At 69.9% G+C, this 54,372-nt stretch carries 58 protein-coding genes and 6 pseudogenes (2 of these 64 running past the window's edge); 26 read left to right on the forward strand and 38 right to left on the reverse strand.

The annotated features are described in order from the left end of the window. Positions 1 to 447 carry the 5' end (the start) of a sensor histidine kinase gene (locus GWK25_RS24210; RefSeq protein ID WP_215452906.1) on the reverse strand. 681 nt of this gene lie to the left of the window's left edge, so only the first 447 of its 1,128 coding nucleotides appear in the window; its start codon is at positions 445 to 447; its stop codon lies beyond the left edge, outside the window. A 233-nt stretch (positions 448 to 680) separates the two neighbouring features. Here GWK25_RS24210 and GWK25_RS24215 point away from each other — a divergent pair, with 233 nt between their 5' ends. Then, complete coding sequence (locus GWK25_RS24215; RefSeq protein ID WP_215452908.1) at positions 681 to 1,073, forward strand: DUF6223 family protein; 393 nt, start codon at positions 681 to 683, stop codon at positions 1,071 to 1,073. A 76-nt stretch (positions 1,074 to 1,149) separates the two neighbouring features. On the opposite strand, the gene GWK25_RS24220 is transcribed toward GWK25_RS24215, so the two are convergent. Beyond that, positions 1,150 to 2,472: a hypothetical protein gene (locus tag GWK25_RS24220; RefSeq protein ID WP_215452910.1), complete on the reverse strand. Its 1,323-nt coding sequence runs from the start codon at positions 2,470 to 2,472 to the stop codon at positions 1,150 to 1,152. Positions 2,473 to 2,587: 115 nt separating this feature from the next. On the opposite strand from GWK25_RS24220, the gene GWK25_RS24225 reads away from it, so the two are divergent. Then, positions 2,588 to 3,850, forward strand: coding sequence for a molybdopterin-dependent oxidoreductase (locus GWK25_RS24225; RefSeq protein WP_215452913.1), 1,263 nt, complete (start codon positions 2,588 to 2,590; stop codon positions 3,848 to 3,850). Between the two features lie 349 nt (positions 3,851 to 4,199). Here the strand turns inward: GWK25_RS24225 and GWK25_RS24230 are convergent, their stop codons facing one another. The 3 genes from GWK25_RS24230 to GWK25_RS24240 are packed head-to-tail and all read right to left on the reverse strand — an operon-like array spanning position 4,200 to position 6,300. Beyond that, positions 4,200 to 4,970 (reverse strand): bifunctional 2-polyprenyl-6-hydroxyphenol methylase/3-demethylubiquinol 3-O-methyltransferase UbiG, encoded by a 771-nt coding sequence (locus GWK25_RS24230; protein WP_215452915.1) that lies wholly within the window; start codon positions 4,968 to 4,970, stop codon positions 4,200 to 4,202. Next, positions 4,967 to 5,584 carry a DUF2064 domain-containing protein gene (locus tag GWK25_RS24235; protein ID WP_215452917.1) on the reverse strand — a complete coding sequence of 206 codons (618 nt, stop codon included), beginning with the start codon at positions 5,582 to 5,584 and terminating at the stop codon, positions 4,967 to 4,969. Before GWK25_RS24235 ends, GWK25_RS24230 begins: the two co-directional genes overlap by 4 nt. After that, positions 5,581 to 6,300: a glycosyltransferase family 2 protein gene (locus tag GWK25_RS24240; RefSeq protein ID WP_215457546.1), complete on the reverse strand. Its 720-nt coding sequence runs from the start codon at positions 6,298 to 6,300 to the stop codon at positions 5,581 to 5,583. Before GWK25_RS24240 ends, GWK25_RS24235 begins: the two co-directional genes overlap by 4 nt. 115 nt (positions 6,301 to 6,415) lie before the next feature. On the opposite strand from GWK25_RS24240, the gene GWK25_RS24245 reads away from it, so the two are divergent. Together GWK25_RS24245 and GWK25_RS24250 are read left to right on the forward strand one after the other, a co-directional pair. Further along, complete coding sequence (locus tag GWK25_RS24245) at positions 6,416 to 7,171, forward strand: response regulator transcription factor (protein WP_215452919.1); 756 nt, start codon at positions 6,416 to 6,418, stop codon at positions 7,169 to 7,171. Between the two features lie 2 nt (positions 7,172 to 7,173). Next, positions 7,174 to 8,286 (forward strand): sensor histidine kinase KdpD, encoded by a 1,113-nt coding sequence (locus tag GWK25_RS24250; RefSeq protein WP_215452921.1) that lies wholly within the window; start codon positions 7,174 to 7,176, stop codon positions 8,284 to 8,286. A 30-nt stretch (positions 8,287 to 8,316) separates the two neighbouring features. On the opposite strand, the gene GWK25_RS24255 is transcribed toward GWK25_RS24250, so the two are convergent. Further along, positions 8,317 to 9,318, reverse strand: coding sequence for an NAD(P)-dependent oxidoreductase (locus GWK25_RS24255; RefSeq protein WP_215452922.1), 1,002 nt, complete (start codon positions 9,316 to 9,318; stop codon positions 8,317 to 8,319). 219 nt (positions 9,319 to 9,537) lie between these two features. On the opposite strand from GWK25_RS24255, the gene GWK25_RS24260 reads away from it, so the two are divergent. Beyond that, the gene (locus tag GWK25_RS24260) at positions 9,538 to 10,119 is read left to right on the forward strand and encodes a DM13 domain-containing protein (protein ID WP_215452923.1); all 582 of its coding nucleotides are present in this window, start codon (positions 9,538 to 9,540) and stop codon (positions 10,117 to 10,119) included. 21 nt (positions 10,120 to 10,140) lie between these two features. Here GWK25_RS24260 and GWK25_RS24265 read toward each other — a convergent pair whose 3' ends face one another. Next, on the reverse strand, positions 10,141 to 11,607 hold the full coding sequence (locus GWK25_RS24265) for a VWA domain-containing protein (protein ID WP_215452924.1): 1,467 nt from the start codon (positions 11,605 to 11,607) through the stop codon (positions 10,141 to 10,143). 93 nt (positions 11,608 to 11,700) lie between these two features. On the opposite strand from GWK25_RS24265, the gene GWK25_RS24270 reads away from it, so the two are divergent. Beyond that, the gene (locus GWK25_RS24270) at positions 11,701 to 11,973 is read left to right on the forward strand and encodes a hypothetical protein (protein WP_215452925.1); all 273 of its coding nucleotides are present in this window, start codon (positions 11,701 to 11,703) and stop codon (positions 11,971 to 11,973) included. A gap of 84 nt (positions 11,974 to 12,057) precedes the next feature. Then, entirely contained in the window at positions 12,058 to 12,426 is a 369-nt protein-coding gene (locus GWK25_RS24275; protein ID WP_251829011.1) for a VOC family protein, read from the forward strand. A gap of 163 nt (positions 12,427 to 12,589) precedes the next feature. On the opposite strand, the gene GWK25_RS24280 is transcribed toward GWK25_RS24275, so the two are convergent. The 3 genes from GWK25_RS24280 to GWK25_RS24290 all read right to left on the reverse strand — a co-directional run bounded on the left by GWK25_RS24280 (position 12,590) and on the right by GWK25_RS24290 (position 15,529). Then, the gene (locus tag GWK25_RS24280; RefSeq protein ID WP_215452927.1) at positions 12,590 to 13,351 is read right to left on the reverse strand and encodes a hypothetical protein; all 762 of its coding nucleotides are present in this window, start codon (positions 13,349 to 13,351) and stop codon (positions 12,590 to 12,592) included. Positions 13,352 to 13,668: 317 nt separating this feature from the next. Further along, positions 13,669 to 14,772: a MerR family transcriptional regulator gene (locus tag GWK25_RS24285; RefSeq protein WP_215452930.1), complete on the reverse strand. Its 1,104-nt coding sequence runs from the start codon at positions 14,770 to 14,772 to the stop codon at positions 13,669 to 13,671. 598 nt (positions 14,773 to 15,370) lie between these two features. Then, positions 15,371 to 15,529 carry a hypothetical protein gene (locus GWK25_RS24290; protein WP_215452932.1) on the reverse strand — a complete coding sequence of 53 codons (159 nt, stop codon included), beginning with the start codon at positions 15,527 to 15,529 and terminating at the stop codon, positions 15,371 to 15,373. 269 nt (positions 15,530 to 15,798) lie between these two features. Between GWK25_RS24290 and GWK25_RS24295 the strand changes: the two genes are divergently transcribed. Continuing rightward, positions 15,799 to 16,329: an Imm21 family immunity protein gene (locus GWK25_RS24295; protein ID WP_215457547.1), complete on the forward strand. Its 531-nt coding sequence runs from the start codon at positions 15,799 to 15,801 to the stop codon at positions 16,327 to 16,329. Between the two features lie 444 nt (positions 16,330 to 16,773). After that, the gene (locus GWK25_RS24300) at positions 16,774 to 17,454 is read left to right on the forward strand and encodes an ATP-binding protein (protein WP_251829012.1); all 681 of its coding nucleotides are present in this window, start codon (positions 16,774 to 16,776) and stop codon (positions 17,452 to 17,454) included. Between the two features lie 11 nt (positions 17,455 to 17,465). On the opposite strand, the gene GWK25_RS24305 is transcribed toward GWK25_RS24300, so the two are convergent. From GWK25_RS24305 to GWK25_RS24320, 4 genes are all read right to left on the reverse strand, one after another. Beyond that, on the reverse strand, positions 17,466 to 17,864 hold the full coding sequence (locus GWK25_RS24305; protein WP_215452934.1) for a hypothetical protein: 399 nt from the start codon (positions 17,862 to 17,864) through the stop codon (positions 17,466 to 17,468). Between the two features lie 138 nt (positions 17,865 to 18,002). Next, positions 18,003 to 18,314 (reverse strand): CPCC family cysteine-rich protein, encoded by a 312-nt coding sequence (locus GWK25_RS24310; protein ID WP_215457548.1) that lies wholly within the window; start codon positions 18,312 to 18,314, stop codon positions 18,003 to 18,005. A gap of 240 nt (positions 18,315 to 18,554) precedes the next feature. Continuing rightward, positions 18,555 to 19,673, reverse strand: coding sequence for an acyl-CoA desaturase (locus GWK25_RS24315; RefSeq protein ID WP_215452936.1), 1,119 nt, complete (start codon positions 19,671 to 19,673; stop codon positions 18,555 to 18,557). Positions 19,674 to 19,680: 7 nt separating this feature from the next. Next, on the reverse strand, positions 19,681 to 20,736 hold the full coding sequence (locus tag GWK25_RS24320; RefSeq protein WP_215452939.1) for a ferredoxin reductase: 1,056 nt from the start codon (positions 20,734 to 20,736) through the stop codon (positions 19,681 to 19,683). An 87-nt stretch (positions 20,737 to 20,823) separates the two neighbouring features. On the opposite strand from GWK25_RS24320, the gene GWK25_RS24325 reads away from it, so the two are divergent. The 3 genes from GWK25_RS24325 to GWK25_RS24335 all read left to right on the forward strand — a co-directional run bounded on the left by GWK25_RS24325 (position 20,824) and on the right by GWK25_RS24335 (position 23,202). Next, a complete protein-coding gene (locus tag GWK25_RS24325) occupies positions 20,824 to 21,963 on the forward strand; it encodes a CdaR family transcriptional regulator (protein WP_215452941.1) in 1,140 nt (379 codons plus the stop codon). 100 nt (positions 21,964 to 22,063) lie between these two features. Then, positions 22,064 to 22,402 (forward strand): co-chaperone YbbN, encoded by a 339-nt coding sequence (locus GWK25_RS24330; protein WP_215452943.1) that lies wholly within the window; start codon positions 22,064 to 22,066, stop codon positions 22,400 to 22,402. A 140-nt stretch (positions 22,403 to 22,542) separates the two neighbouring features. Then, positions 22,543 to 23,202: an SMI1/KNR4 family protein gene (locus GWK25_RS24335; RefSeq protein ID WP_215452944.1), complete on the forward strand. Its 660-nt coding sequence runs from the start codon at positions 22,543 to 22,545 to the stop codon at positions 23,200 to 23,202. Positions 23,203 to 23,365: 163 nt separating this feature from the next. Here GWK25_RS24335 and GWK25_RS24340 read toward each other — a convergent pair whose 3' ends face one another. Then, positions 23,366 to 23,692 (reverse strand): GNAT family N-acetyltransferase, encoded by a 327-nt coding sequence (locus GWK25_RS24340; RefSeq protein WP_251829014.1) that lies wholly within the window; start codon positions 23,690 to 23,692, stop codon positions 23,366 to 23,368. A 119-nt stretch (positions 23,693 to 23,811) separates the two neighbouring features. Next, entirely contained in the window at positions 23,812 to 24,777 is a 966-nt protein-coding gene (locus GWK25_RS24345) for an NAD(P)-dependent alcohol dehydrogenase (protein WP_215452945.1), read from the reverse strand. Between the two features lie 116 nt (positions 24,778 to 24,893). Between GWK25_RS24345 and GWK25_RS24350 the strand changes: the two genes are divergently transcribed. Then, positions 24,894 to 25,574, forward strand: coding sequence for a TetR/AcrR family transcriptional regulator (locus GWK25_RS24350; RefSeq protein WP_215452946.1), 681 nt, complete (start codon positions 24,894 to 24,896; stop codon positions 25,572 to 25,574). Between the two features lie 57 nt (positions 25,575 to 25,631). Here GWK25_RS24350 and GWK25_RS24355 read toward each other — a convergent pair whose 3' ends face one another. Further along, entirely contained in the window at positions 25,632 to 26,009 is a 378-nt protein-coding gene (locus tag GWK25_RS24355) for a helix-turn-helix domain-containing protein (RefSeq protein WP_215452951.1), read from the reverse strand. Between the two features lie 145 nt (positions 26,010 to 26,154). Between GWK25_RS24355 and GWK25_RS24360 the strand changes: the two genes are divergently transcribed. Both GWK25_RS24360 and GWK25_RS24365 read left to right on the forward strand, forming a co-directional pair. Then, the gene (locus tag GWK25_RS24360; protein ID WP_215452953.1) at positions 26,155 to 26,562 is read left to right on the forward strand and encodes a RidA family protein; all 408 of its coding nucleotides are present in this window, start codon (positions 26,155 to 26,157) and stop codon (positions 26,560 to 26,562) included. Positions 26,563 to 26,760: 198 nt separating this feature from the next. Then, a complete protein-coding gene (locus GWK25_RS24365) occupies positions 26,761 to 27,147 on the forward strand; it encodes a barstar family protein (protein ID WP_215452956.1) in 387 nt (128 codons plus the stop codon). A 138-nt stretch (positions 27,148 to 27,285) separates the two neighbouring features. On the opposite strand, the gene GWK25_RS24370 is transcribed toward GWK25_RS24365, so the two are convergent. From GWK25_RS24370 to GWK25_RS24380, 3 genes are read right to left on the reverse strand one after another with little or no spacing between them, the layout of a single operon-like run. Further along, complete coding sequence (locus GWK25_RS24370) at positions 27,286 to 27,588, reverse strand: hypothetical protein (protein ID WP_215452958.1); 303 nt, start codon at positions 27,586 to 27,588, stop codon at positions 27,286 to 27,288. After that, on the reverse strand, positions 27,585 to 28,355 hold the full coding sequence (locus tag GWK25_RS24375) for an aquaporin (RefSeq protein WP_215452960.1): 771 nt from the start codon (positions 28,353 to 28,355) through the stop codon (positions 27,585 to 27,587). The genes GWK25_RS24370 and GWK25_RS24375 overlap by 4 nt, the downstream gene beginning before the upstream one ends. A 36-nt stretch (positions 28,356 to 28,391) precedes the next feature. Further along, positions 28,392 to 28,700, reverse strand: a complete 309-nt coding sequence (locus tag GWK25_RS24380) for a helix-turn-helix transcriptional regulator (protein WP_215452961.1) — start codon at positions 28,698 to 28,700, stop codon at positions 28,392 to 28,394. 99 nt (positions 28,701 to 28,799) lie between these two features. Here GWK25_RS24380 and GWK25_RS24385 point away from each other — a divergent pair, with 99 nt between their 5' ends. After that, positions 28,800 to 29,213, forward strand: a complete 414-nt coding sequence (locus tag GWK25_RS24385) for an arsenate reductase ArsC (protein WP_215452962.1) — start codon at positions 28,800 to 28,802, stop codon at positions 29,211 to 29,213. 607 nt (positions 29,214 to 29,820) lie between these two features. On the opposite strand, the gene GWK25_RS24390 is transcribed toward GWK25_RS24385, so the two are convergent. Continuing rightward, positions 29,821 to 30,426, reverse strand: a complete 606-nt coding sequence (locus tag GWK25_RS24390; protein WP_215452963.1) for a dihydrofolate reductase family protein — start codon at positions 30,424 to 30,426, stop codon at positions 29,821 to 29,823. Between the two features lie 125 nt (positions 30,427 to 30,551). Here GWK25_RS24390 and GWK25_RS24395 point away from each other — a divergent pair. Both GWK25_RS24395 and GWK25_RS24400 read left to right on the forward strand, forming a co-directional pair. Further along, positions 30,552 to 30,737 (forward strand): annotated as a pseudogene (locus GWK25_RS24395) (ATP-binding protein); the annotation flags it as partial. Positions 30,738 to 30,840: 103 nt separating this feature from the next. Next, entirely contained in the window at positions 30,841 to 31,224 is a 384-nt protein-coding gene (locus tag GWK25_RS24400; RefSeq protein WP_215452964.1) for a barstar family protein, read from the forward strand. Between the two features lie 13 nt (positions 31,225 to 31,237). On the opposite strand, the gene GWK25_RS43670 is transcribed toward GWK25_RS24400, so the two are convergent. From GWK25_RS43670 to GWK25_RS44565, 3 genes are all read right to left on the reverse strand, one after another. Further along, entirely contained in the window at positions 31,238 to 32,287 is a 1,050-nt protein-coding gene (locus GWK25_RS43670) for a hypothetical protein (RefSeq protein ID WP_251829015.1), read from the reverse strand. A gap of 588 nt (positions 32,288 to 32,875) precedes the next feature. After that, positions 32,876 to 33,190, reverse strand: coding sequence for a helix-turn-helix transcriptional regulator (locus GWK25_RS24410; protein WP_215452968.1), 315 nt, complete (start codon positions 33,188 to 33,190; stop codon positions 32,876 to 32,878). Between the two features lie 19 nt (positions 33,191 to 33,209). Further along, positions 33,210 to 34,250 carry a tyrosine-type recombinase/integrase gene (locus GWK25_RS44565; RefSeq protein WP_215452970.1) on the reverse strand — a complete coding sequence of 347 codons (1,041 nt, stop codon included), beginning with the start codon at positions 34,248 to 34,250 and terminating at the stop codon, positions 33,210 to 33,212. A gap of 145 nt (positions 34,251 to 34,395) precedes the next feature. Between GWK25_RS44565 and GWK25_RS24420 the strand changes: the two are divergent. Then, positions 34,396 to 34,493: pseudogene (locus GWK25_RS24420) on the forward strand (AAA family ATPase); the annotation flags it as partial. 97 nt (positions 34,494 to 34,590) lie between these two features. Here GWK25_RS24420 and GWK25_RS24425 read toward each other — a convergent pair. The 3 genes from GWK25_RS24425 to GWK25_RS24435 all read right to left on the reverse strand — a co-directional run bounded on the left by GWK25_RS24425 (position 34,591) and on the right by GWK25_RS24435 (position 36,448). After that, positions 34,591 to 35,118, reverse strand: a complete 528-nt coding sequence (locus tag GWK25_RS24425) for a DinB family protein (protein WP_215452972.1) — start codon at positions 35,116 to 35,118, stop codon at positions 34,591 to 34,593. Positions 35,119 to 35,444: 326 nt separating this feature from the next. Next, positions 35,445 to 35,801: a DUF2750 domain-containing protein gene (locus tag GWK25_RS24430; protein ID WP_215452974.1), complete on the reverse strand. Its 357-nt coding sequence runs from the start codon at positions 35,799 to 35,801 to the stop codon at positions 35,445 to 35,447. An 11-nt stretch (positions 35,802 to 35,812) separates the two neighbouring features. Then, positions 35,813 to 36,448 (reverse strand): TIGR03086 family metal-binding protein, encoded by a 636-nt coding sequence (locus GWK25_RS24435; RefSeq protein ID WP_215452977.1) that lies wholly within the window; start codon positions 36,446 to 36,448, stop codon positions 35,813 to 35,815. A 378-nt stretch (positions 36,449 to 36,826) separates the two neighbouring features. Between GWK25_RS24435 and GWK25_RS43680 the strand changes: the two are divergent. Further along, positions 36,827 to 36,957 (forward strand): annotated as a pseudogene (locus tag GWK25_RS43680) (DUF418 domain-containing protein); the annotation flags it as partial. Positions 36,958 to 37,041: 84 nt separating this feature from the next. On the opposite strand, the gene GWK25_RS24440 reads toward GWK25_RS43680, so the two are convergent. The 5 genes from GWK25_RS24440 to GWK25_RS24460 all read right to left on the reverse strand — a co-directional run bounded on the left by GWK25_RS24440 (position 37,042) and on the right by GWK25_RS24460 (position 44,028). Continuing rightward, entirely contained in the window at positions 37,042 to 38,319 is a 1,278-nt protein-coding gene (locus GWK25_RS24440) for an MFS transporter (RefSeq protein ID WP_215452979.1), read from the reverse strand. Between the two features lie 52 nt (positions 38,320 to 38,371). Then, complete coding sequence (locus tag GWK25_RS24445) at positions 38,372 to 39,487, reverse strand: DUF5937 family protein (protein WP_215452981.1); 1,116 nt, start codon at positions 39,485 to 39,487, stop codon at positions 38,372 to 38,374. Positions 39,488 to 40,071: 584 nt separating this feature from the next. Further along, positions 40,072 to 40,644, reverse strand: coding sequence for a peptidase inhibitor family I36 protein (locus GWK25_RS24450; RefSeq protein WP_215452983.1), 573 nt, complete (start codon positions 40,642 to 40,644; stop codon positions 40,072 to 40,074). Between the two features lie 459 nt (positions 40,645 to 41,103). Continuing rightward, positions 41,104 to 43,074, reverse strand: coding sequence for a bifunctional glycosyltransferase 87/phosphatase PAP2 family protein (locus GWK25_RS24455; RefSeq protein ID WP_374200638.1), 1,971 nt, complete (start codon positions 43,072 to 43,074; stop codon positions 41,104 to 41,106). Between the two features lie 186 nt (positions 43,075 to 43,260). Beyond that, positions 43,261 to 44,028, reverse strand: a complete 768-nt coding sequence (locus tag GWK25_RS24460) for a ribosome-inactivating family protein (RefSeq protein WP_215452987.1) — start codon at positions 44,026 to 44,028, stop codon at positions 43,261 to 43,263. An 827-nt stretch (positions 44,029 to 44,855) separates the two neighbouring features. Between GWK25_RS24460 and GWK25_RS44325 the strand changes: the two genes are divergently transcribed. From GWK25_RS44325 to GWK25_RS43685, 4 genes and pseudogenes are all read left to right on the forward strand, one after another. After that, a complete protein-coding gene (locus GWK25_RS44325) occupies positions 44,856 to 44,984 on the forward strand; it encodes a hypothetical protein (protein ID WP_286014545.1) in 129 nt (42 codons plus the stop codon). A gap of 99 nt (positions 44,985 to 45,083) precedes the next feature. Next, positions 45,084 to 46,361: a glycosyltransferase gene (locus GWK25_RS24465; protein WP_215452989.1), complete on the forward strand. Its 1,278-nt coding sequence runs from the start codon at positions 45,084 to 45,086 to the stop codon at positions 46,359 to 46,361. Next, positions 46,358 to 47,755, forward strand: coding sequence for a hypothetical protein (locus GWK25_RS24470; RefSeq protein ID WP_215452990.1), 1,398 nt, complete (start codon positions 46,358 to 46,360; stop codon positions 47,753 to 47,755). The genes GWK25_RS24465 and GWK25_RS24470 overlap by 4 nt, the downstream gene beginning before the upstream one ends. A 420-nt stretch (positions 47,756 to 48,175) precedes the next feature. Continuing rightward, positions 48,176 to 48,389: pseudogene (locus GWK25_RS43685) on the forward strand (hypothetical protein); the annotation flags it as partial. A 51-nt stretch (positions 48,390 to 48,440) separates the two neighbouring features. On the opposite strand, the gene GWK25_RS24475 reads toward GWK25_RS43685, so the two are convergent. The 6 genes and pseudogenes from GWK25_RS24475 to GWK25_RS24500 all read right to left on the reverse strand — a co-directional run. After that, entirely contained in the window at positions 48,441 to 49,571 is a 1,131-nt protein-coding gene (locus tag GWK25_RS24475; RefSeq protein WP_215452991.1) for a sulfite oxidase, read from the reverse strand. An 89-nt stretch (positions 49,572 to 49,660) separates the two neighbouring features. Beyond that, a complete protein-coding gene (locus GWK25_RS24480; protein ID WP_374105799.1) occupies positions 49,661 to 50,167 on the reverse strand; it encodes a TerD family protein in 507 nt (168 codons plus the stop codon). Between the two features lie 561 nt (positions 50,168 to 50,728). Beyond that, a pseudogene (locus GWK25_RS24485) lies at positions 50,729 to 50,815 on the reverse strand (transcriptional regulator); the annotation flags it as partial. Then, on the reverse strand, positions 50,815 to 51,306 hold the full coding sequence (locus tag GWK25_RS24490; protein ID WP_215452993.1) for a DUF2975 domain-containing protein: 492 nt from the start codon (positions 51,304 to 51,306) through the stop codon (positions 50,815 to 50,817). The pseudogene GWK25_RS24485 and the gene GWK25_RS24490, both read right to left, overlap by 1 nt. Before the next feature lie 201 nt (positions 51,307 to 51,507). Then, positions 51,508 to 51,711 (reverse strand): hypothetical protein, encoded by a 204-nt coding sequence (locus GWK25_RS24495; protein WP_215452994.1) that lies wholly within the window; start codon positions 51,709 to 51,711, stop codon positions 51,508 to 51,510. A gap of 507 nt (positions 51,712 to 52,218) precedes the next feature. Beyond that, positions 52,219 to 52,551, reverse strand: a pseudogene (locus GWK25_RS24500) (IS110 family transposase); the annotation flags it as partial. Between the two features lie 326 nt (positions 52,552 to 52,877). On the opposite strand from GWK25_RS24500, the gene GWK25_RS24505 reads away from it, so the two are divergent. Together GWK25_RS24505 and GWK25_RS24510 are read left to right on the forward strand one after the other, a co-directional pair. Continuing rightward, on the forward strand, positions 52,878 to 53,699 hold the full coding sequence (locus GWK25_RS24505; protein WP_215457550.1) for a polyphosphate polymerase domain-containing protein: 822 nt from the start codon (positions 52,878 to 52,880) through the stop codon (positions 53,697 to 53,699). Continuing rightward, positions 53,696 to 54,372: the 5' portion of a DUF4956 domain-containing protein gene (locus GWK25_RS24510; RefSeq protein ID WP_215452995.1), read on the forward strand. 1 nt of this gene lie beyond the right edge of the window; the window shows 677 of its 678 coding nt (coding positions 1–677); the start codon lies at positions 53,696 to 53,698; its stop codon straddles the right edge of the window (only 2 of its three bases are visible, at positions 54,371 to 54,372). The genes GWK25_RS24505 and GWK25_RS24510 overlap by 4 nt, the downstream gene beginning before the upstream one ends.

A 54,372-nucleotide genomic window follows, 5' to 3' on the forward strand; every position in this document is an offset into this window, starting at 1 on the left:
CCCGGCGGCGAAGGCGGCGATCAGCCACGCGAGTTCAAGGGTGTTCCGGGCCTGCGTCACGACCTCGCGCAACGGCCCGTGGTGCAGGAGCAGGGCCGTGAGGTGGAGCGCGGCCAGCAGGCCGACGGAGACAGCCAGCGTGACGGCACGATGCCCGGCGCGCACCGCGCCGTAGACCGCGACCAGGTAGGAGACGGCGAGCGCCTCGATCCCGGCCGCCAGGTAGCCCACCGCACACAGCCCCGTGAAGCCCAGAACCACGAGCGGCGCCCGGCGGCGCGCGGCCAGCGCCAGCCCGCCGGCCGCCAGCAGTACGGATCCGAGCACCTCGCGCCCTCCGGACGGGTGCGGCCCGGACAGCCCGGTGCCCAGCAGCAGTGCGGCCACGCCCAGGGCGGTCGCCCGGTCGCTGACTCCGACGGGGACAGCGAACCGTCCTTTGTCCATGCGTGCACCGTAGTCGGACGCGGCGGTGGGCGGGTCCTGCTGGGGGAGGAGCGGTGGCCTACCGCGGGTGCGGTAGCCGACCCCCGCCTGCTGCCGCCGCGGTATCCGGATGCCGCGGCGGCGGCACGGGGAAGTGCCTGCGTCTGCCGGACGACCGGCAGGAGGGCCGGCGCGCATGCTCTCCAGGGTCACCGACGTCGCGAGCGGCGACGCGGAAACAGGAGGAGAGCGGTATGAGTGCTGCAGCGGTACTGACGGCGGCCGCCGAGGGCGGGATCATCGGCGACGGGCGGACCGGGGCCAACCTGGCTCTCGGGGTGGGAGCGATCGGTCTGGCCGTCGCCTGGTCGGCCCTGGCCCGCGCCGACCGCCGAAGCCGTGTCGGCCGCCGAAGCGGTGTCGGCAACGCGCGCACCGCCGGGGCGGCGGGCATCGCGGCGGGAACGCTCGGCACGGTGCTCGCGCTGCTGCACGTGGCCACCGCCGACGGCGGCCCCGGCACCGGCAACGGACTCGTCGGCGCCGTCGTGGCCCTCCCGCTGGGGCTGGGCGCGGTACTCCTCGGCCGCCGGGCCCTGACCCGCGGTCGGCGCGCAGCCCGGCCCGCCGATCGGACGCCCGCCTGACCATCGCCCGGTCACGACGTGCACGCGGCCGCTGCCCGAGGCGTCTCCGTTCGCCGACGCCCGGGACGCCGCTGCCTCACCAGCCCGTCAGCAGCAGGTGGTTGAGGAGCAGGCCCAGCGTCGCCTGCGCGGCCAGCCACGCCCGGGGGCGGTCGAGGGCGGCGCACGCGGCCGGCAGCCACAGCGCGAACGGCAGCCAGATCCGTTCCGTCTCCGCCTTGCTCATCCCGGACAGGTCGGCGGCGAGCAGCATGAGCAGGGCCGCGCACAGCAGCACTCCGAGGCGGCGCTCGACGACCGGCGAGGCGTGCCAGCGCGCGAGGAGGGCGCCCGTGCGGCGCAGGCCCGCCACCGTGGCCGGGCCGACGACGAGGACCGTGCAGGCCAGATTCGCCCACACCCAGTAGCCGTACGGGCGGAAGCCGCCCGCACCTTGGTAGTAGCGCTCGACCAACAGGCGGTACGCCTCCCACCAGTTGAAGCCCGCCATGGTGAACGCGACCGGGACGACGGCGAGTCCGGCGAGTGCGTACGGGAGGATCGGCAGCCGCCGGGAGCCGAGCAGCAGGACGGCGGCGGCCATCACGGCCAACAGGGTGAGGCCGTACGACAGATAGAGGGTGAGGCCGAAGAGGAGCCCGGCGGCGAAGGCGGTCGTCCGTGGCCGGTGCCCCGTCACCGCCAGGGCGAGGAAGGCCACGGCCCAGGCGGCGACCGCCGCGAAGTACCCGTCGGCCGAGGTGCCCGCCCAGACCGCCGCAGGGACCAGAACGAGGAAGGGGGCGGCGCGGCGCGCCAGTGCCTCGCTCGCCAGCGCCCGTACGGTGACGAGGACCGCCACCGCGCCGGTCGCCCCGGCGGTGATGACGAGGGCCCCGGCCCAGCCTCCGCCGCCCAGGCCGATCCGGTCGAGGAGGACGAAGGTGAGGGTGGCCCCCGGAGGGTGCCCGGCGACATGAGGGGGCCAGTGGTCGGCGCTGCCGAGCAGGATGTGGTCGGTGAAGCTCCGCAGGGCGGCGTGGATGTCGTCGAAGCGGTCGATGACCTGGAGGTACTCGTACCTGGTCGTCAGCCGGCGGGCGATGCCGCGGTGCCAGCCGTCGACGAGGGCGAGGGAGAACGTCCATGCCATGGCGGCGGCCCACACGGTCCACAGCAGGGGCCGCCAGGCAAGACGGGCGGCCAGCGTCGGGCCGTACGCCACGACGGCGACGGCGACGGTGATCGCGGCGGGGGTACCGGGACCGGTGTGAGGCAGCCAGTTGGCGTACAGGGGTGGCCATCCGACGTGCAGGACGTCCTCGGCGCGTTTGATGGCTATGCCGACCACAGCGGCCGTCACAACGAGCAGGGCGGCGGCGACGACGGCGTACAGGTCGCGGCGGAGATCGCGGTTCACGTCTCGAGACGTTAGGCCGGAGGGGACCCGGTATCCGCCCGACAGGCGCGGACGTCAGTGTTTCGTCATGAGTCGCACGCCCACCGACCGGGGGGTCCGGGCCTAGCGTCTGAGCATGGAACGGTTGCCTTCCTCCCCCGCCTTCTGGCGCAGCCCGCTGCGCGGCCCCTGGTTCACCTCCGTCCTCGGCGTGGTCCTGCTCGCCGGGATCACCGTGCTGTTCGTGACCGGGCTGCTGTCGTACGCCGCCTACAACCCCGGTCTGTCGCCGGTGAACGACAAGACCCCGGACAAGGGCCTCCTCGGCTTCTATCTGTTCCCCTGGCCGACGGACCCGCACTGGCTGTACCGGCTCACGCAAGGCGTCCACGTCACCCTCGGGATCGCCCTGGTCCCGATCCTGCTGGCCAAGCTGTGGTCGGTGCTGCCGAGGCTGTTCCAGCTGCCTCCGGTGCGGTCCTGGGCCCATGCCCTGGAACGGATCTCGCTGCTGATGCTGGTCGGCGGCGTGCTGTTCGAGTTCGTGACCGGAGTGCTGAACGTCCAGCTCGACTACGTCTTCCCCGGCTCCTTCTATCCGCTGCACTTCTACGGAGCGTGGGTGTTCTTCGCGGCGTTCACGGTGCACGTGGTGCTGAGGGCGCCGGCCGCCGTTCGCAATCTGCGCCGGATGCGGGCGGGCGAAGAGGAAGCCACCCCGCCTCCGGTCTCCTCGCAGGAGCCGTCGCTGGTCTCCCCGAACCCGGCCGAGCCCACCGTGTCGCGGCGCGGTGCCCTCCGGCTGGTCGGCGGCGGCTCGCTGCTGCTCCTCGCCACGACCGTGGGACAGAACATCGACGGGCCGCTGCGGCGTACGGCCGTCCTCGCCCCGCACGGCGGCTCCGAGCCGGGCAGCGGGCCGAACGGATTCCAGATCAACAAGACGGCCGCATCGAGGGGGATCAGCGCGGCCGAGACGAGCGAGGAGGCGTGGCGACTGGTCGTCACGGGGCCTTCGGGGACCGTCCGACTGAGCCGCGCCGAGCTGCTGGAGCTGCCCCAGCACAGTGCGGCGCTGCCGATCGCCTGCGTCGAGGGCTGGTCCACCTCCGACCAGTGGTGGCGGGGCGTACGGCTGGGTGATCTCGCCATGCTCGTCGGCTACGAGGCCGGGACGGCCCCCGATGTCCTGGTGGAGTCCCTCCAGCGGCGCGGTGCCTTCCGCCGGGCCGCTCTGCGCGCCAACCAGGTCCGCGACCCGCGCTCCCTGCTCGCCCTGGGCGTCAACGGTGAGTCGTTGTCCCCCGACCATGGCTATCCTGCGCGCGTCATCGTGCCGGCCGCGCCCGGTGTGCTCAACACCAAGTGGGTGGCCCGGATGACGTTCGGAGACCTGTGATGGGGAAGTACCGTCTGCCGCTGGGCAGCCCTCTTCAACTGCTGCTCCTGGCTTGCTCGTTCACGCTCGCCGGATACGCGGGGGTGCGACTGCTCGCGGACGACTGGTTCGGCGTCGCGCTGTGGTTCGTCGGGCTCGCGGTCGTCCACGACCTGGTCCTGGCACCGCTGTACGCGGCGGCGGACCGTGCGCTCGTCCGCGCGACGGCCACGCCCGGTCACCGGGCGGGGACGCCGACCGTGCCGCCCAGGCGGCAGGGGAGGGCCGCGTACGTGCGTGTGCCCGCGGCCCTCTCCGGACTGCTCCTGCTGGTGTGGTTCCCGCTGATCAGCGGACGCGTGACGGAGCGTTACGCGTCCGCGACCGGCAAGCCGGCGGACGGCTTCCTCGGCCGCTGGTTGCTGATCACGGCCCTGCTCTTCGGCGGTTCGGCGCTGCTGCTGGCACTGCGGGTGCGCAGGGCGACGAAGGAGCGTCCACCCGCCGACCACTGAGCACAGGGGCGCCAGCCGTGCGGACGGGCGTACCGCAGCAGCGCGGGTGTGCCGAGACGGGCCCAGGGAAACGCGGACTCGCCTTCCCCGCCCGTCTCGACCCCGTTCACGAGGCGGACCTCGGCACGTTCGTCCACGTCCATCGGCACCGTTTCGGCGATCAACAGACCTCCGGGACGCAGTAGTTCGGCCGTCCGGTGCAGGAGGGCGGACGGGTCGCCGCCGATGCCGATGTTGCCGTCGAGGAGCAGGGTGGTGTCCCAGCGCCCCTCGCCGGGCAGCGGATCGAACACCGAGCGGGTGAGGGCCTGGCCGCCGAGCCGCCGGGTGTGGGCGACGGCCGCCCGGCTGATGTCGATGCCGAGCACGGGCCGCCCCCGGGCGGCGAGTTCGGCGACCAGCCGCCCCGGGCCGCACCCCACGTCGAGGACGGTTCCCTCGCACCGTTCCAGGGCCTCGAGGTCCACCGCGTCGGCGCGGGCGCACCACCGCTCCACCTCCAGGGGCAGCAGCCAGCCGTCGCCCCGACGCAGGAAGAGCGGTCCCCGACCGGAGCGCAGGGCGTCGGCATAGGGATCCGAGGACCAGTCCGGCCGTCGTATGGTGTCCTGCCCCGGCCCCCTCATCGGCCGCTGACCGCTCGCAGCCGGGACAGCTCCGCCGCGAACCGGCTGCGCGGCGCGAGCGCGGCGACTGCTTCGGCGTCGGCGGCCGTGTCGACGTCCCTCAGGACCGGAAGGTCGTGGACCCGTAGACCGGCGGAGACCAGTCGGGCGCGCTGGACCGCCCCGGTGTGCGGCGACGACATGGGCACCCCGCGCAGCAGAGCGGGGTTCGGCTCGGCGAGCCCGAGCGCCCAGAAGCCGCCGTCCTCGGCCGGACCGAAGTACGCGTCGTGTCCGGCGAGTTCCACCGTCAGCAGGTCCGGAGTCACCTGCGGGGTGTCCATGCCGATGAGCAGGGCGGGGCCCGCGCAACCGGCGAACGCGGCGGCGAGCCTCTCGTCGAGCCCTCCGTCCTGCTGCGGTACGACGTCGAAGCCGGGCGGCAGCCAGGGACCCGGCTCTCCGGCCAGGACCAGGACACGGCGGTCCGCGGGAGCCGCGGCCACCGCACGCAGGGTGTCCATCAGGGCGGCCTCGGCCAGCGCCGCCGCCTCCTTGGGGGTGAAGGGCGGAGTGAGACGGGTCTTCACCCGGCCAGGCCTCGGCTCCTTGGCGATGACGAGGAGCGTGGTCATCGGCGGACCCCTCCCGCCTCGAGCGACGCCGGCGCTTCGTTCAGGACGCGGCTCATGTCGCGTACCGCCTGCCAGGTGCCACGCCAGGTACCGGTCACCTTCGAGGCCCCCGAGCGCGGCAGGTAGGGCACGTCGTGTTCCGTGACGCGCCAGCCCGCGTCGGCGGCACGCACCACCATCTGCAGCGGATAGCCGCTGCGCCGGTCGGTCAGCCCGAGGGCGAGGAGCGGTTCGCGGCGGGCGGCACGCAGCGGCCCCAGGTCGCGCAGACGCAGTCCCGTGCGGCGGCGCAGCATCCGGGCCAGCGCCAGATTGCCGGCCCGGGCGTGCGCGGGCCAGGCCCCCCGGCCCTGCGGCCGTCGTCGGCCGAGCACCAGGTCGGCCCGCCCGTCCGCCACTTCGTCGACGAAGGGGACGAGGAGCGAGGGGTCGAGGGAGGCGTCGCAGTCGCAGAAGCACACGATGTCGGCCGTGGCGGCGGTCAGCCCGGCGTGGCAGGCGGCACCGAAGCCGCGGCGCGCTTCGTGGATCACGCTCGCGCCCAGCCGTCGCGCGATGTCAGCCGACCCGTCGGTCGAGCCGTTGTCCACGACCAGAGCGCGCCACCCGGCCGGGATCCTGGCCAGCACCCAGGGCAGGGCCTCCGCCTCGTTCAGGCAGGGCAGCACGACATCGACGCCCGAAGGCGGGGGAGAGGAGGTAGTCACGGCTCTCAGCCTACGAGGACAAAGTTCCCTTATCGGACGCAGTGGCCTTACGAAACGGAGACGTCGACGGCCCTTCGTCCCGTCCGCACCCTCCGCACGCCCGGCGAGGTGCGAGGCTGGCCGCATGGAACAGAAACCGAGCGGGCCGGCGGCCGCGCGCGTCCTGGTCGTGGACGACGACCCCACGGTCGCCGAGGTCGTCACCGGGTACCTCGACCGCGCCGGATACACGGTGGACCGCGCCGAGGACGGGCCCGCCGCGCTCTCCGCCGCCGCGGCCCACTGGCCCGACCTGGTCGTGCTCGACCTGATGCTGCCCGGCATGGACGGCCTGGAGGTGTGCCGTCTGCTGCGCAACCGGGGCCCGGTACCGGTCGTCATGCTCACCGCGCGGGGCGACGAGGACGACCGCATCCTGGGCCTGGAGGTCGGTGCCGACGACTACGTGACCAAACCGTTCAGCCCGCGCGAACTGGTCCTGCGCGTCGAGTCCGTACTGCGCCGCGCACGGCCCGCCCCGGACACCCGCCTCCTGAGCACGGCCGGCCTCTCCCTGGACCCGGCGGGCCGCCGCGCCACCCGCGACGGCGCCGAACTCGCCCTGACACTGCGGGAGTTCGACCTCCTCGCCTACTTCCTCCGCAACCCGGGCCGCGCCCACAGCCGGGAGGACCTGATGCGCGAGGTATGGGGCTGGGACTTCGGCGACCTGTCCACGGTCACGGTCCACGTCCGCCGACTGCGCGGCAAGATCGAGGACGATCCGGCGCGACCCCGGCTGATCCAGACGGTCTGGGGCGTCGGCTACCGCTTCGACCCCACGCGCACGCCCGTCGTCGGCGACGGACCGCACGCCCCCCTCGACAGCCGGAAGGACTGACGATGTCCGCCAACGTGCTCATCGCCCTGTACGCGTTCCTGGGGGCCTGCGCGGCCGGACTGCTGGGCGCGCTCGTGCTCTGGCCGCTGCGCCGCCGCTCGCTCACCGCGTCGCTCACCGTGGTGGCCGCCGTCGCGGTGGCCTCCATGCTCGCCGGCACCCTCGCCGTCGCCTGGGCCATGTTCCTCTCCCCCCACGACCTGAGCGTCGTCACCACCGTCGTCGCCATGGCCGCCGTCGTCTCACTGGCCACCGCGCTGCTCCTCGGCCGTTGGGTCGTCGCCCGCAGCCGGGCCCTCCAGATCGCCGCGCGGTCCTTCGGCGACGGCGGCGACTTCACGGCCCCCGACGGCCCGGCCACGGCCGAACTCGCCGCACTGAGCACCGAGTTGGCCGCCACGAGTGCCAAGCTCGCCGCGTCCAGGGAACGCGAACGCGCCCTGGAGTCCTCCCGACGTGAACTCGTCGCCTGGATCTCCCACGACCTGCGCACCCCCCTGGCGGGTCTGCGCGCGATGGCCGAGGCCCTGGAGGACGGTGTCGCAGCCGACCCCCACCGCTACCTCAAGCAGATCCGCACGGAGGTCGAGAGCCTCGACGCCATGGTCGGCGACCTCTTCGAACTCTCCCGCATCCACGCGGGCAGCCTGACGCTCTCCCTCTCCCGCATGTCCCTGTACGACCTCGTCGGCGACGCCCTGGCGGGCGCCGACCCGCTCGCCCGCGAACACGGCGTCCGGCTCGTCGGCGCGCGCGTGGAACCGGTGCCGGTCGAGGTCGACGGCAGGGAGATGAGCCGCGTCCTCGCCAACCTGCTGGTCAACGCCATCCGCCGGACCCCGGCCGACGGCACGGTCGCGGTGGCCGCCGAACGGTCCCCCGACGGCGTGGTGCTCTCCGTCTCCGACGGCTGCGGCGGCATCGCCGACGAGGACCTGCCGCGCGTCTTCGACACCGGCTGGCGCGGCACCCACTCCCGCACACCCCCGGCCGGAGCGGGCCTGGGCCTGGCCATCGTCCGGGGGATCGTGGAGGCCCACCGAGGGCAGGCCTCCGTACGCAACATCCCCGGCGGCTGCCGCTTCGAGGTGGTGCTGCCCGCGGCCGCTTCCTGAACACGGGCAGCACCACCGGTCCCACAGGGGTTACGAACCCCGCATCCCGGCCCGCGCGAACTCCCGCATCCCCTCCGCGAACCCGACCTCCGGCTTCCAGCCCAGCTCGGCCCGCAGCCGTCGCGAGTCGGCGGTGATGTGCCGCACGTCCCCCAGCCGGTACTCGCCGGTGACCACCGGATCAGGCCCGCCGTACGCGGCGGCCAGCGCCCGCGCCATCTCCCCGACGGTGTGCGGCTCGCCGCTCCCGGTGTTGTACGCGACCAGCGAGCCCTCGGCCGTATCCGCCTCCAGCGCCGCCACGTTGGCCGCCGCCACATCCCGGACATGGACGAAGTCCCGCCGCTGACGGCCGTCCTCGAACACCCGGGGAGACTCTCCGCGCGCGAGCGCGGAACGGAAGAACGAGGCGACCCCCGCATACGGAGTGTCGCGCGGCATCCGGGGCCCGTAGACGTTGTGGTACCGCAGCGACACGGCAGCCCCGCCCGTGGCCCGGGCCCAGGCCGCCGCCAGGTGCTCCTGGGCGAGCTTCGTCGTCGCGTACACGTTGCGCGGGTCGGTCGGCGCGTTCTCCCCGACCAGTCCCGGCGACAGCTCTGCCCCGCACTCCGGGCACAGAGGCTCGAAGCGTCCGGCCGCGAGATCGGCCCGGATCCGCGGACCCGGCCGCACCACCCCGTGCCGCTCGCACTCGTACCGTCCCTCCCCGTACACCACCATCGACCCCGCCAGCACGAGCCGCCGCACACCCGCGTCCGCCATGGCGGCGAGCAGGACGGCCGTCCCCAGGTCGTTGCGTGAGACGTACTCCGGGGCATCGGCGAAGCCCGTGCCGAGACCGACCATCGCCGCCTGATGACACACCGCGTCCACACCGGCCAGCGCGCGGGCCACGGCCTCCCCGTCCCGGACGTCCGCGCCCGCCTCCACCGCCGTGTCGAACACGACGGGTTCATGCCCGTGTTCCGCCAGCGCGTCGACGACATGGGACCCGATGAATCCGGCACCGCCGGTGACCAGTACTCGCATGCCGCCCACGCTAGAAGCGATCACCCGCCGCGCCCCAGGGCCACGCCCGGCACGTCACGCTTCCGTAAGGCGACGGCAGGCCGACACGGTGCCGACAAGGCAGATGTAAGGATTTCGTCATCGCCGGAGGCGGGGCAGGAGGGCCGCACACGGCGTTGGATGGGGAACGTGACGACACGAACGACACGAACGACACATCGGACAGGAAGCGGGATCGGCATGAGGCGGCGCACGCCGAGAAGGCGACTGATCACCGGGCTGGCGGCGGTGACGGTCATGGGCGTGGGCGCGGCCGCCGGGCTGTACTGGTTCCAGCCGTGGAAGCTCTGGCAGGACCGGACGGTGACGGAGTCGCTGCCCGGCGCGGTCGTGGAAGCCTCCTCGACCCCCGGCACGAAGCCGGACGCGAACACGGGAGCGTCGTCCTCCCCCTCCGCGCCGAGCGGACCCGTGACGGTGGCGAGCGGCGGGCTGATCAGCCACGAGCACCCGACCACGGGCACGGTGAAGCTCGTACGGCTCGCCGACGGCACCCACGTGGTCCGGCTGGAGCAGCTGAACACCAGCAACGGCCCCGACCTGCGCGTGTGGCTGACCGACGCCCCGGTCAAGGAGGGCCGGGCCGGCTGGCACGTCTTCGACGACGGCGCGTACGTCAGCCTCGGCAAGCTCAAGGGCAACAAGGGAAGCCAGAACTACCCCCTGCCCGACGATGTCGACCCCTCCCGGTACACCAGCGTCACCGTCTGGTGCGACCGTTTCGACGTCTCCTTCGGCGCCGCCGCCCTCACAGCCACGTGACCCGGTCCTCCGGGCGCCGACTCAGATGATGTTCAGCCGTCGAGCCTCGCGTATCCACGAAGGGAACTCGGACAGCAACCGGTCGTACAGCTCGGCATCCGGTACGCGGCTGATGTCGTCGACGGCGAAGAATCCCACGTTGTCGACGCGGCGGCCGGGCAAGGTGTCGAACCGTTCCAGCACTCCGTAGTCGGAGCGGCCCAGCCCGACGAACTGCCAGAAGACCGGTTCGTCCACGGCTGCCCGCAGTTCGGTCTCGATCTCCTTGTTCCGGTAGACGCCGCCGTCGGAGAAGAAGAGGACCAGCGTGGGGGCTGCCGCCGGGTGATCGCGCACATAGGCCCGCACTTCGGCGATCACCTTCTGTTCCTCGTTCTGGATCCCGACCGCGCGCATGTCCACCTGTCCCGGCAACAGACCTTTCCGTGGCTTCCTGCGCCGGAACAACGTCAGTTCACCGACCCGGACATGACGCCGCAGCCACTCCGGCAGGTCGCCCAGGGCGAGGTCCGGGAGCCGGGCCGGGTTCGACGCGAACGTCCATGCCTGCATCTCACCGTCGTCGTCGAGCTGGGCGGCCACGGCCGCCATCCGCTCCACGACATCGGCCACGACGCCCTTCGAGTACAGGAACGACATCGACCCGGAGGCGTCCAGGACGAGGATCACGCGTGCGGTCACTCCCTCCGCACCGTGCTTGCGCAGGCTGACGGCTATCTGCTCCTTGCGCAGGGAGAGCCGCTTGCGCATGTCCACCGGAAGCTGCTCCTCGCCCTTGACGGGACGCGGGGCGGGGACCGCCGGGGTCCGGGGCGGGGTGGGAGGGCCGGCGTGCGGTGGGGCGCTCGGCACGGCAGGTGGGGGCGTGGGCGTGGGGACGGAGGAAGCGGACGTGGACGGGAACGCGGGCGCGGGCGTGGGGACGGAGGAAGCCGTCGACGCGGTGGCGCCCGGCTCGTCGTCCACGGTGATCCCGAAGTCGGTGGCCAGCCCCGCGAGTCCGGACGCGTATCCTTGCCCCACCGCGCGGAACTTCCACCGACCGGCCCGCCGATACAGTTCTCCGCCGATGAACGCGGTCTCTGTCGTCGCCTCCATCTCGAACAGCGCCAGCTCCTCACCCGTCCCGGCGTCGAGCAGCCGAAGCCGCAGACCGGACAACTGACCGAAGGTGCCACCGTCCGCCGAAGCACCGAGAACGACCCGCTCGACCTCCGGCTCCAGGGCCCCCAGATCCACCCCGACGGTGTCCTTCGTACCGCCACCGGTCCGCTGTTTTCCCAGATGACGCACGGCACCCGAGGCGTGCTGCGGCTGGTTGTAGAAGACGAAGTCCCCGTCGTCCCTCACCCGCCCGTCGGCACGGAGCAACAACGCCGAGGCGTCGGCGTCCGGCGCACCGACGCCCCCGGACCAGCCGAGCTCCACCTGTACCGCCGTGGCGGCGACGGAAAGGTTGCCGCCCTTGGCCATCGATGTCGCAGTCATGCGCCCAGTCTGCCCAAAGAACCCGGCCCCTGGACCGTCCGCTGCGCAACTGCACCGGCGTCGTTGTCGGTGGCGGCTGAGAAGCTGAACCGTATGGACAGTGAGGATGAGCAGCTGATGCGCGGCCGCATCTACGGAGCGGATCACGACCAGCCGGGCCCGAAGCCCGGGCGCAGCTACGCCGAACTGGTGGGCGGGCCGCTGGACGGATTGCTGCTCGACGTCACCGGCTGGAGGCCGGAGGAGATCGGCCACGGGGTCTCCCTCGCCACGGAGCTCGGACAGTTCGGCCCTGGTGGGCGAGCCCTGTACGACCCGCGCCCGGGCGACCCGTCCCGCTGGGACTGGGGCGGCGACAGCCCCTGACGGCCGCCACTCGGTGGAATGGACGGAGCTGTCGGCGGCGGAAACGGGTAGCCGCACCGCATGAGATCGCAACCGTGCTTCACGTTGGCCGCGACCACCCTTGACGCACCGGACGCGCGCGCGTTGGCGCGGTTCTATCAGGGCCTGCTCGGGTGGCCACTTCGGAGGGACGAACGAGACTGGGTCGAGATCGCGCCGCCCGACGGCGGCGCCGGGTTGTCGTTCCAGACGGAACCGCTCTTCATCCGGCCGCATTGGCCTGCGACACGGTCCGAACAGCAGATCATGATGCATCTGGACATCGAGGTGAACCACCTGTCCTCGGCCGTCGAGCACGCTGTCGCCCTGGGGGCGACCCTGGCGGACGTCCAGCCGCAGGACGATGTGCGGGTGCTGTTCGACCCGGTGGGTCATCCGTTCTGTCTGTTCAGCGCCGCTGACGCGCGTGCCTGACCGGGTGGCCGCCAGCTGCGCCCGACACCCACAGACTGAGGTCCAGGCCGCCCCGGCCTGCCCGGTCCAGCCCCACCCGGCCCGGCCCAGGCCACTCCCGGTCTCCGCCGGCCGAGGCACCTCTCCTACGGCGGGGAAGGTCCCCCCCGCCTCTCACCGCCCCTCACACCGACAGCGGGTCGACCGGCGGCCATGGGGAGCCCAGTTGCTCGGCATCATGCGAGCCGCCCCAGACCTCGGCGGTGGCACGGGGATCGCCTGCGGTCAGTCGCGCTTCAAGGCGCTCGGCCTGGTCCGAGGGGGGATCCGAGGAGACGGGGAGGGTCATCCCGAACTGAAGCCAGGGCAGATGGGCATCGGCCCGGTCACGGGGATACAGCAACACGACGTGAATGCGATCGGGCTCCATGCGGGAGGCCCAGACGCCTTCCAACGCGCAGTCCCACCTGACGAGCCAGTCCGCGTGTCTCCTCAGCCCTGCCTCAAGCAGCCGCGCAACCGCTCCTGACGGCCACTCCCAACTGCGGTCCTCTCCGGCTCGCATGACCTCGGCCTCGTACTGAACCGCGGTGAACCGAAGCTCCGGCAGGTGGACGTCCTCATTGGCGGGGTCGCGCCAGCCCGCCCAGACGACATGATCGCCGTCACGCGTGACCGTCACGTACAGCGCGCCACAGCACTCCTCCACGCCGCACCCGGACCGGGCGAGATGAACCTCGTGGGGCGTCGCCGTGGTGTGCAACAGCCCATCCTGGTCCAGCAGATGCCGAGGGCCCGCGCCCAGGTACCTGGAGCCTCCCACGCCACCGGGGACCACCTCGGCCAGAAGATCCCGGCCATTGACGATCGGGCGAACCTCCACGACACCCTCGCCGGGTGGAGGGCAAACGATGCTCAGACGGAGTATGTCCGGTCCCGTGGTCATCGGCCGATGATCGCTGAACCGGTCCGCAACTGTCATCTGAATTCACATGGCCTCCGCGCAGGCCAGGGCGACCGGCCGGCGCGCGTTGCGCGGGCCGGCCGATGGGGCGTGCGTGCGGGCTCAGCTGCCGCGACGGCCGGCCTGTTCCGGTGAGCACGCGGATCTCCCTCTCCATGAGTCGTCCGCCTCCTCCTCTCGTCGTCGGCGGTCGAACACCGAACCGGCTCAGGCGAGCAGGAAGCCCACGGGAACGGAGTTTCTCGGCGGAGGTGACGTGGGTGCCCCGCAGCGCAGTCGCCCGCGGAGACGGAACCTCCTCACGCCGACATCTGGTCCTCCAGACGAACCGGCATCAGCAGTGAGAAGGCGTACTCGTCGTCGGGCCGGCGGATCGCGAGCGGTGCGGTGGGCGCGCCCAGCTCCAGGATCAGCTCGTCCCGGGCCCCGGCGGTGAGCGCGTCCAGCAGGAACGCGCGGTTGACGCCGACGTTGTTCGGGTCGTCGTCACCGTCGTCGCAGACGATCACGGTCCCGTTCTCCGCGACCCGGAGCACGCTCAGGTCGTACGGCTCGCTGTCCTGCTCACGCGTCTCGCCCTCGCGGACCGGGCCGGTCTCCAGGGCCCTGCGGAAGGCCACTGCCTCGACACGGGCCCGGCGACCGGCGGGAAGGCGGACGAGGCGGCGGTAGTCGGGGAACTCGCCCCCGAGGCTCTGCCCCGCCGCCTGCCGGTCCCCGGTCTCGAGCGTCACCCGGTCACCGTCCACGACGAGTTCGGCGGGCTCCTCGCCGGTCAGCAGGGCCCGCATCGCGTCGGCGAGCGGCAGCGGCACGATCACCTGCGTCCGGGGCCCGCCGTGCCCGATCGTACGTGTTCGCGCGACCGCCATGCGGTAGCGATCGGTGGCCACGAGGTGGAGCAGTTCTCCCTCGATGTCGAACAGGATCCCGCCGAGCATCGGCAGCTCCGCGTCGGTACCGGCCGCGAAACGGACCGCGTCCAACGCGGCGGCCATCTCCGGCGCGGGCACGGAGAAACGGGCGGCGGCGGTGGTGGTGTGAAGCGAGGTCATGGAGGCAGTCTCCCTGTGGTCGAGTAGGGCTCGGAGTGCGGAGAACTCACGGCGGGCATCGGACAGCCCCGACTCGAGGCGGCGCAGGTGCGCCTGCAGAAGACCGCGCACCAGTTCCGCGTCCGCACCGCCCCAGCCGGCCAGGACGAGCCGGATGTCGGCCAGCGGCATGCCCGCCCTACGCAACCGGCCGAGCAGCCGGGCCTCTTCGAGCTGTTCGGGTGCGTACCAGCGGTATCCGCTCACCGGGTCCACCCAGGCGGGGACCAGCACTCCGGCACGGTCGTAGAACCGCAGGGCACTCACCCCGAGCCCGCTGTCCCGGGCCATTTCTCCAATGCTGCGCATCTCGCTCTCCACACCCGGGACTCTGCTGCCTCGACCATGTCGAGGGTCAACCTCGCCCTTCTCCCCAGCGTGGTGGCCGTGTGGCTTCGACAGCGTGAGGTGGCCCCGCTTGTAGTTGAGTTTCGGCCCCACTTGGCGATCGCTCGGGCATGATCTGTCAGCGTATTTCGGCCCCACCCTCGCGTCGCGGTGTGTGGTTCAAGTGCTCCAACCGTTGTTGTGATCTTGGTGGGCCGCCATCAACAAGCTGCCGAGTGCAGGACAGACGGACGGTGTCCCAGCCGCTGCCCTGCTGGTTCTTGGCGTCATGTGCCGGTGCAGCAGCAGGACCTCGGTCAGCGCGCGGCTTCCCTCGGCGTTGCCGTGAGCCTTGCGGACCGCTTCCCACCAAGCGCTGTGAACCGGGTGAACTCGACTGCGGCGCGGGCCTGTTCCAGCGCCGTCGCCCCGGCAGGGCGCCGGGCTTGCGCACAGGGGCCTCCAGGTAGTGGTCGAGCTCCAGCCGGACGGCGCCCTTGGCTACCAGGCGCTCGTGCCGAGCAACCTCCACGCGGCCGTCGTAGATGACCACTTCGGAGGCGTGCAGCAAGACCCGTACTCACCGTCCGATCAGCCGCACCGGTACCGAGTAGCGGTTGGTGCGGACACTGACCTGCACGTAGAGGTCCACCCGCGGGTTGGACCAGTGGCCTGTCTCGAACGGCTCCGTGGGCAGCGGTTTGAGCAGTGGCTGTTCGGCGGCGAAGTACTCGCCCACCGTCCGGGGCCTCGCCCCGATCCGGCGCCGGTCGTCCTCGACGTCGCACTCGTCGATCCCCTGGGCGACGGCGTAGCTGAGGTTGTCGTAACGGACGCTGCCGACCCGACCGGAACCCCTCCAATATTGCGGGTCTCGATGTCAAGTCACAGGTCGTGCTGATCAGCAGAAGACTCCTTGTCAGTGGCCGCGGGGATACTGGCGCCGTGAAGACGTCTTCCTCCGCCACGGCCAGCTCAGTCCAGCCTTCCCCCGCCTGGGTCGAGTCGATGGGCGGCCCGCTGATAGCAGTGCCGGTTTCCGCATTGGCCCGGTGGCTTGGTTGCACAGAGTCGGGGATGGTCGTCGGCGACGGGAACGTTATGGACGACTATGACCGCGCCTGCGAGGTAGAGGGTTTGGCCGGAGTGATCGCCGTCGGCGAGGAGGGCTCCCAAGGGCTTGTCTTGGGGGACGAGCCCGCCAGCAGCTGCTATCTGCCGGAACACCAAGCGTTCGTCCGCTGGCTGGGCGCCAACTGCGAGGTCGATCTGATCGCCGCTGCCGAGGCGGTGCTTGCTGACCCCACCACCGTGTGGGAGGAGTGCGGTGTCTGGGAGACGGATGGCCCGGCAGTGCTCATGGACTCCGTGACAGCCGGGGCCGAGCTGGGGGTCGAGTACCCGGCCGGCGGTGGCCTGCCGGAGCAAGCGCCCGTCCCGATTCGGCCCGGCCGCTGGGCAGTTCGCGCCGTCTATGCCTCGCCGATCGAGGAGACCTCGGTTGGGGTGATCCATCTTCTGCATTGGCCGTCGCACTGACCGAGCCGCATCCTCCGTGTGGGGAAGTTCAGGAGGTTCTCCGTCGAGGCGGCTGAGGAGTCCGTCGAAGATCTGCTCGCGGGCGACCTGACTCGACCAGGTCCGGGCGCACGATCGGCAGGCCGAATCGCCGGCCCGGCGCATCAGTCCTCCACTCACGGCCGGCGTCGATCGCGGCGCTTGCTTCCAGGTACTGCTCGACGAGCCAGCTGCTCGCCAGGTGGAGGTGGATCCGGGGACGCCGTCGAGGATCTCGTCCGGGCCGTCGGCGGACAATGGCCGACCGTGGGTCGGCCCGCGCGCAGCACCACGAACAGCCGGTCGTGCTCGACCGGCGGGCGCTCACGGTCCAAGTAGCCGCCGACCGCGCTGAAGAACTGCGCTGAGACGGGTATCAGGCGCACCGCCCGCTCGCAGCGCTGGGACCCGGCCGAGGTCGTCAGGATGCTGCTGGAGGCGGAGATCAAGGGACGCGACGAGGCGGCCCGCCGCAACCAGCGCAAGATGGCCCAGCTGCCTTCGGGGAAGACCTTCGAGTCGTGGCGGGAGGCCGACTCCTCGAGCCCGGCGCCTACCCAGCACGCACTCATGACGCTGGAATGGGTCACCCGGGCGGAGCACTTGGCGGTTGCGGGACCAAGCGGTACTGGAAAGAGCCACCTCGCGGAAGCACTGGCGAACAAGGCGATCGACCAGGGCATGAAGGTCGCCTGGTTCACCCTGGAGTCGCTGACCACCCACCTCGGGCGGGCCACCGTCGACAACACGGTCTCCAAGGCCGTCGCGAAGATCACCAGGTGCGACCTCATCGTCGTCGGCGACATCGGCATGCTGCCCAGCGGACAGGTCGCCGCGGAGGCGTTCTACCGCGTGATCGACGCAGCCTACGAGCGCCGGTCCGTGATCGTGACCTCGAACCTCGCCCCCGCAGGATTCGATTCGATCATGCCCAAGACACTGGCCACTGCCACTGCCACTGCCACTGCCACTGCCACTGCCACTGCCACCGCCGCCGTCGACCGGCGCCTGCACCATGCCCACATCGTCCTGACCGAAGGGTCCTTGCTGAGGCTGACCCAGGCCACCAGCGGCCAGGGCGTCGTCCCCCTCGCCCCGGCCGGCTGACCGCCGTCTCCTCAGACGGGCTCCGGGAGCGGACCAAGGTGCTTGATCACACGCTCACGCAGAAGAAGGTACTCCTCCCAGCGGCGGGGCAGCGGGCCCGGCAGCCGCTCGACGACACGAGCAGCCGTGACGGTCTGCCCGCGCTGGAACTGTTCGAGTGTCAGGTCGAGTTCCACCCCGCTGGACAGCCGGTTCCACCAGTGGAAACCGTGCTGAGTCCCGTCAAGGTGCACCTCGCCGACCATGAGATCACCACCGAAGACGTCGTTGACGATCAACGCCGTGATGTCGCAGTGCCCCCAGGCCGGGTTGTCCGGCTGCCAGTCGGCCTGGTCGTCGGGCGAGCAGGTGTCGGCGGCCCAGCCAGCACGCAGGGCCTTGTCGAGATCAAGAAGATTCCAAGGGGTCATGCCGTGAGCATCGCAGCCACCACTGACATCACAGGCGGCGCAGAGGCGCACGGCCCGACCGTTCCGACCACGCACGGACACACCCGAACAGCGGGGGAACAGTCATGCAAACGAGGTGCATCGTTGCCGGACGCTGCCCTATTCAGCCACGCCTGGCATCTGACGCCGTGCTTCCGACAACCACAGCCCTGCACCACCACGCGTCATTGACTCATCGCATCCCTCGACGGCTGACTCCAGATAGTCCAGCCGTGCCTGCGCAAGGCTCAGCCTGCCGTTGGGCCCACCCCGCACGATGTGCGCGTCCACGTCATCCTGCCCGTCGTCCTCCCAACCGCGCTCCGGACAGATTTCGAAATTGGCCCGTTCCTCCAGGGCCCGCTGGAAACAGCAGGGGCATGCGATGAGGGCGCCAGCGACGTCGTTCGACGGACTGGAGAGACTCTTCAGAGACCCATGGCTGACATCGTTCCGCTCCCTTCATGATCCAAAAGAAACTACGTGGACGTTGCCGCAGTCGCCCCCCGCTTCGACGCCGGGCCGGTGCGACTGCGGGATGAACACCTGGGCCGGCCCCCGTCCCTCCGTTCCAGAAACCGCGAGCGCGCACGTTCCCGAGCACAGGGCTGTCGCACCGCACCCGGCGGTGTCGCCGGGTGCGGTGCGACAGGACCGAACCATGAACCGGGTTCAGGCCGCGAGGAGTTCCTGTTCGCGGTCGGGGGTCTTGATCCTGGGCTTCTTGTTCGGCAGCGAGAGCCGGACCACCTTGCGCCACGCCGAGAACACCTGCTTGGGCAGCGGTCCGGTGACGTACTCCAGCTCGTACTTCTCGAACAGCGCGCGCACCTTCACCGCGACCTCGGCGTACCGGTTGCTCGGCAGGTCGGGGAACAGGTGGTGCTCGATCTGGTGCGACAGGTTGCCGGTCATGAAGTGCATGGCCTTGCTGCCGCTGATGTTCGCCGAGCCCATCATCTGGCGCAGGTACCACTGGCCGCGCGTCTCGCCCTTGATCGACCGGCGCTCGAAGACCTGCACACCCTCGGGGAAGTGCCCGCACATGATCACCGAGTGGGACCAGATGTTGCGGACCAGGTTCGCGGTGAACGTGGCGGCGAGCGTGGTGAGGAACGACGGGCCCGACAGCAGCGGGTGGATCACATAGTCCTTGAGCACCTGCTTGCGGATCTTGCGGCCCACGGCCTTGGCCCGCGCGCGGAACTCCGGGTCCTTGCGGCGGCGCTTGCGCAGGTTCTTGCCGAGCTCCAGGTCGTACGCCGCGATGCCGTACTCGAAGAAGCAGGCGTTGATGAAGTTCCACACCGGCTGGCCGATGTGGAACGGGTGCCACCTCTGGTCCTCGTCGACGCGCATGATGCCGTAGCCGAGGTCGTTGTCCTTGCCGATCACGTTGGTGTACGTGTGGTGCAGCTCGTTGTGGGAGTGCTTCCACTGGTCGGCCGGCGAGACGTGATCCCATTCCCAGGTGGTGGAGTGGATCTTCGGGTCCCGCATCCAGTCCCACTGGCCGTGCAGGATGTTGTGGCCGATCTCCATGTTGTCCATGATCTTCGCCACGGACAGACCCGCGGTGCCGATGATCCACGCGGGCGGGAAGAACGAGAACAGCAGCACACCCCGGCTGACCAGCTCCAGCTTGCGCTGCGCCGAGATGACCTTGCGGATGTAGGCGGCGTCCTTCTCACCGCGGCTCGCGATCACCTCGTCGCGGATCGCGTCCAGCTCGCGGCCGAGCTCCTCGATCTGCTCCGCGGTCAGATGGGCGGTGGGGTCGATGGCGGTCAAGGTGCTCCTACCGTTCGATGTCGCAGGGGCCCGCGGCGGCGGACACACAGGTCTGGATGAGGACGCCCGGCTCGGCCTCGGTGATCTCGCCGGTGCGCAGGTCGCGGACGGCGCCCGCCTTGAGCGGCGTGACGCAGCCGAAACAGATGCCCATGCGGCACCCGGAGGGCATGAGCACGCCGGCTTCCTCGCCGACGTCGAGAAGCGGCGTGGCGCCGTCCGCGTCGACGGTCCTGCCGGTGCCGCTGAACGTGACCTCGCCGCCTTCGCCGGCGACGACGATGCCGGGGCGGAAGCGTTCGGTGTGCAGGCGTTCGTGCACGCCGTGCTCGGCCCAGTGCTTTTCGGCAGCGTCGAGCAGGCCCGCGGGCCCGCAGGCCCAGGTCTCGCGCTCGGCCCAGTCGGGCACGAGTTCGTCGAGACGGGCGATGTCGAGCATGCCGTCGGTGTCGGTGTGCACCTCGGTGAGCCGCAGCTTCCGGTCCGCGACCAGGGCATGCAGCTCGTCGCGGAAGATCACGTCCTGCGGCCGCGGCGCGCAGTGGACCATGACGACGTCGTCGAACTCGGTGTCGCGCAGCATGCCCATCACCGGGGTGATGCCGCTGCCGGCCGTCAGGTAGAGCACCTTGGCGGGCTTGGCCCGCGGCAGTACGAAGTCACCGGTGGCCTGGTCGAGCTGGATCAGCGTGCCCGGCTTCGTCCTGCGGACCAGGTGGTTGCTGACCTTGCCGTCCGGGATCGCCTTCACGGTGATCGTGACGCGGCCGTCCTGGCGGTTCGTCGGTGACGTCACCGAGTAGGCGCGCCACAGGCGCACCCCGTCGACGTCGACCCCGATCCGCACGTACTGACCGGCCGTGTGGCCGCGCCAGCCCCGTCCCGGTCTGATCACGATCGTCGCGGCGTCACCCGTCTCGGGGTGCACGGCCTCGATGCGCCCCCGCAGGTCCGCGCCCGCGCGCAGCGGGCTGACCAGGTCGAGGTAGTCCGACGGCAGCAGCGGCGTCGTGACCATCTCCAGCAGTTTCCACGCCCCGCTGCGGAGGGCTGTACTCGTCATGAGTCCAGCTTGCTGTGCCTCAAGGCGTAAAGTCCTGACCGCAGGATGTGAAACTGGTCGGCTGAATTGTTCGCAGGGAATAGAAACGTGAGTCATGCGATCCGCAGGGTCAGCGAGCTGGCCCTGGATGAGACGACGGTCACCGCACTTCGGGCCGCGCTGAGGACCACTGCCGACGAGGTCGTCCAGGCGATCATCGACGAGGTCCCTCCCTACGCAGGCGCCCTGTCGGGCCACATGGGCGCCACCATCCGCCGCGCCGTCCGCACCGCCCTGGGGCACTATCTGGACCTCGCGAGCGGGAACGCCACGGAGGGCGACGCCGGGGACGCGGCCTACGAGCTGGGCCGCGGCGAGGTCCGCGACGGCCGTTCGATGGACGCTCTGCTCAGCGCCTACCGCGTCGGGGCCCGCGTGGCCTGGCGGTGCCTGGCGGCGGGAGCCGTACCCGCGGGTCTGCCCGCCGCCGAGGTCGCCAAGTTCGCCGAACTGACCTTCGCCTACATCGACGAGCTCTCCGCCGCGAGCGCCGCGGGCCACGCCGACGAACTGGCCGCCCGGGGCAGGGCCCACGAGCGCCACCTGGAACACCTGGCCCGCGACCTCCTCGCCGACGCGAGCTCGGACGTCCTGCTGGCCTCTGCGCAACGGGCCGGGTGGCAGCCTCCGGTTTCGCTGACCGCGGTCCTGCTTCCCGCCGCCCAGGCACGGCCCGCCTACCGCGTGCTCGACCCGAACACCCTCGTCCTCGACGATCTGCCGGACGCCACCGGCGTGCTGCTCGTCCCCGATGCCGACCGACCACATCTCCTGCGGCAGCTGGCCGACCGCAGCGCCGTGGTCGGCCCGGCCCGACCGTGGGTGCGCGCGTCGGCCTCGTACGCGCGCGCCGTACGCGCGCGCTCCCTCTCCGCTGACATTCGCGACACCGAGGACCACCTGCCCGAGCTGGTGCTGAGCGCCGACGCGGACGCCTTCGCGGACCTGCGCGCCCGAGCCCTCGCACCGTTGCGGGCCTTGCCCGAAGCGACCGGACGACGGCTGGAGGAGACGTTGCGGGCGTGGCTGCTGCACCAGGGCAGGCGGGACGAGGTCGCGGCGGCGCTGTTCGTCCATCCCCAGACCGTCCGCTACCGCATGTCCCAGCTGCGGGAGCTGTTTCCGGATCTCGCCTCGCCGGACCGCGTCCTCGAACTGACGCTGGCGGTCGGTCTGCGGGCCGGCTGACGCGGCTCGACCGGATCCGGCGGACGACGCGCCCCGGTCCGGCGCCCCGCGCGAGAGATGATGGGGGACGGAAAGACGGAACGTGAGGTCAGGAGCTTCCATGACGAAGCGGGTCCACCGCCCCCGTGAGGACGCGGAGTTCGATTTCATCCTCGGGAAGAGCGGAGTTCCGGTCCTCGCATACTTCACCGGGACATGGCCCAAGGCGATCGAGCCCTGCCGGGTGATGGACCTCGTCGTGGGCGCCGTCGCCGACGACTGCGCGGGCCGCCTGACGGTCGTCCGCGCCGACATCACGCGTTGTCCGGCCGCCACCGAGCGATACGGGATCACCGGAGCCCCGTCCTGCGTCCTGCTGAAGGAGGGAGAGGTGCTGGCCCACGGCACGGGGCCCATGACCACCGCCGAGGTACGGCAACTGCTGGACGACCACCTCTGAGCGGCCGCTGCGGCGCATCGAACCGGTCGCCCGCTTGCCGAAGCCGGCAGTGAGGCCGGGCCGTGAGGAGTTCACTTATGATCATTGCGGACGGAACGCTCACTCGCGGTGAGTGATGATCCCATCGCTTGGGGCCTGCCATGATCAAAGAGTTGCTTCAGGAACTCCTGTCGACCGCGTTCGGCAACTGGACTCCGAACGACGGATGCACGGATGCCGAAGTCACCGCTGCCGAGGATCGCTTGGGGATCCGCCTGCCGGACGCCATGCGTGACTACTACGCCGCAGCCGGCCGGCACCCGGAGCTGATGGGCATGAGCGGCCACGAGCACACTCTCCGGGTGAGCGCACCTGAGCACCTGAGCATCGAGGACGGACACCTGGTTTTCTGCGGGGAGAACCGAGAGCTCACCCAGTGGAGCGTGCGCCCGGATGATGTCAACTGGCCCGACCCCAGAGTCCATGGCCGGAGCGAGCCGGGCGGAAAGTGGTTCAGCGAATCCCGGAAGATGTCGTCCTTCCTGGTCAATGTCGCCGCCAGGCAGGCCCTGAGGTCGTTTCCGCATCAAGCCACGTGCCGCATCCATCAGCAGCAACTGGGAGTCGTCGAGTCGCTGCTCGGGTACCTCGGATCTCACGAGATGCAGAAGGGCGGTCACTGGCTGAGCTTCATCGACCCGACGAGACGCGTTCTGGCCAGCTACTCCTACAACACCGACACACTGCGCGTCGCGGCCGTGGACGCCACCGCACTCGAATCCCTGCACGAACGTTCAGGTCTGCCACTCAGACTGACGTGAAGCGGGGAAAGGGCTTCCACGTGGCTGCCGACCACCTCGGCACCCGGCCCTTCGTCGACCGCGAACGCATCGGCGCCATCGGCATGTGCGCCGGCTTGCGATCGAATGGTCGGTGACCCGGCTGCCTCATGACCGACCCCGAGAGGGCGAGGCGGCGACGTACTCAAGGCCTCGTACAGGTGGACGCGGTGCCCTCGTGCTGGTACCAGACTGTGTCTATCTCGCGGCCGTCGGGCAGGGTGTGGCGGGCCGGGACGAAGCCGGCGCGTTCCAGGGCACGGCGGCACGGGAGGTTATCCGTCGCCGTGCCCGCCCGTACCGTCGGCAGGCCGGCGTGGCCGTGGGCCAACTCCGCACCCGCCAGGAACAGTTCGACGCCGAGGCCCTGGCCTCGGTGGTCGGGGGCGAGGGTGCCGCCGAGCTCGTTCCTGTCGGGGTGGAGTTCGAGGTGGCCGGCGTAGCGGCCGCTCTGGCGGTGTACGCAGACCAAGAGTTCGAACGTCCCGGGGCTGGGTGTGAAGGGTTCGGCCAGGTCGGGGTTGGCCAGTGGCCGACCGCTTGGCCGCGGCCCTCTAGGAGTGGCTGTGACCAGCGCCTTCCCGACAACCCCTAGTCGACCTGGACCACGTACTTGCCCCGCACCCCGCCCGCCTCCAGCGCGCGGTGTGCCGCCGCTGTCTCTTCCAGCGGGAAGACCGTGTCCACTGCCGGCCGTAGTTTTCCCTCCGTCACATGGCGGGCGAGGTCGTCGAGGTGAGCGCGTTCGGGGTTGCCGCTGAAGAAGCGCACTCGGCCACGTCCGTGGACAGCACTGGCCGCGAGGTAGCCCAGCGAGGCGGCGGGCCGCGTCAGGTCGATGGCGATGGTGACCATGCGTCCGCCGGGTTTCAGCATCCGCCGGACGGCACGCAGGTCGCTTCCCGCCGTGTCGAGGACCACGTCGAACAGTCCGAGTTCCGCAGGTGAGACGGTCCGGTGGTCGGCGGCGTGGTGGGCTCCGAGCGTACGGACGAAGTCGAGGTTGGCTGCGCGGGCCAGGGCCGTGACCTCGGCGCCGTACGCCTGTCCGAGCTGGACGGCCGCGTTGCCGACGCCGCCTGCCCCGCCCCGTATGAGCAGCCGTTCGCCGGGGCTCAACGCGGCCTTGTCGCGCAGAGCCGTGACGGCGGTGGTGGCCACCGGCAGCGCGGCGGCGGCCACCAGATCCAGCCCGTCCGGGACCCGACCGAGCCGCTCGGGCCGTACGGTCACGTACTGCGCGGCGCTGCCGAATCCGGAGCTGCGGCCCAGGACACCCCACACCTGGTCGCCGACCGCCACGCCCGTGGCCCCTGAGCCGAGTTCGGCGATTTCACCAGTGAAGTCCAGCCCGACGCGCTGCGGGAACTTCCGGCCCGTGATGAGACGCGCCCTTCCGGAACGGGCAGCCAGCTCACCGCCGTTCACGCTGAACGCGCGCACACGCACGAGGACTTCGCCGGGTGCCGGTCCGGGACGGGGGACCCGGCCCACATACAGCACCTCGGGGCCGCCGAAGCGGTCGAACAGTACGGCTTTCATCATGCGGTCGTCCATCGCCTTCGTACTCGCCTTCGTTCTCGCCTTCGCCACCAGTGGCGGGGGATCGTGGCGCCGAGCGTAGGCTGACAAGTGGACGGGATCGTCCACTTGACCGGAGGTGAGAGACAGCGGTGGGGGAATCCTCTCGGATCGCGGGGCAGGACGGTCTGCGGGCGGACGCCCGGCGCAACCGGCGGCGCATCCTCTCGGCCGCCCGCCTGGTCTTCGCCGAGCACGGCATCGACGCACCCATGGCGGTCGTGGCCCGACGGGCGGGGGTCGGCGTGGCGACGCTGTACCGGCGGTTTCCGACGCGGGACGCCCTGGTGCGGGCCACGTTCGCACACCAGATGGACACGTGCGCTCGGGCACTCACCGACGCGCTGGCCGATCCCGATCCGTGGCAGGGCTTCCAGCGGCTGGTCGAGACGGTCTGCGAACTGCAACGGGAGGAACGGGGCTTCCCGGCCGCGTTCGTCACGGCCTTTCCAGACAGCACACGAGAACACGCGCGCGTGCGGGAGCAGACCGAGCGGGACTTCATGACCTTGGTCCGCAGGGCACAGGCGGCGGGCGCGCTACGCGCCGACTTTCACCCCTCCGACATCGCTGTGGCCCTGCTGGCCCACTGCGGTCTGGTCACCGCGCTGCCGGGTGACCGTGCGGCGTCCCGGCGTCTGGTGGCGTACTTGCTCCAGTCGTTCCGCGCCGAGGCGGCCCACGGAGCGCTGCCGGCGCCGAGCGCACTGTCGTTGCGCAGTCTTCCGCTCGCGGCGGACGGTTCCCGAGCTCGGCAATCCGCCAGAGCCTGACACGAAGCGGCGCTTGTGGCGCCGCCGTCCGCACTTCAAGCGACGCGGCCGCCCGACTCAGGTGTCGAAGCGGTGCCGGGAGGTCTCGATGTGGCCGAGGTACCGGTGGGTCCAGTCGCACAGTCCGTCGATCGTCACCCGCAGGGCCTGGCCCGGCTCGGTGAGGGCGTACTCGACCCTGGGCGGCACGACGGGGTGCACCGTCCGTTGGACCAGACCGTTGCGCTCGAGCATGCGCAGGTTCTGGGTGAGCATCTTGTGGCTGATGCCCTCGATCTCGTTCCGCAGTTCGCCGAAGCGCAGGGTGTGCTCGCCGAGGGCCTCGATGATCAGAAGTGCCCATTTGTTGGCAACGTCCGAAAAGATCTCCCGCGCCAGGGAATCCGCGCGCCGAAGGTCCGCTTCATCGGGCGAGCCCGTGAACTGCTTGGTCACCGTGAGGTTCTCCAGTCACTGAAAAGTGCGTACTTCCACGTCAGCAGTCACTCTCCTACGGTGCCTGAGTAACCACAAGAGACCGAGGCGCCCTTGGTCCGTTGGCAGCGAGCCCACCGGCTCGCTCGACGAGGAGGCAGAGAGCATGGCCATCACACTGGTGAACCCCGACGGATTGCCCAAGATCGACGTCTACCGACAGGTGGCGGTCGCGACGGGGACGAAACTGGTCTTCATCGCCGGGCAGGTCGCCTGGGACGCCGAAGGGGCCACGGTGGGCGAGGGCGATCTCGCCGCCCAGGTCGAGCAGTGTTATCTCAACATCGCCACCGCCTTGGCCGAGGTCGGCGGTTCCTTCGACGACGTGGCGAAACTGACCGTCCACGTCGTCGACTGGACCCCCGACAAGATGCCCCAGCTTCTGGACGGAATCGGTCGCGCATCCGCGAAGCTGGGCGTCACCCCGGCCCCGCCGGCCACGCTGCTGGGCGTCGCGGCATTGGACATCCCCGACCACCTGGTGGAGATCGAAGCCACCGCCATCCTGAACTGAAGCCAGATCCTTTACTTCACGGGCCGCCGTCGCTCCTCGGAACGGCCGGAATGACTCCGGTCCAGGCCGGGTCGGGGCCCGCCCAGCTTTCGAGGGGCGGCGGCCGGCGTAGATCAGGCTCTCGTCGCGAAATGGAACAGCGTCGCCGCAGCCCCCGGTCGAGTCGCTTCCCACGGAGCCGCGCGTATCCTGCGGGCTGTGACCACGACATACGTGCTGGACGGCACCCGGATCAGGAAGCTGGAGGACTTCTGGCGAGTCATAGGCGAGACGATCAACGGTCCCGGTGGCTACTTCGGCAGCAATCTCGACGCTTTCGCCGACTGCCTCAGCGGCGGATTCGGAACGCCCGACGACGATGACTACGTGGTCGAGTGGCGGGACCATCAGGCGTCTCGCGAGCACTTGAGCTACCCAGAGACTGCGCGACAGTTGGAGATCCGCCTGTCGCGCTGCCATCCCACGAACCGCCCAGCGGTCAGTGCCGAGCTGGCCGCGGCGCGTGAGGAGCGCGGACCGACCGTCTTCGACTGGTTGAAAGAGATCTTCGAAGATCGAGCCCCTGGTGTCCTGCGACTTGAATGACGGTGGAGGCGTGTCTCCTCGCCGCCCGCGATGCGGCCTGCGTCGACGTGGTCGACACGGTGGGTGCGGTGGGTGCGGTTTGGTGAGATCGGTGAGTCGGCGGTCAGCGAGATCCCTACCGCCGCCGCGACCCTACGCTCAGCCGGTGCCGACCCGGCGCATGCCGGACAGGGGCCGCCCGTCCTGGTCGGCGAGGTACTCCACCACGTGCTGCGCGTCTGGATGCGTCTGGCCCACCTGCGGTGGCATAGCCGACCGAGGCGGGAGGAGGGGGGCGGCCGGGGAGCACAGATACAGGGAGTCCCGGGTGTTCTGCCACGTACCCCCTGTGGTCCGGGCGCGGAGGATGACTCGGTCGAGTCCCTGGCGGCGCAGGTGGTATCCGGCGGTGAGCTCGGACTGGCCGCCGCCGATCACCACCACCTGGGCCGTCCGGGTCACTCGGCGGCTTCCCGCTCAGGCTGGAAGATGAGCGCCACCAATGCCAGCCCGACCACGGCGCCGATCACCTGCATGCCGATGAAGCCCACGAGAGACCCGGGTGCGATGCCCGCGAACGTGTCGCTGAAGGTACGGCCGATGGTCACCGCGGGGTTCGCGAAGGAGGTCGAGGAGGTGAACCAGTAGGCGGCGCCGATGTAGGAGGCGACGGCCATGGGGGCGAAGCGCAGCTGGTCGGTGCGGGCCAGGCCGAAGATCAACAGGACCAGACCCGCCGTCGCGACCACCTCGCCCAGTAGCAGATGTCCTGCCGCCCGGTCGTGGGTGGACCACTGCACCAGTGGCATGCCGAACATGGCGTCCGCCAGGACCGCGCCCGCGATCGCGCCCGTGATCTGCGTCGGCACGTAGACGGCTGCCTCGCGCAGCGTCACCCCGGCCCCGCCGCGCCGCCCCGTCCACCAATCCGCCAGCGTGACGACCGGGTTGAAGTGAGCGCCGGAGACCGGGCCCAGTAGGAGGATCAGCACGCCGAGCCCGAAGACGGTGGCCAGGGAGTTGGCCAGCAGCTGCAGGCCGACGTCATCGGTGAGTTCGGTGGCCTGGATGCCGGAGCCGACCACGACCGCCACCAGCAGTGCGGTCCCTATGAGTTCGGAGGCGGCCCGGGCGACGAGCGGTCTGCGCGGAGGAACGGCTCCCGGAGAGGGGCGCGGGGTGACGTCGGGTGTCGCCGATTCCGCGGCGGACTCGTGGGTGGCGGTCAACGGAACTCCTCGTGCGGTCGCCAGGGTGGCGAAAAATCAGGGGCAGGACCGCTTGTTGTCGGCGGCGATACGGGCGGACGCCGCCAGCTCGGCGAACTGGCCCGCGAGCGATGCGATGACGTCCGGGCGCAACCTGTAGTACGTGTACCGGCCGCACGGCTCGGTCTCCACGACCCCGGCCTCGCGCAGCACCTTCAGGTGGTTGGAGAGGTTGGTCTGTCTCGCGCCGGTCTCCTGGACGAGGTGCGTGGTGCACAGCGTCTCCTTGGCGAGGAGGGTCACGATCTGGAGCCTGAGCGGGTCGGCCAGAACCCGGATCAGATCAGTGTCGACTGACGTCAGCATGCGCTGATACTCTCACATCAGTGGTGGCTGACACCATCGGGTACTGATGTGTACCCATCCTCCGTCGCCGTTCCGGCACCAGACCAAGAGAGACCTCTGATGTCCGACAAGCCCTCCGTGCTCTTCGTCTGTGTCCACAACGCCGGCCGCTCCCAGATGGCCGCCGCGTGGCTGACCCACCTGGCGGGGGACCGTGTCGAGGTCCGCTCGGCCGGCTCCGACCCGGGCGGGCAGGTCAACCCCGCCGCTGTCGAGGCCATGGCCGAGGTCGGCATCGACATCTCCGCCGAAGTCCCCAAGATCCTCACCGTGGACGCGGTCAAGGAGTCCGACGTATGCATCACCATGGGCTGCGGCGACACCTGCCCTGTCTTCCCCGGCAAGCGGTATCTGGACTGGCAGTTGGAGGACCCGGCCGGTCAGGGTGTCGAGGCCGTCCGCCCGATCCGGGACGAGATCAGGGTGCTCGTCGAGGGTCTGGTCAAGGAGCTCGCGCCCGAGCCCCAGACATGAGCACTGCGACCGAGCCGGCTGGGGACATGCGCACCGTCGACCGTCATCGGGCCGGCCTCACCGGATACGCCGCCTTGTACACCGCCCGAGCCTGACTGTGGCCCGACCGGCAGGGCTGTTACCAGCGAATTCGGCGGCTGGGGGAGCGACCGGGTCTGTCCATCCTCCATGGGCTGGACAAAAAGGATGTTGAGGTACTGGGCATGCGCTGCTTGTCGGGGCCGTTCAGGTCCACGCGACCGAGCAGCCCGTCGGCGGCCCTTGGCAGAGATCATCCCGTAGGAGCCGTAGGGGCCAGATGCGGGCCGTCCGGCTCTCATTCATGTTCACCCCTGCCGACATGCACGACGAGGGGTGCCCACGCGGAGTCCGCTTTCGTCTCGGGCGGACGCACGCCGAAGTCACCGCCGTCCGTGCGCCACTCGGCCTCGGCCGTGTCGGCCGAGGCCGCGGATCGCCTCCGGGTGCGAGAGGGACCCTGCCTCCGGCAACCCGCCTCGACCCGGACCGGACGTCCTGACGTCGGCCGATCACCCCCTACCTGGTCTTGCTCCACACCCATCGGCGCCGGCCATGGCGACCGCCCGGACCGGCGGACGGGGCGATGTCACGCAGGGGCGCCGAGCGGCGGATGCTCGAGCACGCGGGGCTTGTACTCGACCAGTTGGGTGCGGCCGTCGAAGGTGCGGTGCTCGATCATCTCGAGGGCGACGTCCGGGTAGCCGTCGTAGATGCGTTCCGCGCCCGTGGCCCCGGTGATCACCGGGAACATCACCACCCGGAAGCGGTCGACGAGTCCGGCTCGTAGCAGGGACCGGCACAGGCTGAGGCTACCGATCGTGCTGAGGAGCCCCGTGCCGTTCGCCTTCATGGCGCGGACCGCCTCGACGGCGTCGTCGCGGACCAGCGTGGAGTTGGCCCACGTCAGCGGCTCCTCGAGGGAGGAGGAGAACACCACCTTGGACGCTTGCGTGAGCTCGTCGACGGACGCCTCTTCTTCGGGCCTGAACTCGTCTTGGCCCTCCGGGACCTTCCCTGCGGCGAAGCCCGACATCAGGCGGTAGGTGTTCGCTCCCATCAGGTAGGTGGCCTCGGGCTGCTCGCCGAGCCATGCGAGGTACTCCGGGCCCTCGAGGCCCCAGAACCCGGGCCACCCCTCTCCCGATGCGTAGCCGTCTAGGGACGTGATGAAGTCGACGAGAAGCTCCGACATGGCAATGTCCTTTCCTGGGCTGTCATGAGCTTGGACCGGCCGGGAGGCACAAACTCATCGGCCGCGCTGTGAAACCACGAGAAACCCATGGCGCTGCATCCGATCAGGTCAGCCCAGGGGCACTGCTTCGGAGGACCGCCGACGAAAAGCGGCTGTCCAAGACGATCTCCCGCTACCGCCGCGTCGACCTCCTCTGCATCGACGAACTCGGCTACACGGAACTCGACCGGCTGGGCGCTGAGCTGCTGTTCCAGGTGCTGACCGAACGCGAAGAGATGAGCAGCGTCGCCATCGCCTCCAACGAATCCTTCAGCAAAGCGCACACGTTCCGGCGAACCCGTGCGAGGTGCTGCCTGAACAGCACGGGTTCAAAACGAATGGGCAGGCCGCCGGGTTGGACGTACTCTGCGGGCTGTGACAGTGAGATATGTGCTGGACGGCAGCCAGGTCAGGTCGCTGGAGGACTTCTGGCGGGTCGCCGGCGAGAGCATCGGCTGCGGCGGTTACTTCGGCCGGAACCTCGATGCATTCGCTGACTGCCTCCGCGGCGGCTTCGGGACACCGGACGATGGCGACTTCATGATCGAATGGCGTGACCACGAAGCCTCCCGCCAGCATCTCGGGCACCCCGAGACTGCCCGGCAGCTCGAGATGTGGCTCGCCCGCTGTCATCCGACGAACAAGGAACACATGGCCGCCCGGCTGGCGGAAGCCCGCGCCGGCCGTGGCCCGACCGCCTTCGACTGGCTGGTCGAGATCATTGAAGAGGAACTTCCGGGCGGCCTGCGCCTTTCTTAACCAGGCCGACTGGTCACGGAGCCGGCAGACGGCCCTCGTCGACGTGGTCGGCGAGATAGATCAGGGTGGCCTGCGGGTCCATTCCGAACGCGGCGGCGACGAGCTTGGGGTCCATCGTGTTCACCATGTCGACAAGGCGGGTGCTGCGGATCATCCGGGGCGGGAAGCCGCAGTCGTCGAGGACGTGGGAGAGGTAGGCGGTGGAGGCCGGGCTTCGCCCGGCCTTTGTCCCCTTGGTGACTACGACGTGTGGGTTGTCGGTCCGCCATGCCTGGCGATGGTCCAGGCAGCGCTGAAGCACTGTCCATGAGGCGGGATCGAGCGGGACAGGATGGGGCCGCTTGCCGAGCCGGACCGTTTGGGCCTGCTGGTCCACGTCGTTGACCTGCAGCATCCGGGCCTCCGAGCTGGAGGCACCATGCAGCAGAGCGAGCATCCCCACGACTGCCTCGTGGGGATGGACCTCCTCGTTGGTCGTCCAGCGGCGGAAGAGACAGCGCTGCTGGTCGAGGGTGAGGGTCCTGCCGCGGAAACCCTTTGAGCTCTTGGAGGTCATGTTCCGGGTCGGATCGATCAGCACGATGTGCTGGGCACGGGCGAAGCGGAAGAACTGGCCCAGCACGACCAGCTGGCGCTTGCGGGCTTTGGGCAAGGTGGCCAGGAACGCTTCGACGTCGTGAACATCGACGAGGGCCCAGTCGTTCTTGTTCCGCTGGCTGATCAGGAAGAGCGCCAGGTCACGCAGGATGGTCAGAGCTGTTTCCAGAGTGTGGTTGCTGCGGGGGCGGGTGCCGGCCCGCCGGGCCCGCTGCTGCGCCCGCATCCGGAAGGCGTCGAAGGCGATGACGGCCTGCTGCAGCGGTTCGGGGACCGCGTCGATGCGGCGTCTGCGTCGGCCGACCGCGAGTCGTTCGGCCTGGTCAGTGGGCAGGGCCAGGCTATGGAGGGTGAAAAAGTCCTCGAGTGCACGGGCGAACGAGCCCATCGACCGCCCTGGCCTGCGGGACCGCTCCAACAGCGCCTGGGGCGAGTTGGAGTGCTCGTCTCCCAGGAGTCGGCCCAAGTCGGTGACGAAGCCGCAGGCCCTGGAGACGCAGTGGGTGCCCGCAACATGGGCGATGAAGGTATCGAGCCACTCCGGCGGGTCGGCGAGTTGGTCTCGGAGGTGTTCACCGCGGATGAAGGGGCGGCCGGGATGCTTCTGCCAGCATGCTGAGCACAGCCCGAGTCCGGCATGGCGCCGCACCTGGCCGCACTTGCGACAGGTCCGCGGTGGCTGTTTGTCTTGGCGGGGCCGGGAACAGTGGCCGCACCAGCCGGTGTCTTCTCGCAGATAGCCGGGCCTGCCGCAGCGGGGACACACCTGCTGGGCTGCGGTCTGCTCGGCTTTGCGGCGGCAGTCCCGGCACAGTCGGGTGTGGGCCGCGCGGACTGGATGGCCGCATTCTTCGCAGACGCGGGAGCACGTGATGCACCGGCCGGTGTCCTGCTGCAGAACGCGAGCCTTGCCGCAGGCCGGGCATGTCGCCTTGGCCGCCTGTTCCTCGATCCGGCGCCGGCATCGGCAACAGTGCAGGCGGTCGAGATATCCGACGGGAGCCCCGCAGGTGACGCAGTCTCGTTGCCTCTTGCCCATCGTGCTCTCCGCTGGTCACAGGGGTGGCATGGACCGGCCCCTGGCTGAGGCTGCTGGCGGAAGGTCGGCGACCGGCCGGGGTGGTGCAATGGGTCGCTCGACGGGGGTGGTGTCGACCTCGATCAGGTCGTTGGGGGTGCACTCCAGCGCGGTGCACAACGCGGCCAGCGTGGTCATCTTCATCTGCGAGGGCTCCTTGGTGAACAGGGCGGACACCGACGCCGAGGACAGCTCCAGGCCGGCCTTCTCGGCCAGGAGCCGCCGCAGTTCCGTCCCGGTCCACACCTCGCGCTGGGCTGCGGCCATCCGCAGCCGCCATTGGATCTTCATGACGTGGTGTCCTTCCCCGTCAGCTCGGCCAGCGTGCTGGCGACCGCCCGCTGATACGCGTCCTCGATGAAGGTCGCGGAGGGCCGGACATATCGCATGGTCGAGCTGACCGTCCAGTGACGAGCATTTGCTGGATCGCCACCAGGTCGACGCCGCGTTCGTAGTTGTGCGTCGCGCAGGCCCGCCGCAGCGCATGCGGGCTGAACCGCTCGTCCGCCGGCCGTCCTTCCAGCTGCATGAGATACCGCAGCCGGTTGCGGATCGTCCCGCGGTGCAGGGGGCCACCGGACTCGTCGGCGAACAGCACCGGCGAGTTGGGGAACTTGGGCCGTACGTCTTCCAGGAACCACCGCAGCACGAGGTCGAGACCGTCGAGCATGGGAACCCAGCGAGGGCGAGGCCCGGAGGTGTGGGCGCCTTTGCCGAAACGGACATGCAGCTTGCCGAACGGGCCACGGGCGAAGTGCGCGTCCGGCCTTTCCAGCAGCGAGGCTTCTTCCGAGCGGAGCCCGGCGTGATACAGCGTCCGGAACATCGCATAGTCACGGGCCGCGGGTCCGTACTTCCGGGCGGTGGCGATCCGCTGCTTCATGAAGTCGAAGAACTCGGCCACCCTTTCGGGTGTCGGCGGCGGAAGCAGAGCCGGGGACTCGTCGCCGACATGCCGCGAAGCGTTGAACTCGTCGACCGGGCAGACCAGCCGGACGCCGAACGCGGCCTCGATCTCGGCCGCCTTACGGGCCTGCAAGAACCGGTGGAAGCCCTTGAAGATCTGCACGTACTCCCGCCGGGTCGAGGTCTTGCGGCCCTGGACCGTGAGGTCACCGACGACGCGGTCGATGTCCTCGGGCGTCACGTCCCACGCGGGTCGGCCGAGCGCCGTGAGCGTCCGCTCCAGCAGCCCGATGTCGTTGTCGATGGTCACCGGGCTGAACCCACGGGCCCTCCACGAAGCGACGAACGCGTCGACACACGCCGCCTGGAACTGCCACGGATCCGTCGTCAGCGGCGTCTGCGGGACGGCCCCGCCCGCGATGACCTGCAGTCTCGCCTCGGCCACCGGCACACCTTCCTCGCACCTGAACGGTCAAGGCAGCACCTTGAAAACCAGGCTGCCACCGCGAGAACCAACGAGGACCGCAGGAACGAGAAACGGCCAGGTGGCAGCGGCAACCCGTGTGAGGGAACAAGTGCCAGCCCCAGATGGCTGGACGAAGTACTTCACTGATCCCCGGCTCTCGCTGCCATCGTCGACCGTCTCACCTTCAACAGCGCGATCATCCAGACCGGCACCGAGTCGTAACGCCTCGCCCACACCAAAGCCCCGGCCGAGCAGGCCGCCGCCGACTGAGAAGGGTTGCTGGGTGCTGGCGCGGTCTCTTCTACCGCGCCAGCACGTCTCACGCGCCGGTGACTCCGTCGACCTGCTCGCGGATGAGATCAGCATGACCGTTGTGACGTGCGTATTCCTCGATCATGTGCACCAATATCCAGCGCAGGGAGATTCGCTGATCGCCGACGTGACCCGCTTCCTGTTCGGGCAGCTGGCCGGAGTCATCCAACGATGCGTCAGCGATCAGCTCACGACCTCGGGCAACCTCCCCTTGCCAGGCGGCCATCGCCTCGTCGAGTCCTCGTTCCGGCTGAAGGGCGAAGCCGTCGAGGTTGCCCTCCCCGAAGACCGGCGACACGGTCAGACCTGCGAACACACGCTGGAACCAGTTGCGCTCCACCTCAGCCATGTGTTGAACGAGACCGAGCAGCGTCATCGACGACGGTGACGCCGCCGCAAGCCGTAATTGATCATCTTTGAGGCCCGAACACTTCAGGGCGAGAGTCGCACGGTGAAAGTCCAGCCATGCTTCCAGCATTGTGCGCTCGGGGGCATGCGCGGGCGGGATCGGCCGTCCATCCGGTGTCGTATGCATGAGTACACCCTGGCAGCGGCGGCCATGGACCACGACCGTCTTCGCTGGCGACGAACAGGTGTCTCACCTGTCGTCCACGGCGGGTCAGTGACATCAAGAAAACACTGACATTGATCTTGCTGAGCCATACGAGGCGACCCCCGGAACAGCCTCCAAATGCCCCCCTCACAAAGTGACACAACCACTGACCAGTTGGGCGAGCCACTGACCAACTCGCCGGCCACCATTGCAGGTTGTGCACCGCAGGGCCGGCGGGGCAGGGCAGCCGCGCTGTGCACCGAAGCCGAAATGCAGAGCTTCAGGGTCCTCTACGCGTGTCTGGAGAGCTATACCGTTGGCTGGTCAGTCGCCGCCAGTCGGTTCAGAACTTGGACGGGGGTGAGGCTCCAGCCGACCAGGCGCGGCCCGCTCCAGTTCATGCCGATTACGAGTCCGTCCTGAGACGCATCGGGCAGTACGCGTTCGCACCAGGTGTCCAACGGCATGGATTCGACGCGTAGCCCAGATCCCCAGATTTTCGCCGCCCTCTGGGCGCGGGCCGAGGTCGACCAGAAGGGAAGGCTGCGTGTGCCGTCCTGGGAGAGGTGTGTCGGACTTCCGTCATCGTCCCGGACAAGCCAGACAATCCGGCTCTGGCGGACATCCCGAAAGAACGCCGCCACCTGCGAACCACTCTGACTCATGGCCGGCGAGCCTACCGTTCCTTACCACTCACGTCGTGAGGAGTACTGGCGTTCCAGTGGGGGGCGCGGCCGAGGTATCGCAGGAGGATCGCCACATCGTCGTCGCCCTCGTCGGGGGCCAGAGCGGCGGTGTACGCGCCGCGGGGGCGCAGCGGCTCGACGATCTCCCTGGCGACCTGGAGGAGCGGGCGGGCCAGCTCGGGCGCGAGCGGCGAGGGCCGACCCGTCGCGGCGGCGATGTCCCAGGCGTGGACTGCTGCGTCCAGCCCGCAGGCTGTTGAGCCCGACCACGGGGACAGCTTGTGCGGCGGTACGGGCACGGGTACCGCGGCGGCGTCCCGGTCGACCCCCGCCCACGCCTTCGCCGCGCGTGCCAGGGCGTTCTCCAGGAACACGGCCGGGTTCACGCCCCCCATGTCGTCCGATGGGGCGAACGGGTTGAAGTCGGGGCCGGGTTCACCGGTCAGTGCGGCGGCGTAGCCGATCTGGTCGCCGACGGCGTGTTGGAAGACCTGGGCGACGGTCCAGCCCGCGCAGGGCGTAGGCAGGTGCCAGCCGTCGGAGGGGACGGCGCGGACCGCCGTACGCAAAGCTTCGTGGGAGGCGTCCAGGACGTCCCAGCCGCTGGAGATCACGCCATCGCTCATCGGAGTGCTTCCCTTCGTGGCGCCCGTTCCCTCACAGTGCTGAAGGTTGTTGTCATGTGTCCACTCTCGGCTTGTGGCGACAGGAGAACCACGGCCCTCTGTGACGCGAGGACTGCCAGTACCAGATACGGCCACGGGTGGAAGAAGGTTGCGGAGGCAGGGGCTGGAGCCCTGTCCCGCACTCTCTCCTCGACACCGGCGTGCTCACCGAGGTGAACGCCATGGCCGTACGCGTCCGTCTCGGCCCCTGGGCGGGCTCACCCCGAAGCCCCCTGGACCCCCGCATGGTCGGTCCTGATGGGCGATCTCAGCACCCGGACACACGACGAGCGCAACCTGGCACGGGCGGTCTTCGCCCCGGGGCCCAGCCGGCTCGCGTCCTGGGTCCCGCTGCTCCTGTTCGTCCTCGGGGCATCGTGTTCGCCGCGATCTGGTCCCGCTTCTTCCGCCGAGGCCCCCTGGAATACCTGCTCAACGCCGCCACGAAGCCGGCGAAGCACATCCGCTGAGACCCAGCCGGGGTGGGCGCCCCCTCCCTCCACCCCGGCCTGGACCGCTCATGGACCCAGCGAACGCATAGGCCCCGAATGCTGTCACCCCTGGTCCTGACTTGCAGGGGCTGTGATCACCGCTGTCCCTCCAGGCGCCGGGACGCTTGTCGTGCCGTCGGCCATGAAGGGCTCCTGGCCGGGCTGCCGTGCGCCGACGCATGCGAGAGTCAGCGTGGCGGCAACGGCCAGGACGACAACGGCGGCTCCCGAGAGCAGGAAGGCGTTCCGAACCCCGGCGACGGTGATGGCGGTCGAGGCCACGAAGGGGGAGACGGCCAAAGCTCCTGCCACCCCGGCCTCCCACAGGCCTAGCGCCTTCGCCAGATGATGGCCGGGGACGCGCCGCTGTACCAGTGCGATCAAGGGAATGTCCGTGAGTGCCGAGGCCAGCCCCGTGGCGGTCAGGAGAACCGTCGCCACAGCAGTGGAGGTGAACGCTCCCAGAGGGGCTCGGAAGATCCCGAGCAGGGCCCACGCCAGCACCGCGGCCAGTGCGAGTCTGCGGATGCGCAGGCCGGCCAGGACCAGGGCGCCCACCACTTCGGCGACCCCGGCGACACCGAGCAGCAGGCCGTACTGGCCGCCCTGCCCTACGACGGCGACCAGCCCGACGGTGAGGAATCCGTTGGTCAGGGCGAGGGCGAGGACGAAGGTCACGATGACCACGAGTACGTCGGGAGCGGCCCGCACGGCCCTGAGCCCGGCGGTGAGATCGGACCACAGCCCGGTCTGACCGCCGGTCGGGGCGGGGCGAGTCACCCGGATGGCGGCCACGGCGGCCGCCGAGCCCAGGAACGTGAGTCCGTTGACCACCAGCGCCGACTGCAACGAGCCGAAGGCCAGCAACGGCGCGAGCATGAGCGGGCCGACGAAGAAGGCGGCGCGGAAGGCGACTTGCAGCAGTCCGTTGGCCTGCTGGAGGCGGTCGTCCGGCACGATCTGCGGGACGATGGCGTTGCGGGCCGGAGCGAACGGGGCGCCGATCAGCGCCAGCAGCGCCGTGGTCGCAACAAGCAGGGGCAGGTTCAGCAGGTTGAGGGAGAGCAGCACCGAAGCCACGGCCACCACGGCGACCCGGGCCAGGTCTGTGGCGATCATCAGCTTCCGGCGATCGCGGCGGTCGGCGTACGAGGCGACGAGGAAGGTGGCCAGGAACGCCGGCGCGAACGCGGCGACGCTGACCACGGCGACGGCTGTGGGGTCTTTCGTCAGTGACCAGGCCAGCCAGGCGGTCGCGGCGGTGTACAGGCCGTCGCCGAAGCGGGATATGCCCTGGCCGGCGAAGAGAAGCAGGAAGTTGCGGTCCTTCAGCAGTGACATGCGGCCACTGTCGGATCCTGCCGAGGGCCTGATCCACTTATTAGGCAGATGACTAATCAGTCGCCCCGTCGTCGCCGTGCAGGAAACTTTCCAGGCTGGGGGTCAGACCCGCCACCTGTCCGGGCGCAAGCCGGTACAGGACGTAATAGCCCTCGCGGCGGCGCTCCAGCAGGCCCGCGTCCGCCAGGACACGCAGGTGCTTGGACAGGGCGGCCTCGCTGACGCCGACGAGTGGGGCCAGCTCCTGGGTGCTGCGCGGGCGTTCGGCGAGCAGTCGCAGGGCACGCAGCCGGGTGTCGTCGGCAAGCGCGCGGAGTGTGCCGACGAGCCTGGTCGGTGGAATCCTCGGGCGGGCCTCCCGGACGATCGAGGAGACGGGGAAGACGAGCCCGAGGGGCCACGGACCGTCGCAGTTGACGCGCACGTGCGGCCACACATAGGCGCTGGGGGCGAGTACGAGTGTGTCGTCCGGGCCGATGGTGACCTCGTGGTCGTGGGGCCGCTCCAGCCAGAAGCGTTCGGCGCGCGGATCGCTGCGCACTTCCGGCCACAGGCCGCGAAGCATCCCGTACAGACCGCGCTGCTCGATCTGGCGTCCGGCTTCGCTGACGCCGGCGGCGAGTTCGGGTTCGAGCCGTGCCCATTCCTCCTCGAACGCCTCCCGCCAGTAGCGCGCCAGCATGCTCAGGAACCGCTCCAGCAGCGCGTGGGGATCGTCGAGCAGCATCGCGGCCATCGCGTCGTCGCTCTCCCGTGCGACTCGCTCCCGCAGCAGGCGCCGTACCTCCGGTTCGTCCAGCACACGATGGTCCCTGCCCTCGCCGCCGCCCGGCCAGGGAGTGAGCAGGGGGACGGCGAACTCCAGGCGGACCAGCTCCGGATCCGCGCCGCGCAAACCGGCCAGTTCGCCTTCGAAGTCCGTCAGTTGACCGGTCGGACGCGGAAAGAGGAACTCGGGGAAGTACGAGCGCACCGCGTAGGAGAACGCCTCGATCTCCCGCTTCAGCGCCGGGGACAGCTTGCGCATCGCACGCACCCAGCCGTGCTGGACGGGGTGGTGCTTGGGCTCCACCAGCACATGGAGACTCAGTACGGCTTCCATCGTCGGCGAATAGGCGAACCCCACCCGCTCCGCACCACCGGCGGGGACCCGGAACACGATCGTCATAACCCGTCATCCTCGCCGCAAGGCACCCACGACGAAAGCCGGGCCGCGCCGCCGCGTTCTCGGCCTTCGGTCCACCTCAACGGATGTGAGGACGGGTTCGAGCCGGCGGGTGCCCGTGTCTGCGTCCCGCTGAACCATCGCGTCCTGCACATCGGAGCGACGGCGCCTGCGGACGACGCACCTCTCCACCTGGCCTCGGCGGAGGACGAGCCGGCCGTCGCGAGGGACCCTGGAATTTCGCGTCCGGATGGTCTGCGCCCGGCTTCGCTGTGACCGGGAAGAGGTCGGCGCGCCGGTCGTGATCGAACTCCAGGTCGAAACTAGTCACGGCCCAGGAGCCGACGAGCAGCCGGGGAATCCGGTGCGACGCCTTCGCTCAAGGCCGGCGTGCACACCCTCACCTTCGGCAACTCCACGGCGTGCACATCCTGACCTTCGGCAACTCCACGGCGTTCGCGCCCGATGTCGACAAGGTGACCGTCGCACTACCGAAGGTCGGACACCATCACGGCCGACGGTGGCGCTGGAAGGCGCGGCACCTTCGGAAGGTGCCGCCCCCACGTGCGTAACTCGTGCCTCGGCCGTCAGGCGGCTACAGAACTCGCCCAGTCGTTGTAGGCGCCGAGGTTGGAGCTGTAGGTGTTGGGGCTGATGGAGATCTGCCCACCGTTGCCCCCCTCGTCACGGGCCAGCCAACCCCACTGGCTGGAACCCTGGTTGTTGCGCCACGAGGACGTCTGGTCGTTGAAGCCGTACTCGTTGAGGTTGTGCCAGTAGTAGTCGCTGAAGATCAGTCGACGTCCGCCTCCGTTGGCGTGCTCGTACAGGCACAGCCAGCCGCTCGCGCAGGCCGGTGTGGCCTGGATCTGCGCCGCGTTCTTGCCCTTCATCAGGGGGTCGGTGGCGCGGGAGTAGCCCAGTACTCGGTCCGCTTCCTCGTGGGTCTTGAAGCAGCGCACCGAGGTCTTGGAGTACACCACGCAGCTCTCGGCGGAGCCCCACCCGTCCTGCTTCAGGTTGATCTTCTGCTGTCCAAGGGCGGCGACGGCGCCGCCCATCGACGACTCGGAGGTGGCCGCGGACGACGCCGGTCCCGTGAGCAGGACGCCGGTCGCCGCGATCGCGGTGGCGAACAAGATCGAGCTGACTTTCTTCATTCGTTCCCCCTTGCTGGTTCTGCAGGCCGGTCCTGCCCTTGTCCCCCTTGGCGCATCGACTCCGGCGAGGCCCGGCCTTGGTCATGGCCATGTCTATGGGGTGACTCCCCAGGGGTCAAGAAGTTGCGCACCCGCTCATGGCTTTTGGCTCAAAAGCCACAGACACCCGCTATGGCCCCGTACGGCTATCGCCGCCCCGGCTTGACCGGTGCCCGCCCCTCCACAGTCGCGGCCGGCCGGTCAAGGACGCCACACGTCGCCGCTCACGCCCACGCCCACGACCATGGTGCCGCCGTGCAGGAAGCGATCCCGCCGAACAGCTGTCTGTCGGGGACGTCCTGGTCAGGGCCAGGGATTTCGCTCGCGGTGTCGCTGACCGGCGGCAACCGCGACGAGGTCACCCAACCGCTGTCGCTGCTGGACAGGAGCGCGGCATCAGGCCCGCGATCGCCGCACGCGTCAACCGCGGACGGGATCCGGCGGGCCGCTTACGACATTCAGCGGGACACCCTTGTCCGCCTTCCTGCCGTCCTTGCCCTGGGCCACCCTCGGCCCCGTCAGGAGGTGGGTGAGGCCGAAGCCCGCACCGACCACCATCGCCCCGCCCACCGCGTCCAGCACCCAGTGGTTGCCCGTCGCCACGATGGCCAGGAGCGTGAAGAAGGGGTGCATCAGGCCGAGGATCTTCATCCACGCCTTGGGGGCGACGATCGCGATCGTGAGGCCGCACCACAGGGACCAGCCGAAGTGCAGGGACGGCATCGCCGCGTACTGGTTGGCGAGTTCGGTCAGTCTGCCGTAGTCCGGGCGGGAGAAGTCCTGGACGCCGTGGATGGTGTCGATGATGCCGAGGCCGGGCATCAGCCGCGGCGGCGCCAGTGGGTAGAAGAAGAAACCGACGAGCGCGAGGACCGTGGTGAAGCCGATGGCCGTGCGGGCCCAGCGGTAGTCGGCGGGGCGGCGCCAGTAGAGCAGGCCGAGGACGGTCAGCGGGACCACGAAGTGGAACGAGGTGTAGTAGAAGTCGAAGAAGGCCCGCAGCCAGCCGATTCCGACGACCGCGTGGTTGAACCAGTGCTCGACGTCGAGGAACAGGGCCTCCTCGACGGAGAGGATCTGCCGGGCGTGCTCCTCGGCCGAGGCCCGGCTGCCGGTGGCCTCCAGGCGGGTGCGCTGGTAGGCCGCGTACACGACGCGGATCAGCAGCAGTTCCAGGAGCAGGTTCGGCCGGGTCGCCACCCGGCGCAGCAGCGGCGCCCAGTGGAAACGGGTCTGCGCCTTCGGGGCGTACTGCGTGGGCACGGGTGCCCGGTAGTACTCCGAGGTGCGGGACAGGAAGGGCACGACGAGGGCGGCGGCGAGCGCGGCCAGCAGGACGACGTTGTCCCGGACGGGGTGCAGGACGTCCACGTTCGGGACCATCATCTTCGCCGGCAGGGTCATCACCAGGACGACGGCGACCGGCCACACGTACCGCGAGGACTGCTTCGTGCCGACCCGGCCGACGGCCGCGAGCAGCACCCACAGCAGCTGGTGCTTCCAGGACGTGGGGGAGACGGCGACCACGACACAGCCGGTGATCGCGACGGCGAGGAGCAACTGCCCGTCGCGGGCGTAGTGGACGGCCCGCCGCATGCCGAACACGGCGACGGCGGCGGCCAGCGCAAAGAAGACGACGATCTCCAGCGGGCCCGTGAGGCCCAGCCGGAGCAGGGCGCCGTGCAGGGACTGGTTGGCGAGGTCGTCCGCCCGGCCGCCCAGGCCCACGCCCGCGAGGTGGTGCACCCAGTAGGTGAACGAGTCGTGCGGCATCGCGGCCCAGGCCAGTGCGGTGGCCCCGGCGAACGTGATCCCGGTGCTCGCGGCGGCCCGCCTGCGGCCGGTGAACCACAGCAGCGGCACGAACAGCAGCACGGTCGGCTGGAAGGCCGCGGCGAGTCCGACGCAGACACCGCCGGCGCGCTCGCCCCGGACGAGGAAGCAGCCCACGAGCACGAGGAGGACCGGCAGGACACTGGTCTGTCCCAGGTACAGGGTGTTGCGCACCGGCAGCGACAGCATCAGCAGGGTCACTGCCACGGGAGCCGCGAGCAGTGCCGTGCGGCGGGTGACGGGCTGGGGCAGGGCACGGGCGGCAATCAGGCCGAGAGCGATTACCAGCAGCAGGGTGCCGAAGGTCCAGCCCCAGCCCAGGGACTGTTCAGCCGCCGAGGTGAGGGGCTTGAGGACGAGGCCGCCGAACGGGGTGCCGGTGAACCGGGTCAGGTCCGTGAGCGCCGCATCCTTCGGTGTGTCCGGCGCGGCGGCGATCTGCCGCACCGCCAGGATCGCGACGACCAGCCACAGCACGGCTCGTACCGTTCCCAACCGGCCCGCCGCCCGACCGGTGCCGATGGCTCCGTTCCGTCCGCTCTGTTCCGCGTTTGTCACGCCCTGTCGTCCTTCCCGCCCTGTTCGCCGCCTCATGAGGGCGCTCGCACCACACTTGTGGTGGACGCGGCCCCTGTGTCACGCGGGCCGGCCACGCCGCTGACCGCCTGTCCATGCCCCGGTGCAGAATCCCGTCGATTGCCTGCCGGTGATCCCGCCAACTGCCGATACGCCTGCCGCTCAGGATCAGACCTGGTGACGCATCAGGCGGACCTGCTGTGCGGTCAGGAAAATGTCGGACCGGGTGTCCATGCCGCTCGCGATGCGGTGGGCGATGGTGCCCAGCTGGGATGCCTCGGTGATGGCGATGAGGTACCGCAGCATGCCGCGTGCCTGAGTGGTGCGGTCGATGCCACGGAAGCCGAGATCCCCGAGGCTGTTCTCGAGGCTGGACTGGCTCAGGTTGACGGAAGTCAGCGGCTGTTTCGCGACGCGGGCGAGGGTGTCGTAGCCCGCCTTGCCGAGGAACCAGTCGTCAACGGTGGCGTCGTGCCTGTGGGCGAAGTCGGAGGCGAGGTTCAGGACGATGTCGGGTGCGGTCTCGGAGAAGAACCGCACGACGCAGAAGTCGCTGAGCCGTACGACCGCATGCACCGTTGGGGTGTCATGGCCACAGCTGATCACGACGTCGGCGAAACCTCTGGGCTCCGTGTCGTCGGGGACGACGGTGTTCGCCTCGGTGTCGGCGTCGGGTGTGATGCGGCCCGTTGCGGAGGCCTCCGCGAGGTTCCGCAGGTGGTCCAGCATGCCCAGATAGGCGCCCGAGCCCTGGTCGAGGTCCCAGTGGACCTGTGGGAAGTCAGCGTTTCCCCGGCCGTCGGCAGTCTCGACGTCGGTCGTCTCACGGTCCGCCGCCGTCGATGCGGATGTGTCGGCGCCCCCGAACGGAAGAAAGATCACCAGAATCCCGAGCAGGACGGAGAGGGCGACCGTGATGAGGACGCTGGTGGGCATGGGGTGCTCCGGTGGTTCGACGTGCAGCGATCTTGCTCACGCTCACAGCCGCAAGGTTGTTTGGCAGGCCCCTTCTGCCGCCGCATACAACTTCGGAGCATCAGATTCGCACGGTTCATGCCGATATACTCCTGATCTGAGCTCGGCATGGCCTTCCGTCGCTGCTCGCCCGCCTCACCTCGACGGGGCGTCGGCGGAGGCATGCAGTCCGCGCGAGCGACGGGCCGCCGGAGCCCGCCGCGTACCTCGACTCCCGTGGGACTGGCTGGGCTCGGTATCGACATCATGAGGAACAAGTGGCGGGCGCCCAGGCCGGCCTGCCGGCGGCGACCCAGGCACGGCAGCGTGCATCAGGCTGCGGGACTGCCTCGCTGATTTCCTGATCCGCGGCCGACGGGGATCAGAGGCAGCGGATGGCCGACGCACGGCAGGGCCTCGCCGACCTCAAATGGCCACGGTACGTCAACGTGAGAACGCCCGAGCCCGCGGCCCTGCGGGGCCACAGGATTGCCCCTCCCGGCCGCCACCGGCGCAGATATGAGCGGCCTTCGTCTTCAGCCCTGACCGAGGGGTGCTCCTTGTCTGCGCGGCGAGCTTCGCGACCTGTCACTCGTGCGTGCCGCACGCGTACGCCGACGTGCCGTGGTCCCGTCGGGGCGAGAGCGTGTGAGCAGAGGCGGGAAGCCGCATCAGTCATATGCGGACAAGTGATGTGGAACTCAATCCTCCGGGGTTGTCTGCGGTGGACGAGGGGGCCTGCCAAACAACTTCCCGGCTGTGAGCCTCGGTCGAGACACCGCTGCACGTCCACCAGTCCGGAGCACACCTTGCCCACCATCGTCCTGGCCGCGATCGCCCTGTCCGTTCTTCTCGGATTCCTGGTGATCGTCTTGCGCTGGGCGGACAGCCACGGGCCGGACTCGACGACGGCGGATCTCAAGACGACCAACACCTAGGCAGCCGCCGGCACGAAGCACATCGACTTCCCGCAGGCCCGCTGGAACATCCACCGCGGCTCGGGCGCCTGATCACAGAAAATCCGGGGGACGCCGCACATGCGCATCGCCTTCCTGCTGCACAATGCCTACGCGGTGGGCGGCACCGTACGCACGACCATGACACTGGCCGACACGCTCGCAAGGCGACATCAGGTGGAGCTCGTGTCGGTCTTCCGGCACCGTGCGAAGCCACGGCTGGGGCGGTCGCCGGAGGTGCCGCTGCGGGCCTTGGTGGACCGGCGTGCCGGGTCCGCAGACGCGGCGGACCCGCTCGCCCGGCGGGCCGGGGAGGTCTTCCCGAAGGGGGACAGCCGGTCGCACCAGTACCACCAGCTCGCCGAGCAGCGGGTCATCGACTGGCTGCGGGAGACGGACGCAGACGTCGTCGTGGGCACCAGGGCCGGACTCAACGCACTGGTGGCCCGGTTCGGGCCACGACACGCCGTACTCGTCGGCCAGGAGCACCTCACCCACGACAACCACCCGCACGGACTGCGGACGGAACTCCAGCGCTGGTACGGCGGTCTCGACGCGCTGGTCACCATGACCGAGGCCGACGCGCGCGACCACCGGCGCGGCATGCGGCTGACGCGCACTCAGGTGCTGGCCGTCCCCAACAGTGTTCCCGAACCCGCGGTGCCGCCCGCCGACCCGGCAGCCAAGATCGTCGTCGCGGCAGGACGGTTGGCCCGCGTCAAGCGGTACGAGATGCTGGTCGACGCGTTCGCCCTGGCCGGCGCGGCGTGCCCCGACTGGTCCCTGCGCATCTACGGGGACGGCCCCGAGCGCGCCCGGATAGCCGAGCGGATAGCCCACCACGGACTGGGGGAACGGGTCTTCCTGATGGGTTCGGCCACTCCCATCGAGGCCGAGTGGGTCAAGGGCTCCATCGCTGCGGTGACCTCCGCGCACGAGTCCTTCGGCATGACGATCGTGGAGGCCATGCGCTGCGGCCTGCCCGTGGTGAGCACCGACTGCCCCCATGGGCCCGGCGAGATCATCCGCCACGGAGTGGACGGCCTTCTGGTCCCGCGCGACAGCACCCGAGGTGTGGCCGATGCCCTGGTGTCACTGATGCAGGACGACGGACGGCGTGCCGATATGGGCAGGGCCGCCCGGGCCGGAGCGGCGGAACGATTCGCCCCGGACGACATCGCCGACCGCTACGAGCGACTGTTCAGCACCCTGGTGCAGGAGCGGGCCGGGCGGGCCGCTCCCGCACCGCCCGGCCACGCCAACTGGCGCGACCGCGCCACCTCGCTCACCGCCACCGCGGGCATCCTTGCCCGCGCAGCGGTCCGTCGCGGGCGGCGCACGCTGGGCCGGGTCGGATGAACGCGGATCGCGCAGCGGCCTCGGCCCAGCGGAAGCTGTGCATCGTAGCCGCCGGGTTCTGCCTGCTGTCGGCCGTCCTCGTACCGCTGACACTGCCGCTCGGCTGGGACGAGATCGTGTACGCCAGCCGCTTCGGGCCCTACGGCCCCGAGACCCCGTTCAGCGCACCGCGTACCCGAGGGGTTCCCCTGCTGCTTGCTCCGATCGCCTCCTGGAGCGACTCGATCGTGCTGCTCAGGGTGTGGCTGCTCCTGCTGGCCGGTGGCGCGCTCTGGCTGGGATTTTGGCCCTGGCTGCGGATCCTGCACCGCCCGGCGGCGGTGTGGGTGGCGGCCGGACTGTACGGCAGCTTGTGGATCACTGTGTTCTACGCCGGTTCAGCGATGCCGAACCACTACACCGCGATGGCGGCCACCGCCGCGGTGGGCTGTTTCCTCGCGCCACGTCCCCGGTACGCCGGTGTCGCGGCAGGCGTGGCGGTGGTGACACTGATGCGGCCCAACGACGGTGTGGCCGTCGCCGCGCCGCTGCTCCTGGCCGCCGTACTGGTGCCCACACTGCGCGAGCATGGTCGCCTGAGGGGGCGTCTGTCGGCCGTGACGGCCGGCCTCGTGGTGGGTGCGCTGCCCTGGGTCGTCGAGGCGGAGGTGCGCTTCGGCGGGGTGCGCAGTCGGCTCGCGGAGGCCGACGAGGTCCAGGGCGGCCTGCGGGCCGTCTTCTCCCTGCGCGCCCATCTCACCGCGCTGGACGGCCCACTGCTGTGCCGTCCCTGTACCGGCGACAGCGTGCTTCTGCCCGTCACGGAGTGGTGGGTGCTGCTGCCCGTGCTGGTCGGCCTGGGACTGTGGACGCAGCGCCGGGCGCCCCGGCTTGCTGCACCGCTGTGGCTTTCGGTGGCGGTGGCGGTGGCCACGGCGGCGCCGTATCTCTTCCTCGTCCCCTACGCCGCGCCGCGGTTCCTGCTGCCGGCGTACGCCCTGCTGGCGCTTCCTGCCGCCGTCGGGCTCCTCGCCGTCGTCCACCGGGCTCGCACCCGCCGTTCGCGGCCGACAGCAGTCGTGCTCGCCCTGGCACTCGTCGGGCACTTGGGCATCCAGGCCGCTCTCGTCCACACGCATGCGGGCATCCAGCAGCGGGCCCGCGGAGACTGGGACCGGATCGCCTCCGTGCTGCGCGACAACGGTGTGCACCCGCCCTGTTCCCTCGCGGGCAACAGTTTGGTGATCCCTGTCGCCCACACCATGGGCTGCACCGTCACGGAGACGGATTCCCCGGCGCACCTCAGTGCGATCATCCTTCGTGAGCGGAAGCCACCGCAGTGGGCACGCGACTGGCAACGCTTCCCGGTGCCGGACACCTACAACCCCGGCTGGACGGTCGCCGTGCGCCCCTGACGGCCTGACGGCGTGACGGCCTGACGGCCTGACGGCCTGACGGCCTGACGGCCTGACGGCCTGACGGCCTGACGGCCTGACGGCCTGACGGCCTGACGGCCTGACGGCCTGACGGCCTGACGGCCTGACGGCCTGACGGCCTGACGGCCTGACGGCCTGACGGCCTGACGGCCTGACGGCCTGACGGCCTGACGGCCTGACGGCCTGACGGCCTGACGGCCTGACGGCCTGACGGCCTGACGGCCTGACGGCCTGACGGCGTGACGGCGTGACGGCGTGACGGCGGGCTGTGTGCCTCAAAGCCGGTGGGCGAAGCGGCCCTGAGAGCACGCGTGCGGCCCCGAATTTCCGCCACATGCGAAGCGGCCAGCGGCGTACTGCACGGGCACGAGGAGCGCGCGCCTGTTCGGCGACTGAGCCCTGGATCCCGGCTCGGGCGGGCCGGAGAACGACTGCACCAACCGCAACACCAACTTCATGACCGGGAACCTGACGCACCTCACCTCGCCGTTGTACCCGGCGGTTCATGCTCGAACGGGCCGACGGGGTCCCACCCCACGGCAACCAGCGCACGGCCTGGGACGCCGGCTGCCGACCGGGGGCGGACAACCCTCACAACTCCGAGAACCGCTGAGGTGGCCGGGGCTCTCGCAGCGTCGGGGGCGGCGTGCCCGGGGCCGTGCGGTCATGCGGTGTCGTCCGGACCGGGGCAGAAGACCGGCACCCGTTGTACGAGGTTGTTGGCGAACCCCCCTCGGTTCCAGGGCTGCTCCAGTGGCTGGCGGTTGCCCGCCGCGTCGTGGGCACGGGTGCTCAGGACATGTTCGCCCGGGAAGGCGGACCACATGGAGGACCATCGGCGCCAGGCCCACCGGTGCCCGTGATCCGGTTCGAGCCGGGCCCTCTGCCACGTCAGGCCGCCGTCCGTGCTCACCTCCACCGAAGTCACCGGGGCGCGTCCCGACCAGGCCCGTCCCTCCAGCAGAACCGGACCTGGCTCCACCACCCGTGTCCGGGACATGAAGTCGGGAAAACCCGGCGGGATCAGCAGGGCCCTGGGCGCGATGAGAGTGACCGGCTCACCTGCCTCCTCGGGTTCCTGTCGGATCCGGTAGGCCACGGATTGCTGGAAGCCTGTGAAAGGCGTGTCGACGACAGTGATGTCACGCAGCCACTTCACGTGGGCCATCCCGTACCAGCCGGGCACCACGAGCCGCAGCGGGCTGCCGTGCTGGGGCGGCAGAGGTGCGCCGTTCATCGAGTAGGCCACCAGGACCTCCGGATCGTCCCCGGTGGCCACGGCGAGAGGGAGGCCGCGTTGGTAGTCCTGCTCGACACCCCGCTCCACGCCGTGGTCCGCTCCGGTGAACACGACGTCGACCGCGTCCGACTCGACTCCGGCCTCGCCGAGGAGCAGACGGAGGGGCACTCCCGTCCAGTCCGCCGTGCCGACGGCCTCGACCAGCCACGGCTGGCTCACCGGCCGTGGTGCCAGCAACGCCCTGCCGTTTCCCGCACACTCCAATGTCACGCGCGCAGTCACCGCGGGGTAGGCGCGCAGCCGCGCGAGGGAGAGGTCGAGTGCGTGCCGTACGCGTCCGCCCACCGTCAGCTGCCAGGAGGCGTCATCCTGCACATGGGGGATGTCGTAGTGCGTCAGCACGTAGTGCAGGCCGGGCGGGGTGACGTCGTGGCGCATGGCCTCCAGCGGCAGGCCGTGGTTGCGGGCGGCCAGCGCCAACTCGTCCTGCCCGAGTCCCTCGCCTGACGAGGCCAGCCGGGCGGGACGGCTCACGTCGGAGAGTCGACGCCTCATGCTCCGATTGTCCTCTTCCCCTGCCTGCCGTGCATCGTCAGCCAAGGGGCGCGGTGAGTTCATCTGACGCGGGAGGCGTGACAGAGGTGCTACGGGGCATTGCCCATTTCAGCAGCGAAGACCACGGGGTCGCAGTCGAATCCTCGGACCATCTCGTGGAACTCCCAAGCCGAGGAGGTGGCCCGGGTGAACTCCGCGACGGTGGTGGCGCTGGCCCCGGCGACCTGTGCGAAGTCGTCCTTCAGCAGTTCCTCGTACCCCTTGACCACCAGCACCCCGGCGTTCGATATGTCACCGAAGGTCTTGGGACCGCTGTTCTGGTGGATCGCAACGCCCACCACCACGCGTGCGAAGGAGGACGCAAGGCGATCGAATTCCAGAGTCATCGCCTCGACATAGCCGAAACCCTGACCGGTTTGGCTGTGTCGGCTCATGTTGATGGTGCCGTCCGGTGAGCGGCTGTCGAAGTGGACGACGTACACGGGCCGCCCGTAGGGGGCGTCCGCCGCGTAGGTCGCGGCGATGATGTCGAGATGATGAGGCGGCTGGTTCCAGGGACTTGGATCCCACTTCAACCGCACCTCGGCCTTACCCACTCGCTGGCTTTCACTGCGCACCGGATTGCTGCCTCTCCCGCATCAGGCCACCACGGGATGGTCCCGTACGATCAAGTATGGCTCTCGGCCGCCGTGTTGAAGCCGTGTTTCCCTGGAGGACGGAAGCGTCGACGAGTCCGGTGTCCTCAAGGCGCCCATGTGGTCCAGGACGGTCTGGTTGGCCGACGGGAGTGGCGGCGGATGAGGTCGTTCCGGGCCGCGGCGGCCCGGACGTTACCGATGGTGGCGAAGATCTTGTCGTGCGAGGCGCGCCCGGCGCCGGCGAAAGCTTGTCGAACTCCTCGCCCGGCGCGTTCTCCAGATCCCGCACCCACTGCGCCCGTTCTGCAATGGCCTCGTCGGGGATCTCTACACCGAGGATCTCGGCGTCCTCGTGCACACCGGTGGGCACCCGAGCGAGACCAGTCGCGCTGGTGACGATGCCAACTCCGGCCTGCCCGCCCAGCGCCTCTGACTTCCCTGCCGTCCTCTCTCGCCCGGCACGTCCGCCGCGGTCCGCTGTCACCCGCCCACGGTGTCCGCGGCCTCCAGGCGCATCAGGGGTGTGATTCCCACGCGGTCCGCCAGCTCTTTCACGGACATTTTCCGCCTGGCCGGCATCACGTCGAAGTCGATGGTGACGGGCATCAGATCACCTCGTCCAACTCGGCCTGCATGCGCGTCGCCGCGGCGTCGCGCGCGACGGCCTGGGCGAGCAGCATCCGCATGACGAGCACGAGGAGCGCTACTCCGAGAATGGCCACGCCGATACCGGCCATGATGAGGGTGACGCCGGGGTCCTCCCGCTGCCCCGGCGCGTTGAGGGCCGTGACCACGAACCACATGAGTGAGGCGGCCACGATCGCCCCGATCATGGGGTCCACGTACCGGAAGGAGGCGTGGGAGAACACGGTTCCGCGTCGCACCATCGCCACCAGCCGCCAGACGCAGACCAGGACCACCTGGACCGCCACCATGCCCAGAATCGTGATCACGCGCAGCGGGGTCAGCGGGAGCGTACCGTCCTCCGGGTCGTTGCCGCTGACCAGCGTCCACACCATCGACACCTGCACGAACACAGTCCCGACGAGCACCATCCCGAGCACGGCGCGCAGCGCACCCACGGTCAGCTTTCCCATGACCTGTCCTCCCATCGAGTTGCGATGGGAATCTATCGAGTATCGATAGGCTAGGCAAGGGTGGACGAGAGAGGGCTCCGCCGATCCGGTCCGCGCGGGCGAGGAGGGTGCGGGTGGCCTCGGGCAGTCGGCGGATGTGGTCCTGAAAGGACTCCTGGATGCGGCCGACGGGGGACAGCCCGGCGGGCAGGGAGACCGGGTTCAGCCGGCCCGCGCGCTGATCCTGCCTTCAGGGAGGAGGTGGGGCTGCCGCCCCTGGACGGCGGCGGCCCGGGTCGCCAGCAGGTCCACTGCCTCATTCAGGGACAGAGCGGGTACGTCGCACACGTACTCGCCGACGATGCACAGCGTCTGGAGGCTCGTCGCGAGGATACGCAGCGGAAGCGCGATGCTAGGGGGACTCATTGCCTGGCTCCGGTCCGGCCCGCGCCGACCGGACGGCGGCGGCGTTGTTGACCGTCTGGTCGTCGATGTGCACGAGCCCGGTGGGAATGCGTTCGGCCAGTACCAGAGCCTCAGGCCGCAGGGGCTTCACGTCATCGTCGGCGAGTGAGGATCGGGCAATTGCCCGCAGGGTGATTGCCTCCTCGATCGGGCGCAGGGACGTGGTGTGTAGACGCGGAGGAGGACCTACGCGCTCTGTCAGGCCGGGCGGCGAGCGGTGCGGATGTGTCCGCGGGTCCGGCGAGTCGTGACGCAGCGTGTGCGTAGCCGCTGGCTCGTAGCGTTGCGGAACACGAAGGCGGCGCGGGCGACAAGCTTGATGACGCGGTTGATGTGAACGCGGCGATCTCGTTTGGCGGTCCGCGCCTGTGCGGGCCAGAGCGAGGCGAGTGCGCAGGCATTCTTTAGCGATCCAGGCGGTCGGCAGCGTCCATCCGATCTTCCCCTCGTCCAGCAGCGGGGCCATTGGTGGTCCAGGCGGGGGCCGAGGACGTGCTCCAGGCTGGGGTGGAACTGGGTGAGCAGGCCGCGTATCCGGTTGGAGGTGCGGGTGGCCTCGGCCGCCATGTCCTGGTCGAAGCCGACCAGGACGGTCAGTTCGGCGGTGATCTCGTCGGTCAGTTCCAGTGAGCGCAGGGTGTGCGGCATGGTCCGGGCGGCGTCCGCGATCACTGCGGCGTCCTTGGCGTCGGTCTTCGCCTCGCCGGGGTAGAGGTCGGCGATCCTCCGCATGGACAGGCCGGGCAGGTAGGCGACCTTGAAGCCGGCGTCCCGGGCGACGGTCAGGGGCAGGGCTCCGATATGCCGGCCGTCGCTGGGTCGGTCCGCCGCACTGCAGGCGGTCAGCGCCGCCGCTCTACGGACCATCCACCAAACCGACCAGAGCTGTCCCGGACCGTGAGGACGCCGCGTCAACGCGCGCAGTTCATCCATTGGTCATCTTGAGTACTCCTGGAATTACCCCGCAATTCTCAGCCGCTTCTCACATCCCACCGGTTTCGTGTCCTGCGTCGCCCGATCGGGCCGTACGACGAAGGAGGGGCATGGTGGCACTACCGGTGACCACGTGGCGGAAACCCGAGAGCCGGGAGGAGGAGCAGCGCCCGGCAGAGGAACAGCCGTTGCACGTGGCCAGCAGGCTGCACTCGTTCAACCGGTTCGAGCTCAAGTATCTCGTACCGGTCGAGGAGGCGGCCGAGATCCGGGACGAGCTGGCCGAGCGGATGGACCGCGATCTGAACAGCCCGGTCGGCGGGTACGGCGTGTGGAGCCTGTACTACGACACCCCGCAGCTGCGGTTCTACTGGGAGAAGATCGAGGGCCTGAAGTTCCGACGAAAGCTGCGCATCCGCCACTACGGCAACCTGGACGGGGTCACCGACGAAGCCCCTGTGTGCGTGGAGATCAAGCAGCGGGTCAACCGGGTCACACAGAAGCGTCGTATCACCCTCCCGTACGGCGTCGCCCGCCGACTGTGCGACGGCCGGGAGATGGTGGAGCACTCCGCGAAGGAGAGCGCCTTCATCCAGGAGGTGCTCGAACTCGTCGTACGGCTGAATCTCCAACCCACCGCGATCACCGGCTACCAGCGCGAGGCCCTGGTCGGCCGAGACGCGGACACCGGACTGCGGGTGACCTTCGACCGGCGCATCCGTGGCCGGGACCGGGACTTCCACTTCGGGACACCGACCCCCGAGAACCGGTTCACCATCCCGCCGCACCTGTCGGTGATGGAGATCAAGGTCAACGAGCGCACGCCGTACTGGATCACGGACCTCGCGGCGCGTCGGAACCTCAACCTGATCCGGGTCTCCAAGTACGTGCAGTCCATCGAGGCGTTCGGCCTGGCACCCCGGTCCGTGTTCCACATCCACGAGGCGGACCACCAGCCGCCGCACACCCCCACGTACTCGGCGCACGAAGCGCCCTTGAAAGCAGGAGCACAGTGAACTTCGATCTGCAGGAACTCAGCGGTACGTTCAGCGTTACCGACGTGGTCGTCGCCATGGCGCTGTCGTTCATTCTGAGTACGTTGATCGGCCACGTGTACCGGTACACGCACCGCAACGTCTCCTACAGCCAGTCCTACGTCCAGACGCTCATCATCGTCGGGATGGTTGTCGCCCTGATCATGCTGGTGGTCGGATCGAACCTGGCCCGGGCCTTCTCGTTGGTCGGCGCGTTGTCGGTGATCCGGTTCCGGAACGCCATCAAGGAGACCAGGGACGTCGGCTTCGTCTTCCTGGCCATGGCCATCGGCATGGCCTGCGGTGCCCGCTTCTACACCCTCGCCGCCGTCGCAGCCGTGGTGATCTCCATGGTCGTCGTCGTGATGTTCAAGTTCAACTGGTTCGCCCTGAGCGTCCAGCGCCAGGTCGTCAAGGTCCAGGTCCCCGCGGGCGAGGACTACACCTCGGCCATCCGTGACGTCCTCATCCGGTACACCACGGAGTTCGAGCTGGTGAGCACCGAGACGATCCGCGGCGGCGCGCTGACCGAGGTGTTCTACACGGTGCGCATGAAGAAGGGCACCGAGCCCGGCGATCTGGTGGCCGCGCTGCAGGAGCGGACATCGGGTCAGCGGGTGACCGTGCTGACCGGTTACGACTCGACCGACCTGTG

The organism is Streptomyces sp. ATCC 21386, assembly GCF_018728545.1.
Lineage (GTDB): Bacteria > Actinomycetota > Actinomycetes > Streptomycetales > Streptomycetaceae > Streptomyces.

Bases quoted from the DNA above. Each gene is read 5' to 3' on its own strand.
- GWK25_RS24215 (WP_215452908.1), top strand. From the start codon at position 681: ATGAGTGCTGCAGCGGTACTGACGGCGGCCGCCGAGGGCGGGATCATC.
- GWK25_RS24225 (WP_215452913.1), top strand. From the start codon at position 2,588: ATGGAACGGTTGCCTTCCTCCCCCGCCTTCTGGCGCAGCCCGCTGCGC.
- GWK25_RS24230 (WP_215452915.1), bottom strand. From the start codon at position 4,970: ATGAGGGGGCCGGGGCAGGACACCATACGACGGCCGGACTGGTCCTCG.
- GWK25_RS24235 (WP_215452917.1), bottom strand. From the start codon at position 5,584: ATGACCACGCTCCTCGTCATCGCCAAGGAGCCGAGGCCTGGCCGGGTG.
- GWK25_RS24245 (WP_215452919.1), top strand. From the start codon at position 6,416: ATGGAACAGAAACCGAGCGGGCCGGCGGCCGCGCGCGTCCTGGTCGTG.
- GWK25_RS24250 (WP_215452921.1), top strand. From the start codon at position 7,174: ATGTCCGCCAACGTGCTCATCGCCCTGTACGCGTTCCTGGGGGCCTGC.
- GWK25_RS24255 (WP_215452922.1), bottom strand. From the start codon at position 9,318: ATGCGAGTACTGGTCACCGGCGGTGCCGGATTCATCGGGTCCCATGTC.
- GWK25_RS24260 (WP_215452923.1), top strand. From the start codon at position 9,538: ATGAGGCGGCGCACGCCGAGAAGGCGACTGATCACCGGGCTGGCGGCG.
- GWK25_RS24265 (WP_215452924.1), bottom strand. From the start codon at position 11,607: ATGACTGCGACATCGATGGCCAAGGGCGGCAACCTTTCCGTCGCCGCC.
- GWK25_RS24270 (WP_215452925.1), top strand. From the start codon at position 11,701: ATGGACAGTGAGGATGAGCAGCTGATGCGCGGCCGCATCTACGGAGCG.
- GWK25_RS24280 (WP_215452927.1), bottom strand. From the start codon at position 13,351: ATGACCACGGGACCGGACATACTCCGTCTGAGCATCGTTTGCCCTCCA.
- GWK25_RS24285 (WP_215452930.1), bottom strand. From the start codon at position 14,772: ATGCGCAGCATTGGAGAAATGGCCCGGGACAGCGGGCTCGGGGTGAGT.
- GWK25_RS24295 (WP_215457547.1), top strand. From the start codon at position 15,799: ATGGGCGGCCCGCTGATAGCAGTGCCGGTTTCCGCATTGGCCCGGTGG.
- GWK25_RS24300 (WP_251829012.1), top strand. From the start codon at position 16,774: ATGCTGCTGGAGGCGGAGATCAAGGGACGCGACGAGGCGGCCCGCCGC.
- GWK25_RS24305 (WP_215452934.1), bottom strand. From the start codon at position 17,864: ATGACCCCTTGGAATCTTCTTGATCTCGACAAGGCCCTGCGTGCTGGC.
- GWK25_RS24320 (WP_215452939.1), bottom strand. From the start codon at position 20,736: ATGACGAGTACAGCCCTCCGCAGCGGGGCGTGGAAACTGCTGGAGATG.
- GWK25_RS24330 (WP_215452943.1), top strand. From the start codon at position 22,064: ATGACGAAGCGGGTCCACCGCCCCCGTGAGGACGCGGAGTTCGATTTC.
- GWK25_RS24335 (WP_215452944.1), top strand. From the start codon at position 22,543: ATGATCAAAGAGTTGCTTCAGGAACTCCTGTCGACCGCGTTCGGCAAC.
- GWK25_RS24345 (WP_215452945.1), bottom strand. From the start codon at position 24,777: ATGGACGACCGCATGATGAAAGCCGTACTGTTCGACCGCTTCGGCGGC.
- GWK25_RS24360 (WP_215452953.1), top strand. From the start codon at position 26,155: ATGGCCATCACACTGGTGAACCCCGACGGATTGCCCAAGATCGACGTC.
- GWK25_RS24380 (WP_215452961.1), bottom strand. From the start codon at position 28,700: ATGCTGACGTCAGTCGACACTGATCTGATCCGGGTTCTGGCCGACCCG.
- GWK25_RS24385 (WP_215452962.1), top strand. From the start codon at position 28,800: ATGTCCGACAAGCCCTCCGTGCTCTTCGTCTGTGTCCACAACGCCGGC.
- GWK25_RS24390 (WP_215452963.1), bottom strand. From the start codon at position 30,426: ATGTCGGAGCTTCTCGTCGACTTCATCACGTCCCTAGACGGCTACGCA.
- GWK25_RS24410 (WP_215452968.1), bottom strand. From the start codon at position 33,190: ATGAAGATCCAATGGCGGCTGCGGATGGCCGCAGCCCAGCGCGAGGTG.
- GWK25_RS24425 (WP_215452972.1), bottom strand. From the start codon at position 35,118: ATGCATACGACACCGGATGGACGGCCGATCCCGCCCGCGCATGCCCCC.
- GWK25_RS24430 (WP_215452974.1), bottom strand. From the start codon at position 35,801: ATGAGTCAGAGTGGTTCGCAGGTGGCGGCGTTCTTTCGGGATGTCCGC.
- GWK25_RS24435 (WP_215452977.1), bottom strand. From the start codon at position 36,448: ATGAGCGATGGCGTGATCTCCAGCGGCTGGGACGTCCTGGACGCCTCC.
- GWK25_RS24440 (WP_215452979.1), bottom strand. From the start codon at position 38,319: ATGTCACTGCTGAAGGACCGCAACTTCCTGCTTCTCTTCGCCGGCCAG.
- GWK25_RS24445 (WP_215452981.1), bottom strand. From the start codon at position 39,487: ATGACGATCGTGTTCCGGGTCCCCGCCGGTGGTGCGGAGCGGGTGGGG.
- GWK25_RS24450 (WP_215452983.1), bottom strand. From the start codon at position 40,644: ATGAAGAAAGTCAGCTCGATCTTGTTCGCCACCGCGATCGCGGCGACC.
- GWK25_RS24460 (WP_215452987.1), bottom strand. From the start codon at position 44,028: ATGCCCACCAGCGTCCTCATCACGGTCGCCCTCTCCGTCCTGCTCGGG.
- GWK25_RS24465 (WP_215452989.1), top strand. From the start codon at position 45,084: ATGCGCATCGCCTTCCTGCTGCACAATGCCTACGCGGTGGGCGGCACC.
- GWK25_RS24470 (WP_215452990.1), top strand. From the start codon at position 46,358: ATGAACGCGGATCGCGCAGCGGCCTCGGCCCAGCGGAAGCTGTGCATC.
- GWK25_RS24475 (WP_215452991.1), bottom strand. From the start codon at position 49,571: ATGAGGCGTCGACTCTCCGACGTGAGCCGTCCCGCCCGGCTGGCCTCG.
- GWK25_RS24490 (WP_215452993.1), bottom strand. From the start codon at position 51,306: ATGGGAAAGCTGACCGTGGGTGCGCTGCGCGCCGTGCTCGGGATGGTG.
- GWK25_RS24495 (WP_215452994.1), bottom strand. From the start codon at position 51,711: ATGAGTCCCCCTAGCATCGCGCTTCCGCTGCGTATCCTCGCGACGAGC.